Here is a 56198-nt window from a genome sequence, read left to right as displayed (position 1 = left end):
TCATGAGAAAGCCCATATAAATGGGTAGAGTACAAGTTGCTGTAGAAGCATTTTTAATTCGTCTGATCACAGATACTTTATAAAGTATTTTAATACTTTTTTGAATCCGTCAATGCGTAAGTCCTAAATTATTAAGATATTACATTTTTATTAATAAAATAGGCTGGTCAAGTCTGATGGCTAGCCTATATCATTCGCAGCATAATTATACAAAGTTTAAAAAACAGACTTTTAAAATGTTAAATTCGATTGCTCTTATACTTGAAAAATTAGGCTTATCCGCCCAAAAACGTGCCATTCATTTGCAATTTTCCAATCCTGCGTTGAATGAAGAGCTTTTTATTCAACGTATTGATGGGGAGCATGTCTTAAACCAAGGCCTGCAAGCGACTTTGATTTGCCTATCTACTAATGCACTTATTCCACTAAAACAATTTATTGGCGTACAAGTCGCCGTTGATCAAGTGACCGATCAGGGCGAACTCTTCCGCACCACGGGTATTATTACCGAAGCCACCCAAGGCCAGAGTGACGGTTCACTCACGCTGTATAAACTCACTTTAGAAGATGCAACATCGCTGTGGCATAAACGCCGCAACAGCCGTGTGTTTATGAACAAATCTGTTCGCGATGTCAGTGAAACTCTCTTTAAAGAATGGCAAAGCAAAAGTCCGCTCTTTGCTGCCAGTCTAACGCTAGATCTTAGCGGTTTAAGTCAGAACTATGATGTACGACCTTTCATCATGCAGTCGAATGAAAGCGATTATGACTTTTTAACGCGTCTTTGGCGCAGTGAAGGCATCAATTGGCTCATCGATGAAGCGCAGCTGAAAGCACCACATTCCTCAGCGCCAATTGAAAAACAAAAACTCCGGCTGATTGATGACAATAGCCAATATCAAGCACTCAGCCGTCGTAGTATCCGCTTTCATCGCTCTAGTGCCACAGAAAAACAAGACAGCATCACCAGCTTGATCGGTGAACGTAGCATTCAACCGACTGCGGTCCATGTGCAGCGCTGGCAAGCCGATGGACTGAGCCAAGAAGAAGGCGCAGGCTCAGTTCAAAGCAAACATCAGCATAGCCAAAGCCAAGACAATGCCAGTTTAAGTTTGGAACAAGCATGGCATATCAGCCCTGCATGGATGCAAGACTTAAAAGGCGAAGACCAAGCTACCGCTTCATCAAACAGTCAGATTGAAAAACTGAATCAAAACCTAACGCGCTATCACGAGCTACAATCGAAAAAATTCAATGCACAATCGACTGTGCGTGATACACAAGTCGGTTATTGGTTTGAATTGAATGAACACCCAGAAATTGATCAACACAGTGGTGCAGACAAACAATTTTTAATCACAGAAAAGAAATTCTATAACCAAAATAACTTACCCAAAGACCTTACTGAACAAGTCAATCAACTGATTGAACAAAGTCAGTGGAACATTAAACCGATCCATGAACAGGCCGAGCGTCAGGCCAATCAGCTCACATTACAACGCCGCAATATTGCGACGGTTCCTGCATATAACCCACTCGAACACCGTCCAAGCACCCATCCGCAACGGGCTAAAGTCGTTGGGCCAAGTGGTGAAGAAATACATGTCGATGAATGGGGGCGTATCAAAGTCCGCTTCTTATTTACCCGTGGTGATGATCACAGCCATGATGGTGGTGCAGGCAGCAATGACAATGACACGGACTCTGCATGGGTAGATGTACTGACTCCATGGGCCGGTGAAGGCTATGGCGCACGCTTCTTGCCACGCATTAATGAAATCGTGGTCATCGATTTCTTTGACGGTAATATCGACCGACCATTTGTGGTGGGACGTATACATGAAGCACAGCGCAGTCCGACCCAATTTGATAGTAAAGGCAAACTGCCAGACACCAAAAAACTGGCTGGAATAAAAAGTAAGGAAGTCCAAGGTGAAGGCTTTGGACAACTGCGCTTTGATGACACCACAGGACAAATATCAACACAATTACAAAGTACCCATGGTGCCACTCAGCTTAACCTCGGTAACCTTAGTCATCCCAAAGAAACCGCAGAAAGTGCAGGGCGAGGTGAAGGCTTTGAACTGAGAACCGACCAATGGGGTGCAGTGCGAGCAGGACAAGGGCTCCTTGTCAGCACACACCCACAACAACAAGCAGCGGCAATGCACCTCGACGCACAAGCGGCGAAAGAACAAATCGAAGCCAACTTAAACAGCAGTAAAGCCTTAAGTGAAGTGGCGAAAAATCAACAAACTGACCCACTTGAAGTCTTGGATAATTTAAAAAACTTCCTTCGGCAAATCGAAAAAGGCAGTAAAGAAAAAGCTGATGCCTTTAAACAAGCCTTAATGATTTTATCTGCACCAAACTCAATTGCTGTAAGTAGTCAGGAAGATGTTCATCTTTCAGCAGATGGACAGATCAGCCAAAGTGCAGGGGATAGCATCAACCTCAGCAGTCAAAAATCCTTAATTGCCCATGCACAAAGCAAGATCAGTCTATTTGCAGCACAAGAGGGATTACGTGCTTATGCAGGCAAAGGCAAAGTTGAAATCCAAGCCCAAGGAGATGGGGCAGATTTGATTGCACGAAAGGGTATTCAAATTATTTCCACAGAAGATAAAGTTGAAATCAAAGCGAGCAAAAAAATTGTTTTAGTTGCGGGTGGTAGCCAGATTGAAATTAGTAGTGCGGGTGTATTGCCTACTACGGCTGGTAAGTTTGAGGTGAAGGCAGGGCAGCATCAATTTTTAGCTGGGCAAACGCAGAGCGCTGATTTAGGCGTGATGCCTAATATTTGTGTTGAGTGTTTGATATCATCTCTGAAAAATTTAACCTTTTTTATAAAAGGCTAAACAATGAATACATATATTTTAATTGATCTGCTGCAGTATAAGCAGGCAAAAAAAGCATTAAACGGTTTTGATTTTAAATATCTTTTTGAAAAATTTAATAATCCTAAAATATTAGAATTTTCTCCTGTGCTAGCTGTGTATAACGAGAACATTTTAAACCAGTTCAATGAATATATTGTTATCAGTAGCCGGTTGGAAATGGATGAAGTCTTAAATGCGCTGTTTAAAAAATGCTTCAGTTTTTCCAATTTTGAGAATTCAATGTGCAAACTGTATGAGCCATTTACTGTATTTTCATTATTTGACATTTTAAATGTTGAGCAGAAACACATTGTATTTTCAGGTTTTGAATCGTTTACGGTTCTTTTTAATGGAGAAATCCGTTCGCATTTTTATCAGAGTACAGACTGTTTAAAAACGTTGATCATGCTTGAGGATGCGCAGTTCGAATCGATTTTCGAAAAAAGAATAGAATACTTTAAAATAAATTTTTGCAAAAAAAATAATGCAGATTTTTATCAAATTTCAGCAATCGTTGATTATGCACTGCAATGCGAGATACTGGAAATCCCTTATATTGAGCGATTTGTCATTGCTGCGCAGAAAATAAAATTTGATGTGAATAAATTCAACCGGGAATGTCCGTTTTTGAAAGACCCTGATGAACCCGATTTAATGAAAATATTACAATTAGAAAGTTATATGGTGGCCGCTGATGTCTGATCCATTTGAACAAATAAGAAAAGAAATGGCGAATAAACAGAATGCCATCACCAATTGCAAAAAGAATGAGGTTTTGCTGGAACTAGCGAGTAAACCGATTCCAAACAGCTATATGTATATGTGGGGCTATCCTCACGGCAGCCCGTATACAGCGGTTAAAGTGCCTTTATACCGTCTGCATATGTATACCAAGGATAAAAAAGGATATTACTTTAAAGTTTGCAGATTCGGCCCACGCTGCGTAATCGACAAAAAAGGCAATACCATTTTGTCAGTCGCGGGACTGGCGGATCAGCAGGTTCATAAATTGACCTGGTACAAAGAATATATTCTACATAGTACAGATAAAGCCGAGAACGGCGCTTGGATTGTGACAGGAAATTTCCTCATTCACGATGGGCCGGATACCTGCTCAATGGATGATATGTATGGTACAGCAGGCTGTTTAGAAGTTTTTGGACATAAAGGATTTAGTGTGTTTAACCAAAAAATGCTGGAATTGTCGGGTGAAAGTGAGCTTAAGAAGGTCAAAGCGAAAATTACCTATCACAAAGCGGTCAGACCAAAAATCAAAGATTACAACATTTATGACACGCGGACGGGCGAACTTTATAACAGAGGAATTTTATGAACATATATCTGAATTTAAAAATTTTTATATTATGCTTTTTTGCCAGCACGCTTTCCTACGCAAACTGCAGTTTCAGCGCTCAAGAAAAACATGAATTGAATGTTTATAATTACGCATTTGTGCAAATGCACAGCGCAGCAAGAGGCGTTGCTAGAGCTAAATTTGCCGAACAGGATTTAAAGAAAAATTTTCTGAAAAAAATTGCGCCCTCTGTGCACTTAATCTGTGGATTAGAATCTCGTATTTATATACTGGAGGAAAAAAACAAAGAGGTTGGGCTTATTGCGCTTAAATTTAAGAATAGCAGAGATAGAGATGTTTTTCGCAATGAGCTGAATGCTAGTCAGGGGCGGATCAATAATATTATTATGAAGCGCTATGAAATGGATGTAATCGGAAATGCGATTTTTTTATATTATGGAACCTATAGTTTTATCAATTCAAAGTTTAGAACTTTAGATGCGCAAGTAGCGAATCATTAGAATTTATTCCACCAGTTAAACTAGTTTTACTGGTGGTTTTTTTTGAATGGTTGAATTTAGTTTTTGGGGCGGAATTTTAATGGCTGAATAATGCGTGAATACTGGAAGATATTCCGTATGGTGGCGCGAACTGATATAAAAAAAATACTTAAATATAGATGTAGTATTTGATTGAGCTACAGTATTTTAGGTCAAAATAAATTATAATGTGATTGGGCTGTGTTGCACAAAGATTTCATAACTATATGATTTTAAAAGTTTTGATTGTTTTTTGATCCAAAATTAAATTTATTTAAATCAGATGCTTACATATTTATGCAACAAAGCCATGTGATTGCTAAAAAATGATTATCTCATCATCCTGATAATGCATATTTTCAAAGTGATGCTGTTCAGTATGATCAATATAGGGTTACTCAAATTAGAGAGAGTAGGCCATTAAAATGAAGAAGAATATATTAGTTTTTATGATGCTCATTAGCTCGCATGTATATGCTGATGACGAAAAAATAGCATATTTATACGAGAAAAATAAACAAGCGCTTTTTTTAGGTGGGTGTAATAGGGGAGTTTTTCCATTTAATAGTACTGATTTTTCTAACATAAAAGATCTAACCTTAAAATATAAGTTGGAAAAAATTCATCGAAATTATGAAGAGCCTACATCGTTTAATTTTCTGATCGAAAATAAGGAAATTACAATGTACGGTGGAGGAGATGAAGTTGTAAGTAAGCTTTGTAATATGGAAAGTTCTAGAGAAATTAAAATTAATTATTATAAAATTGAAGGGTCTAAAAAATTATATTACTATATAGATGAAATTTAAATTTGTATTTAGGCTTAGTGAGGTTATTTCTTTTAATTATTTATAAAATATCTAAATCTAGTGGATATAAAATAATACATTGATAATTATTTTAAATGAAATACTTATGAAATTCATTTTTTATAGGAATTAGTTTTTTGTAATAATATTTATTTAAAGAGTGTGATTGTCTATTAAAAAATAAACCCGCATTAAGCGGGTTTATTTCAATCTCAAAAGAGATTACATATTAGGATAATTAGGACCACCGCCACCCTCAGGTGTTACCCAAGTAATGTTTTGAGACGGATCTTTGATGTCACACGTTTTACAGTGTACACAGTTGGCCGCGTTAATTTGGAAACGTTTAGAACCGTCATTCTCTTCCATAATTTCATAAACACCAGCAGGACAGTAGCGCTGAGCAGGCTCATCCCATTTTGGTAAGTTCACATGTACAGGAATAGAAGCATCTGTCAATTTCAAGTGAGCAGGTTGGTTCTCTTCATGTACCGTATTTGATACGAATACTGAAGACAAACGGTCAAATGTAATTTTACCATCTGGTTTTGGATAATTCGGTTTGAAGTTCGCAGCATCGACAGTTTTTAAAGCGCTGAAGTCGGGCTGTAAGTCATGCAGCGTGAACGGCACTTTAAAGATGTTTTGATCAACAAAGTTGAACGCACCACCCATCCATTGACCAAACTTATGCATAGCAGGGCCGAAGTTACGAGAGTTATATAACTCTTCTTTCAACCAGCTGTTGTTGAACTTGTCTGTGTACGCAGTTAACTCTTTAGCGAAGAAATCTTCACCTTCAGTCACACGTGCAATGGCAAGGTCACCACCTTTTTCCACACCCGCAGCAATCGCTTCAAATACAGCTTCACCGCACAGCATGCCTGATTTCATTGCTGTATGAGAGCCTTTGATTTTCGCAAAGTTTAGGAAACCTGCGTCATCACCAATTAAGCTACCACCTGGGAAAGTGAATTTAGGTAGTGAGTTGAAGCCACCTTTTACAACCGCACGTGCGCCATAAGAAATACGTTTACCACCCTCAAGATATTGCTTGATCAGTGGATGTGTTTTCCAGCGCTGCATTTCCATAAATGGATACATGTGTGGATTGGTGTATGACAAGTCAACGATCATACCTAATGTCACTTGGTTGTTTTCAGCGTGGTATAACCACCAACCGCCTGAAGAACCTGTTTCACTTAAAGGCCAACCTGCACCGTGCATCACCAAACCTGGTTTGTGCTTAGCAGGATCGATTTCCCAAAGTTCTTTAATACCAATACCGTAATGTTGCGGATCAGCATCCTTATCTAAGTTGAACTGAGCAATCAGACGTTTACCTAAGTGACCACGACAGCCTTCAGCAAATAATGTGTATTTGGCATGAAGTTCATAGCCAGGAGTAAAGTTATGCGTTGGTTCGCCATCTTTACCAATGCCCATGTCACCAGTCTGAATGCCTTTCACAGTACCATCTTCATGGTAAAGGATTTCAGATGCTGCAAAGCCTGGGAAAATAGACACTTCTAATTCTTCAGCTTTAGCACCTAACCAGCGAACCACGTTACCTAACGAAATAACATAGTTGCCATCGTTATGCATGGTTTTAGGCACCATCCAATGCGGTGCTTCTTGTGATTTTTCATCAGACAATAAGAAATAGGTTTTATCTTCAGTCACAGGCACATTTAACGGTGCGCCTTGTTCTTTCCAATCTGGGAACAATTCATTCATTGCGCGAGGTTCGAGCACAGCACCTGATAGAATATGCGCACCCACTTCGGAGCCCTTTTCCACGACACAAACGGACAGATCGTTTAGGTTATTTTCAATTGCAAGTTGACGAATTTTAATCGCAGCAGATAGGCCGGCAGGACCTGCACCGACGATAACTACGTCAAACTCCATCGATTCACGTTCGATGTGTTCCATGTAGGACTCCTCATATTTCGGAAGGTGGCATCCATTCAATTCATTTAAATGGTGCTGCCATGAGTGTTCTTAATGCCCAGACACAATTTTTCTATCGTGTCTTTGATATTGTGGGCTAGTATAGTTTTAAACCGAGTTCTAGCCAATTGGCTGAATCATATTATTTTTCCGTCACTAAGGTATTTATTAGGCGGATGAAGCAGCAATTGAACGAAAACCCGACGAAAAAATTCATTAATAGGGATGATAGAAATTTAATGAACATTGCACAATACTTAAAAGATGGACAGTCCGGTCACAAAAGGTCAATCCCCCCATTAGATCAATGGCATCCAAAGCATTGTGGTGCAATGGATTTGAAGGTTTTAGCCAATGGAGAATGGTGGCACGATGGTCAATTGATCAAGCGACAAGCGCTCATAGATCTGTTCTCAACCGTGCTTTGGAAAGAAGATGGGAAATTCTATTTAAAAACCCCTGTGGAACAAATTGAAATACAGGTGGAAGATGAGCCTTTATTTGTCAATCAGGTGGATCACGTTGAGATTGACGCTAAAAACTATATTCAATTCACCACAACCACCCAAGACCTGATTATTGTTGATCAGGAACATCCGATTTTTATGCGTGAATATCAGGGTGAACTACGTCCTTATGTGCATGTTCGTTTTGGTATAAATGCCTTAATTCAACGTGCAGCTTTTTTTCATTTAGTCGAGATGGGTGAGCTGCTTGAAAATGAGCAAGGGGAGTCCATTTTAGTGTTACAAAGTGGTGATTTGCACTTGCAATTAGGCACCTGAGGTTTAAGCTTTCCACCTTGTCATTCTGAATCTAAATTAAAGTGACCCTATGACCGCCATTCATCCCATTTACCCCTTAAATGTACCCATGCCAAAAGCGACTGCTGATGCGCCTATTGGGGTATTTGACTCAGGTATTGGTGGTTTGTCTGTTGCGTTGGAAATTGCACGTTATTTACCGAATGAACGGATTGTTTATTTTGCAGATACGGCACATGTCCCTTATGGACCGCGTCAAGATCAGGACATCCGTGAACTGACTGCACATGCGATTGAGTGGTTATACCGTCAGGGGTGTAAAGTCGCGGTGGTGGCATGCAATACGGCATCGGCATTTAGTTTGGATTATTTGCGTGAACACTACGGTGAAAATTTTCCGATTATTGGCTTGGTTCCAGCCTTAAAACCCGCGGTATTACAGACCAAAAGTAAAACTGTGGCTGTCCTCGCAACGCCTGCGACTTTTCGGGGTAAATTAATCAAAGATGTCATGCAGCGATTTGCTGAACCTGCAGGGGTGCAAGTTTTGTCAGTGACTTCTTTGGAATTGGTGCCCTTTGTTGAAGCGGGGGCGCAAATGACTGAGCCTTGCCTGCAGACATTAACTGAGATATTACAGCCAGTTGTAGATGCAGGTGCAGATTATTTAGTGCTTGGATGTACGCATTACCCCTTCCTAAAATCGGCAATTCAGTATATTTTTGGTCAGAAGCTGACATTAATTGACTCAGGATTTGCGGTTGCACGACAAACAGCCCAAATTTTGATTAAAAATGAGTTATTATTTGAGCATAACCGCCAAGATTCACTGCGTATCGAATGTTATGTCAGTGGAAATAATGCGGAAAACTTAACACCTGTGGTAGCACGCTTAATTCAAGATGATCAAATCACTTGGAAAATCTGCAATATTCAGGCGGCAAGTTTAGAATTTTAATCATTGTGATTGAACGATTTTAGATAAAACAATTTAAATCTATTTGGGGTAGTCATGCTGTATGTTTCAGCAACCACTTTTTTGAGTGCTGGATATAGCGTGCAACGGGAAGAGGATCTCTAATGCTCGATAAGCGTTATCAAGTATTCATTTCCACATCTGGCAGTGAAATGCAGCCAGAACGGATCATATTGGCACAGACTCTTGTAGGGATGGGTTTTTTCTCTTGGGGGTTGGAACAGCGCACACCATTAAGTACGGCTTTTGCGCGTCGTCAAATTGATGACTGTGATTATGTGGTGATCTTACTGGGTAGTCAGTATGGCGAGCAGTCTGTTTCAGGTGTGGGTTATATGCACCTTGAATATATTTATGCAGTGACGAAACAAAAGCCGGTCATTGTGTTTATGCATGAAGATCCAAATTCACGTGATCTTTCTTTGCATGATGAAAAGTCTGAGCTACGTGAAAAATTCAAAGACTTTCGTAAGCTATTGCAAAATGAAGTGGATCAAGTCTTTAGCTATCGAACCTTGCGTGATTTAGAAATGGCAGTTCGATTGAACATGCCACAAATGCTAGAACGCTATCCTGTTACAGGTTGGGTGCGCCCACAGAATACTCAAGCTTTACATGATGAAATTGATCGTTTAAAAGCCCAGTTAGTTCAACTCGAAACAGAGTCTGGAAAACGCGAAGTTGATCCATTCCTATCTTTACCAAAAGTGTCGATGCATGAACTATTTTCATTTGAATACCGCATGCACGCTTATCAAGATGGTAATTTCAAAGAATTAAAAGTACAGAAGAAAATGACGTGGGCGCAGCTCTTGTCGATTTTAGGCGCAACCTTTGTTAATCCAACCCCTGAAGAATTCTTCTCTAAACGAATGAATGAGTTTTTGAATGAAACAGGTTTGGATGATGCTCGTATTGAGATGCCGCGTGCACATGCGGTTGCGCGGGCACAAGTGAATATTCGTGCTTTACACAGCATTAAAAGCCAGATGCGGCAGAATGACTGGATTGTGCCCAATGGCCGAGATGACCGTCAGCGGATGTTGTGGCAAGTGACCAGTAAAGGTCAAAAATTACTGGAAAGTAATTTGTTGGATAATGATCGGGTTTTCCAATTTAAAACTGTATATTAATCTGTTTTATAAAATAGATAAAAAGCTGCTACATTAGCGTCATTCAAATTGATGGAAAAAGCGTAATGTTGCCTGTCGAGAAAGCTAAAGTCACCATTATTCTGGCGAATCTAGGTACGCCTGATGCGCCAACTGTGCCCGCAGTGCGTCGTTTTCTGCAACAGTTTTTGTCAGATCAGCGGGTGATTGAAATTCCAAAACCGATTTGGCAATTGATTTTGCGTTTGTTCATTTTGCCATTTCGACCAAAGCGTGTGGCGCATGCCTATGACATGGTTTGGGGTAATGATTCGCCCATGCGTGAAATTTTATTTGAGCAAGTTGCCGCAGTAAAACAGCATCTCACAGCAAAATATCCAGAATTTGAACTGAATGTGATTCCGGCCATGACTTATGGTAATCCAGGGATTTCTACCGCTTTAGCGCAATTGGCTGAGCAGCCTCAAGACCACATTCTATTATTTCCGTTGTTTCCACAGTATTCAGCAACATCTACGGCACCTTTATACGATGCCATTGCTAAATGGATTCCACAGCAGCGTAATTTGCCGGGTCTGAGCATTATTCGTGATTACTATCAGCACCCGCTATTTATTCAAGCTTTAGCGCAAAGTGTGCGTGATTATCAAGCGGAGCATGGGGTCGCGGATAAGTTATTGATGTCTTTTCATGGCATTCCACAGCCTTATGCAGACAAGGGTGATCCCTATGCTGACCGTTGCCGTGTAACAGGACATTTAGTCGCGCAAGCGCTTGGTTTAACTGAAGATCAATATGAAATCAGTTTCCAATCGCGCTTTGGTAAGCAAGAATGGGTGAAACCTTATACTGATGCCACTTTGGACGCATGGGGCAAACAAGGCGTGAAATCGGTACAGGTTATGAGCCCTGCATTTTCAGCGGATTGTTTGGAAACGCTAGAAGAGTTGGCGCTGCAAAATGCTGAAATTTTCCAAGCTGCAGGCGGTGGTGAATATGGTTATATTCCTGCATTAAACGCGCGGGATGATCATGTCGCATTGCTCAATTTGTTACTTCAAGCTAATCTTGATGCCTTAAAGCAAACATTAGCCCATTAACGCCTTGAGGTTGTCGCCCTATGTTGCAAGTTAAAATCGTTCCCGTCACGGCATTTCAACAAAACTGTTCCATTGTTTGGGATTCCGAAACCAAAGAAGCCATTTTAATTGATGCGGGTGGGGAAGCTGAAAAGCTGAAAGCGGAAGTTGAGGCTTTGGGCTTAACGGTAAAAGCCTTGTGGTTAACGCATGGCCATTTAGACCATGCAGGTGCGGTTGGGGCATTAACCCAAGCTTGGAATGTTCCAGTGATTGGCCCGCATAAAGAAGATGCGTTTTGGTTGGACATGATTCAGGAGGTTTCTGCGAAATACGGTTTCCCGATCCCTGAAAATGTCCATGTGACCCAATGGTTGGAAGGCGGCGAAACCTTGAAGCTGGGTGCAGAAGAGTTTGAAGTTCGTTTTGCACCGGGGCATACACCAGGTCATGTCATGTTCTATAACGCAAAATATGCCGTGCTTTGGACGGGGGATGTGTTATTTAAAGGCTCGATAGGCCGGACAGATTTTCCACGCGGTAACCATCAACAATTACTCGACTCCATTCAGCGTGAATGTTTTAGCTTGCCGGATGACACGCAGTTTATTTCAGGGCATGGTCCAATGAGTACCATTGGTTATGAAAAACAACATAATCCTTTCGTTGCTGGTAAAGCGGGTTAAGCAACTAGATTGAGAAACTTAAATTAACAAAACAGGAATCCAAACGGATTCCTGTTTTATTTACCTAAATAATAGGGTTATGCACTTGAGTCCTTAGAATTGGTCTTCTTCACGGCCACCATCGGCCTGAGGTGCATCTTGTGTCGGCAGACGATATTCATCATTGGCCCATGCACCGAGATCAATCAATTTACAACGATCTGAGCAAAACGGGCGATATTCATTATTTTCCCAAGTCGTCAATGCGCCGCAGCGTGGACAATTCATGGTGGTGGGCATGCTTAACTCCAGCAAAAACGGATGATTCAATTAGGCAAATACAGTCGCAGTTGTTAGACTTATGCCGTTCTGTTTAGTTTGATCTGTTTATGCCTATTCGTCAATTTCAAGCGCAGCGTATGCGAGCTCCCCGTGATTTTCAGCCGATTGATTCCACGCCGATTTGTGTGGAAATTGGGGCTGGTAAAGGTAAACATGCATTATTGTTTTCAGCCAATCACCCTGAATTTCAATTGATTGCTGTTGAGCGGACACGTGAAAAATTTGTGGCAATGCAAAAGCAGCATCAACTTGAAGGGCAAAGCAATTTAGCTCCAATTCATGCTGATGCATTGCCTTGGGTAGTACATGCCTTACATCCTGCGCAAGTACAGCAATTCTTTATTTTGTATCCAAACCCTGAACCGCATAATCCTGCACAGCGCTGGTTAAATATGCCGTTTTTTGAATTTTTATTGTCGCGTTTGCAGCCGGGTGGTCAGATTACCTTGGCCAGTAATATTCCTGAATATATTGAGGAAGCGCAGCAGCAGTTAATCGATGTTTGGAAGCTGCCTTTTATCAAAGAACGCATTGCAGAGACTTCAGCACGCACGCATTTTGAAATTAAATATCTTGAACGTGGTGAACTCTGTCAGCAGTTAATCATTACCAAGCCTGTAGATTACACCACACGTTTTGATGATTTTCAGCCACTACAAGGCAAGCAACCCACCGAAGCATCTGCGGAATAATTGGGCATGACTCAGCGTATTGCAATTATTGGTGCAGGTCCGGCAGGCTTGATGGCGGCTGAAGTCTTAAGTCAGCATGACTATGAGATACATGTTTATGAGCAAAAGCCTTCAGCGGCGCGTAAATTTCTCATGGCAGGTAAAACGGGGTTAAATATTTCCCATGCCGAACCTATAGAACAATTTGTGCAGCGCTATGATCAAGTGGAATGGCTGAGTCCATGGGTTAAGCAGTGGGATGCCGCATGGATTCAACAATGGATGATGGGGCTAGGTATTGAAACCTATATTGGTTCATCTGGTCGGGTCTTTCCTATTGAAATGAAAGCTGCGCCTTTGCTGCGTTCATGGTTAAAACGTCTCAGTCTCAACGGGGTGCAGTTTCATTATCGACATCAAGTTTTGGACTTACAGTCCAATCAGCTGACGATTCAAAACCTTGTTGATGGATCAAATCAAGCGCTTGGCTTTGATGCGATTATTATGGCGTGTGGGGCTGTGTCTTGGTCACGTTTAGGCAGTGATGGCGCATGGCAAAAATGGCTACAGCCTGAGAGCATTGAAGCTTTTCAGGCCAGTAATGCAGGCGTGGAACGCGTTTGGTCGAAGTTCATGCAGCCTGTGTTTGGACAGCCTTTAAAGCGAGTCAATGCATGGGTCGAGCAAGCCGAGCCGACCCAAGGCGATATCATCATTTCACACTATGGACTGGAAAGTGGATTGATCTACAAACAAGGTCGAGCACTGCGTCAACAGGTGAAATCTGCTCAGCCCATGCAGCTGACTTTGGACTTATTGCCAGATCAAAGTGTTGAGCAATTGGCAAAGAAACTACAGCCTTCGAAGAAGCAGTCTTTAACCAATGTTTGGCGTAAAGCCGGTTTAGATGCGGCGAAAGCTGCGCTGGTCCGTGAACTGGTGGATAAATCTTTGTGGCATGAGCCGGCCTTACTAGCAGCGAAAATTAAACATTTAGATATTCACCTTGATGGATTTCGCCCGATAGATGAGGCGATTAGCTGCGCGGGCGGTGTGAAGCGTTCAGTCCTAAATGATGGCTTACAATTGAAGAGCAATCCTTTTGTATTTGTCTGCGGGGAAATGTTGGATTGGGATGCACCTACTGGGGGCTATTTGCTGACAGCATGCCTTGCAACCGGTCGAGCAGCGGGTGAAGGGGTTCAAAACTATCTGGTTTCTTTGCAGAGCTAAGCGCTTCAAATTGTCACAATCTTGCTGAGGAGTTGTGATATTTTGAGATGAAATTCTTCTAAGAAAGACCACTATGCGCTTACAAGAACAATATACCGGAAGCTGCTTGTGTGGAGCGGTTTGTTATGAGATCAATGGTCCGGTCGGTGAGATCATGCAATGCCATTGTTCTCGGTGCCGCAAAGCCAATGGTACAGCATTTGCGACCAATGCCCCGATTGCTAAAGCAGATTTTAAAATTGTAGCCGGTGAGCAGTTTCTGAAACAGTATGCGTCTACCGCTACCACACAGCGCTGTTTTTGTAGTGAGTGTGGTTCGCCGATCATCAGTATAAAGGCTGAAACGCCTGATTATTACCGCTTACGTATAGGCACCTTAGATACACCTCTGACGCAGAAACCAACCTGTCATATCTTTGTCGCATCCAAAGCAGAATGGGATGATATCGCAGGTGATTTACCACAATATGCTGAACGACCATAGCGAAAATCAAGATTGAGCAATCACATCAAGGGCAGGTTTGCACCCTTGATGTTAAGTAATAAGCTCGTATCGCTCTCTCATTCATCCAAGTTGAATTTGGGTGAATAGATTGCAACAGGGTTGGAAGATTAAGGCTGTCGAGTTTTTTGTAGTTCAGGATATTGTTCCTGCCAATGTCCCAATTGTTCTTGAGCATGAATAAACTGACCGAGACCTTTGACACTATCACTAGGATTTTTTAACTCGCCATCGGCTGCTTGATTTTTCTCACGATAAATTTGTGATTGATTGTCCCAGTACTGATACATCAAGCCTTGAATATAACGGCCTTGCTCAGTTTTCATTTCGAGTTCTTTGAGCATATTCAGCGCCGACTGGATGTTGTCACGCTTACGCTGTGTAGCAAATTCATCGGTGAGTTTTCCTTCCTCACGCAGTTTCATCAGCTCATCTTCCATCTCATCGCTAATTTGACTAAAGCTCTCGTCATATTGTGTCAGTAGCGTTAAGTCGTGTAGATCATCTGGGGTCTTGGCAAAGTTTTTAATAGGATCACTATTCAGCTCTTTCATGATTTGATCATCGGAACTGATTTCACTATTTTGTTCCACCGTTTTTGATGATTTTTCACATGCAGTGAGTCCTAGCACCGTACCCATGAGGAAGATGACACTGAGTTTCTTTAAAGAGATTGGCAAGAGCATAATCGTGTCCTAATATGTTTTTCTAAAGATATAGACATGCGTGATATACGGAAAATCAATGAAATCCTGTGCAGTCTTTTGGGTTGATTCAGCCACGATATTTTCAAATTGTTGTTTCAGTTTTTGTTGTTCATCCGGGCTTAATGCTGCAATAAAACTGGTGGACAATAATCGTTTGGAAACCACGTGTTCCACTGTACCATGATGCAATTGTTGAAAGGTGGTTTCGGCAATTAATTTAAATTTTTGCTGCTGCTCAAACACTTTTTGCCATTGCCCACTATGATAACGTGGTGTGTCACCTTCGAGCTCACTCAAGACATCAGCGAGTTGTTTGACCCAATTGACTTGGATATCACGTTGGTTCCAAATCAATACAAGATCCCCATTGGGAACTAAGATACGACTGATTTCATTGAGGGTTTCAGGGGTGGCAAACCAATGAAAAGACTGGGCACAAAATACCGCTGCCACAGAATGATCATGCAGTGGAATCTGATCACTTTGGGCGGCTAAAGTTGCAATATGCGGATGTTTTTTCTGCAATTGTTGCAGCATTTCATGCACAGGTTCGATCGCGGTGATATTTTCACTGAGTGGGCGAATATACTCGAGAAATTTGCCTGTACCTGAGCCTAAGTCCACCAGATGGGCTTGAGGGGCTAAAGCTAAATGTTGTTGTAGCCACGCACTGATTTCAATCGGGTAGTCAGGGCGGGCTTGTTGATAGAGTTCAGCTGCAGAGCTAAAGCCTTGTTGTGCGGCAGGATGTATTGAATGTGTCATATTCTGCACTTTTTAATCTGTATGGCCTCTATAAAATAGCATATTCGGAACAAGATAAACTTTGAATGCAACAAGGAAGGAAAAGCGTGACGCAACAAGGACTGGAGCAAAGTACAATGGAAAAGCACATCATTTTTGAAGATGATCAAATTCGTGTCATTTTTCAGCCTGGCAGTTCTCGTGAGCTTATTTTCTCCTTCGGTGATTTGATTACCCGCGCCAAGGGCTTGAGCATCAATGCCGAGAAGTCTTTGCAAAAATATGGTTTTAATGTGATCGGTGTGATGCCGAAACAAAAATCGTGGTTTCCAGCATCGTCAATGCAACCGATGTATCAAGCCATCAAGCCGATCCTAGAGCAATTTGAGATGCGTATTGCCTATGGTGGTTCCATGGGCGGCTATGCTGCCATTAAGTATGCCAATTTATTTGGTTTTCAGCGCGTGGTCAGTATGGTGCCGCAGTACTCCATAGACCCAGAAGACATTGTCGATACACGCTATGGCATGTTCTTTCAGCCCAATCTGCATGCCAATATGCGGGTACTTGCTGAAGACGTATCGACTACACGTGAATATATCGTAGTGTATGATCCTTATTGCCCAGAAGATCGCGCTCACTTTGAAAAACTACAGGCTTTAATTCCGCATGTGCATGTGTTGCATCTGCCGTTTACAGGGCATGATGCCATTGCAGTGTTGGCGAGTTCTGAACTGTTAAATGATTTCTTGAGACATCCTTTTGATGCGCCGTATTTTTATCAAAAAATGCGTCGGGTTAAGAAAAACAGCAAATTTTATTATAGAAAAGTCATCGAAAATTTACTGACACGCCATCGTGATGCCTTGGGTGAAATTTTAAAAAGCAATTCGTTTCAGCTTGACCCTCAATTTTTTGATGCCAAACAAAAACAGACCTTATTACGAGTATTGTTTAATAACAAACAAGTCAGTGAGCAAGATCTGCAAAAGTTGGGAATCACGACCTTTTTACCTCAGGAAAATCGTAGCCTGTTACTCGATCAGTTTGATCATGGTTTAGTGTTTAACGTGATTAGCCAAAAAATTGAAAGCTATGCAGCCGGTGTGATTGCGCTGAACCATAAGTTTTTGATTCCTTTACAGCCGAAGGGCACAGGCCTGGTATACGTACAAGTCCAAGATGAGCGTTACATGGTGGTGATGAATGACCGTCAGGTAATGAAATTGGTCTTAGCTCAAGATGAGCTTGCGACTGGTATGCATCCGATTTTAATGCAGAAATATGTGGGCTATTACACGCTGAACTATAAAGAACTGCGTTTGAGTAGTGATGAATTTGGTCAAATCTTCTTTGTGGAAAATGCCGATGCATCTTGTCAGTTCGTGGTGCAACCCGAACAAATTTAAGCTCGACATTGGGTTGAAAATCCAAAGCTTGCTAATTTGTAGGAAGAGATTATGATGAGAGAAAGGCAGTATAAAAACATTCATACTGCCCAAAACATCATAAGGAATATGAGGGGTATCAGTATGCATTCAACACAGATGCTTGCTGTATTATTCATCTTAGTGCTGACCATGGGTTCAGCCTATGCACAGGGGGTTAGTTCAAGCATACTGATTTTTAGCAGCAGTATGTTATTACTTACGATACTGACCATTTATGTCATACTCAAAATTCGAAATTCACTGCAACATCATCTCGATAAACCCGCGAAATAGCGGGTTTTTTTATATGCTATTCGATTGCACTTTGCTGCATCACAGGTTTTAATCATTCACAATCGAATCTTTATAATCGGCCAGAAGGGAAGCAGCCATGAAAGCGGTATTTCTAGATTATCAGTCTCTAGATAAACAAGACTTAGATTTTAGCGGACTAGAAGCACAGTTTGATGAATTGATGCTCTATCCCGCAACAGCGGCTGCAGAGGTTGCCCAGCGCATACAAGGGGCTGATGTGATTATCAGCAATAAAGTACACATCAATGCTGAGTACATGCAGCTCAATCCGCAATTAAAACTGATCTTAATTTCTGCCACTGGCACCAATAACGTTGACCTTGTACAAGCACAGCAACAAGGCATCGTGGTGTGTAATTGCCAAGCTTATGGCACCGCTGCGGTCGCACAGCATACCTTGATGTTAATGTTGAACTTGGCGACATCATTTCGACAGTATGATCGGGCGGTCCAACAGGGAGATTGGCAAAAAGCGGATCAGTTCTGCTTACTAGATTTTCCAATTATTGAGCTGGCTGGTAAGACTTTGGGAATTGTCGGCTATGGTGAATTGGGGCAAGCCGTGGCCCATTTGGCTAAAGCTTTTGGCATGAAAATTATGATTGGTGCGCTACCGAATCGACCTATGGTGGCTGAGCGAGTGGTATTTTCTGAGATGTTAGCGCAGGTCGATTTTCTGAGTTTGCATTGCCCTTTAACTGATGAAACTCGTGATTTACTCAATCATGAAAGCTTGGCTCAAATGAAAGCATCGGCCTTTGTGATCAATTGCGCACGAGGTGGTGTGGTTAATGAATCGGCATTAGCCGAGGCATTAAAATCAGGAAAGATTGCAGGCGCAGCAACCGATGTCTTGACGGTTGAGCCACCCAAGCAGGGTAATGTGCTGCTCGACCCAAGTATTCCAAATTTAATTATTACCCCACATAGTGCATGGGGAAGCGTCGATGCGCGACAACGCATTGTGCAGCAATTGGTGGAAAATGTAGAAGCCTTTAAAGCGGGGATGGTCATTCGACAGGTGAATTAAAATCGAGTTTAAGGAACATTATTTTTGAACAATGCTCCATATAAATAGGGATGTCTATGCAGGTCGATCTTGCCAATAAAAAAAGTTTAAGATTATTTTGCATGCTGATTCTCTTTACCGCATGCATTACTTGGGCATGGTACAGTTATGTACTAAATATCAGTGAAAATCATTTATTCCAGAATCCTGATTTTGAAGTTCATAAATTCATGCCGACCTTACAAGTAGCGCTAGTTTCGGTATTTTTTATTGCGCATTTCGTCTTGGCGCTTATTGATTTTTTAAATCGCTATTGGTATTGGGGTCTATGGCTTGTTGTGGTGCCTATTATTGTGGGGCAGGTCTATTTTTCTGTCTTTGGAGAGGTTGCTCATATTGAGCATTTATCAGTCTGGGTTGACTATCCATTTTGCCTGTTGATGCTTATTCAAATCTGTACAGCATCGTTTGTACGTAGGCGATATCTCAAGCCTACTGCTTAATGCATTAATGTTTAATTTAATAGTTAAATTTCAGCATTTTTTCAAAAATTTAGCATTGAAATGATTTTTGATTTGCTCAAATTCAAGTTCAGTCTTGATACTGTTTGGCATCATGATTCGTAAATAACTTTTTTCGAGTTTAAAAGGCTCTTTGGTATTGGGTACAGGATTAAAGCCACCATTTGGGTAGATCAAATTTGTCTCATAGGCACGTAAAATCTGATCATTGTGAAAATAGAAACTTGTTAGGGATTGATTGGATTCACCAAAAACATAAAGATTAATTTTGCATTGACCATCGAGTTGATACAGTGTTGCTTCATTGCCTTCAGTCGATTTGTATTCTTCGTCATCTAGCATTTCTAAGGTTTGTAATAATTTACCTTCGGCATCATGGTTATATTGGTATGAATCGTACAATTGGGGGAAAATAGTCTGCAACTGTGGATAACTTTTCAACAATTGTGGAAAACGTTGTAAGCCAATCACAGAGCCAACACAGAGCAGAATACCAAGTAAGATACCAAATAAAATTCGCATTTTTTTCTCATTAATTCATTGTTTTTATAGGCATAGGCCAAAGACCAAAAGCATTCAATTTTGGTTTTAAAAAAGCCCAACCAAAGTTGAGCTTATAAATGTGCTGTTAAATTATAAATCAGTCACTGGATAGGTCGTAGAGGTCGAACTCGATGGATAACTACTTTGTGGATATTGATTGTTATTTTGCCCCGCATTGTTGTTTGGAGCCGTATTGATCGTATTGCCTGAAGACGGTTCACTCAACGACTGTTGGCTAATGGGCGCAGGTTGGCTAGTTTTACCTGTAATATTTTCACGGGTTTGTTTCAATTTTTCATTGATGTTTTGAGTGGCTTGCTGTGCGCCCTGATCAACCTGTTGCACTGTATTTTGAGTAGCAGTTTTCGTATTGTCCCAAGCTTGGTCAACCGAAGGCTTAATTTTAGAAATTCCACGTTCAGTCATTTCACCAATATTTTTAGCAGCACCGACCACGCCTTCTTGGGCTTTATAGGCCCACACATGCAATAAATTTGGATTATCGCCATAAGGGCTCACAGGTTTTTTCGCTTGTTGCTCAGTACTTTGCGCTGCTGTGTTTTCTTGTGCCCAAAGCATGGGTGTCGTGAATATTAAGCTTAGGCATAACGTTGCTTTTAATGAAATTTTCACAGCTTCACCTCTGAATTTTATAGATTTTCTATCTGATGAACGGTTTTAACGCATTATAGGAAAAATTGCAGCGAAAAAAACCTGCCGTAGCAAAATCAATACAGCAAATGACAGCTTTGTACACGTTTGTATTTTGCCTAGGGTAAAAAAAAGGCCCACTGAAGGGTGAGCCTACTCTCTGGAGGAGAGGGTATGAAAGCCAGTTTACTTATTTGTGAGCGCCTAAGCTGGCTTCATGTGAGCTATGGACTTCAGCTTGTGCGACAGGCGTTTGCAACTGTACATTGCTACTGCCACTCACATTGGCTTCTTGACCTTTTTGGAAATTCGCTTTGGTTTGTTGCCATTTTTCACTGGCAAATTGGCGACCTTCCTGAGCTTTTTCACCTAAATAACTCTTGGTTTGATCAACTTTGTTGTCGACATTGCTTTTACGTTCATCGAGTTTTGCTTTGTCTTTTGCAGCTTTTTCATCGAGCTGTGCTTTGCGCTCATCAAGCTTAGCTTTATTTTGCTCAGCCTTGGCATCGATCTTGGCTTTCGCTGCATCTGACTTTTCATCTTTAGACTGTTTTAGGTCAGCCCATTTATTTTTTGCATCTTGCTTTTTGTCAGCACTGAATTCTTTGGTGTCTTGCCACTTTTCTTGGGTGAATGTTTTGGTCTTATCGACGCCTTTTTCAATTTTGTCACCGGCTGTATGCGCAGACTGATTAATGTCTTGTTTTAGATTTTGCAGTACAGACGGTTGCTGTGTTTCAACTTTCGCATTGGCTTCTACTGCGGTGTTCGCAAATAGTGGGGTGCTTGCGAATAATGCTGCGGTGATCAGTGTTGTTTTAAATAAAGGTTTCATCTTTGCAATTGTCCTCTTTTATTGAACGCTGCTGTTGCACTCAGCATTTGCGCTTTTGGAGCAGAGGACATCTTAAGAGTAAAAAAAAAGCAAAAAGTGGTTTTGTGCGATAAGTCACACAATGCGATAACAGCTCAGATACGCGGAAGTTTGAAATGTGGAAACTTAGTTAAGTTAACGTAGTATTGTAATTTTATGAAAATACAGTGGCTTATATGTGATTTGCGCGTTGCTGTGGTGTGGTTCTAGTTACGATTTTCATCATAAAAAATAATGGGTTTGAACGGATTATAGTTCAAGATTCAAGGAAAAATGAAACCATACCTCCATTTTGGAGATATGGTTTTTATTATTTATTCACATTGTGTAAGCGCATCTTTTGCAAAATGACCGCGTAATGCAAGGAAGTTTTTCTGTACATCCGCCGCATTTAAATCAAAATTGTGCGCTGAACTTGTACCATCTTTAGCAAAGGTTGCTGTACCACCTGAAATTAGGGTTAAGCCTTTAAATGACCATTGTTCAACCGATTTTGCTTCTTCTAAATTGCCTGTAAATTCAATCACGCATTTATCTACAAATTTAGTCAGTTTTGCTTTGTTATCCGTGGTATCTGGGTAGACATCAATGTTTTGAACTTCTTGTAATACACCAGTTTCAAGTTGTGGAATCGTTGGTGCAGATGTACATGCAGAAAGTGTTAGACCCGCAAGACCAGTCAAAAGGAATGCTTTCAATTTCATAAGTTTCATTCTTGTTGAGTGTTGTTGTCTTTGAGTATAGGGAATTGGTGAATTATTGGCTATAGGCTTAAGGTTCTAGTCTAAGATATTCATGCTATTCGATTTTACGGATCGGTAGATCTATCTGATTTTGTTTTTTATATTGGATGTATAGTAATGCCAGAATGATGATTGTATAGGTAGAAAAATAAAATCAAAAGTTGCGCTCAGCTCCTGAAAATATTAAAAATTCAGCTATGATTGGCGGGAGCATAGCAATCATGATGTATTCGATGACGGAGAGAGGTTCTTTGTTTTTATATTGAGCTTGTTTTGTGCTTACTGCTCTAAAGGTTTTTGTATTTTCAAATCTTAAGTGAGTAATTTTTATTTAAAGGGTTTTGATTGATTTATTTAAACGTGAGAATAATGTCGTGTTTGTAAGCTGAGCAATTGGGGTTTTAGATGATTTAAATCCTCATTTAATCCATATTTTTTAGCTAAAGGATCAACTAATGTTCTGACATCATGAACTCTATAAGTATGCTGAACATTCATTGATTGTGAAAAGGATTTGAGTTGTTGTCTTCTAGATACGCTGGAACAAGAATAGCGTCTAAATTTTTCTAGTAAGAAAACAAGACGGCGTTTCTCTAGTCTATTTAGATGTAATGTAACGGACGGTAGAAATTCTGAATACAGTAATGCTTCAGCCACAGGTCGAACCTCCTCAAATGTGGCAGAGGTTAGGGGCTGCTTTAATAGTTTTTTCAAAGCATTTTCAAATTCTACTTGATCCATACAATTAATCTCTGAGTTCTGACAAGATCGAAATCATGTATCTGATGTTGGATTCTAACTGTTGCGGAGTTGCATAGTAATCCATAGCATTATTCGCTGATTTTTCAAATTCTTCAAGAGTGAATTTATTTCTAAGAAATAGCTCTTTAATATCTTCTATATCGCGATCAGATAGACGAGCTAACTTGGAAACGGCTAGGTCTAGACCAGAAACTAAGTAAACCTCAACCACATGTTCTGTTACGAGAGGAATTATACGTTCATCGTAGTCAGGATCAATAGAAGCTAAGCTAGTATTGAATCCGCGGTCAAATTCTAAATTGGTTTCAAGATTATGGTTATCTAAATATTCGATATCATTTCCTTCTAGGAATAAATAAATTTCATCTTTCTTTAACTCTTTGATAGCTTCTATGTGTGCATCAATATCATTACTACCTCGAGCATTAGTGTGAATATGAAAAGCACATCCACCAAAAATAAATGCTTTGACTGCACCATGAGGTAAATCAGAATGGTTTTCTAGGATCCAATTTTCGAGCTCTGAGAAGAGCTCGAAAATTGCTAGAGCAATTGGAGAATCGCTATAGATTGTCATATTAGTGCTGTAACACTGAAATATCCGCAACTGCTGTAAATAAGCCACGCAACTGTGCAAGCATACGTAAACGGTTTGCTTTCAGGTCTGCATCATCTGCCATCACCATCACACCTTCAAAGAATGCATCAACAGGCGCACGAAGTGCAGCAAGTGCAGAAAGCGCAGCAGTATAGTCTTTGGCAGCAAATAACGGCTCAACCACAGGTGTGATTTTCGCAAGTTCAGCGAATAATGCTTTTTCAGCATCTTCAACCAAGTTTGCTTCAACCACAGCACCTTCAGGCGCAGCTTCTTTGGCAAGAATGTTGGCAACACGTTTGTTGGCAGCAGCAAGTGCAGCAGCTTCAGGTAAATCACGGAAGTGATTGACTGCATTTACACGTTTGTCAAAATCAAGCGGAGATTTTGGTGACAACGCTTGAACGGCTTGAATCACGTCTACGGACACGCCTTGGTCTTCGTATTTCGCACGGTAACGACCTTCAAGGAATGCAACAGCATCATTTAAAGTCTTAGCGTGGTCTTTCAAGACATCGCCATACGCAGCAAGTGCAAGTTTGATCAAATCTTCAATGGATACATCAAGCTCGTTTTCAGTCACAAGACGCAAAATACCAATTGCAGAACGACGTAGTGCAAACGGGTCTTTCGAACCTGTAGGCGCTTGACCAATACCGAAAATACCCGTCAATGTATCTAAACGGTCAGCAAGGGCAACCGTAGTACCTGTTTTAGTTTTTGGTAAAACGTCACCAGCAAATTTAGGTAAGTATTGCTCACCGAGTGCTTCAGCAACTTCATCATTTTCGCCTTCAATGCGTGCGTAGTAAGTACCCGCAATACCTTGAAGTTCAGGGAATTCACCCACAAGCTCAGAGGTTAAGTCGCATTTTGCAAGAAGGGCAGCTTTTTCCGCGTCAGCAGGGTTTGCACCTGTGATTTTCGCAAGCTCAACAGCCAATTTCGCAATACGTTGAGATTTATCCCAAAGTGTACCCAATTCTGCTTGGAACACCATGTTTGCCAATTTAGTTTGGCGAGATGCAAGCGGTTGCTTTTGATCTTGTAAGAAGAAGAATTCAGCGTCGGACAAACGTGGACGAACCACTTTTTCGTTACCTTCAATAATTTGAGTCGGGTCTTTAGACTCAATATTTGAAATGGTAATGAAGTATGGTTGAAGTTTATTGTCCGCATTTACCAAGCAGAAGTATTTTTGGTTGTCCTGCATGGTGGTAATCAATGCTTCTTGAGGAACCGCAAGGAAGCGTTCTTCAAAGCTAGCACGAAGTGCAACAGGCCATTCAACAAGAGCAGTTACTTCGTCACGAAGATCTGCAGGCACAATTGCAATCGCATTCACTTCATCAGCCAATGCTTTCACTTGTTGATCGATAATCGCTTGACGCTCTTCAAAAGACGCAACAACGTGAGCAGCTTTTAACTTCGCAAGATATTCATCAGCATGAGCCAAAGTAATCGCTTCAGGTGCATGGAAACGGTGACCGAATGTTACGTTACCTGCTTTGTGATCTTGAATTGTGGCATCAATGACATCGTTGTCTTTAAGCAACACCACCCATTTTACAGGACGTACGAATTCAGTACGGCTTGCTGCAGAACGCATACGTTTTGCGATTGGAAGGTTGTCTAAAGCCGCTTGTAATATTTGCGGTAAAAGTACGTCTAGGCTTTGACCTTTGACATCTTTTAAGTAGCAAACTTTTTCAACTTTACCTGCTTGGAATGTTGACACTTGATCAACCGTGATGCCTTGACCACGCATAAAGCCTTCAAGGGCACGTGTTGGTTTACCTTCAGCATCATAAGCGGCTTGAACAGCAGGGCCGTCAAAACGTTTTTGTGTATCGGCTTGAGCACCATCAACGTTTACGATTTTAAGTGCAAGGCGACGTGGTGCTGCATACGCTTCGATAGAATCGAATGCAAGACCGGCATCTTTTAATCCTTTTACGGTTTCAGCTTGAAGTGCATCACGTAATTTTTTTAAGCTTTTTGGCGGAAGTTCTTCACAACCTAATTCGAACAATACGGTATGTTTAGACATTATTTTTTCTCCGCTTGAGCTGCTTCGGCTTCAACTTGTGCTTTGAGTTGCGCAAGTACTTCGTCACGTAAGTGTGGTTCAGCCATTGGGAAACCAAGTTCCGCACGTGCTGCCACATAGCTTTGTGCAATTGAGCGCGCCAAAGTTCGTACACGTAAAATGTAACGTTGACGTTCAGTCACCGAAATGGCACCACGCGCATCAAGCAAGTTAAAGCTGTGTGATGCTTTAATCACTTGTTCATAAGCAGGAAGTGGAAGTTTTGCTTCCATTAAGCGGTTGGCTTCAGCTTCATAGAAGTCGAATAGCTCAAACATTTTTTCAACGTTGGCATATTCGAAGTTATAAGTTGATTGTTCAACTTCGTTTTGATGGAACACGTCACCGTACGTTACTGTACCGAATTGACCTTTGGTCCAAACCAAGTCATACACTGAATCTACACCTTGCAAGTACATCGCAAGACGTTCAAGACCATAGGTGATTTCGCCAGTCACAGGGTAGCATTCAACACCACCGACTTGTTGGAAGTAGGTGAACTGAGTCACTTCCATACCATTTAACCAAACTTCCCAACCTAAGCCCCAAGCGCCAAGCGTTGGAGATTCCCAGTTGTCTTCTACGAAACGAATGTCGTGAACTAAAGGATCAATACCAATGGCTTTTAAAGAATCTAAATAAAGCTGTTGGATGTTGTCTGGGTTTGGCTTAAGCACCACTTGGAATTGGTAGTAGTGTTGCAAACGGTTTGGGTTTTCACCATAACGGCCATCTTTAGGACGACGTGACGGTTGAACGTAAGCTGCGTTCCAAGTTTCAGGACCAAGCGCACGAAGGAAAGTCGCAGTATGGAATGTCCCTGCGCCCATTTCCATGTCGTAAGGTTGCAAAACGACGCAGCCTTGCTCCGCCCAGTAGTTTTGTAAGGCAAGAATTAAGCCTTGGAAGGTATCAATATGCGATATGGCGCGACTCATGGTCATCCACTTAAAATTAGAGAAAAATTGTGCTCAATTATAAGGATTTTAGGGGGGAGTGGCAAAGGGTTAATCAATCTTGAACCAAGCTTTGATGTTTTAATGATGTGCAGAATTTTATATTTTCCTATTGTACAGAATAAAAACGAAGTTACTTGTGGCATAAAGTGGATGAATAAATTTAATGATGAGCGATAACAATGTTTAAGAAGTCTTTTATTGTGATAAGTATGGTGCTATCTGCCTGTAGTACGACGCCTGTAGCTTTGTATTCAGATTCATCACTTCAAGCTTCAAAAATTGCGACTATTACAAATTCTTGCAACGCTGAATGTAAGAAGGTGATTAAACAGCAGCTCATGGTCAGTTCAAAGTATCAAATGAGCGAAGGTCTTTTGCTAGAGGTCAATGGTCAGCAGGGGACGCGAAAAGTCACACGAGGAATGGCTTTTGACTCACCTATTCATGGACGGTTTACCACCGCGGTAGAACAAGGGAAAACTAAGCTCGTCATTGATCATAATTCACAGCTAGTTATCGCTCGTCCAGCTCGATTCACAGTTGATTTATTGGGTGGGCATAATTATGTGATTGGACGTATTCGAGTTGAACGAATCCCTTCGGCTTATTATGAATGGTTTCCTATTGTGTATGATGAAACAGCTCAGAAAATTATTTATGGCAGTGAAGATTTAATTGATCAAGATAAATAAGCTGACCGCCTAAATGTTCCTTTATTTTAGTGAGTGCAGATGTGAGCGCTGATAGATTTTTTATTTTAATTATCAGTAATATATAATGAGCCTTTTAGGCTCATTTCTTGGGATAAAACTACGCAAGTAAGCGGCGTATTCATCATTCAAAAGAATCAAAAGTAAAATTTATAAGATAAAGATGTAAGTTGAATACATCTTATTGCTTGCATGGCTTTATAATTGCCACATCTCGCAAAACAACAAACAAGGCATCTCGTGTTTCACGCAAAATCAGCTTGGCTTAATACGCTTAAACCCAACTTTAAAGTTTTACCATTAAAAGATCGCATCCTATGTGGGGTAGGTGCTTTGCTTGGCTTGAGTATTTCTTCGCTGATTAGTTGGTTAGCGCTAGGTGACTTAAATGCATGGTATATCGCCCCGATGGGCGCATCGTCTGTGCTGCTCTTTGCTGTACCTGCTAGTCCTTTGGCACAGCCGTGGAATATGGTGGTCGGTAATAGTCTTGCGGCTTTGATTGGCGTGACTTGTGCGATGTATATTCCTAATTTAACCGAAGCTTTTAGTATCGCAGTTGCATTAGCGATTATCTTAATGATGACCACGGACTCATTGCATCCACCGAGTGGGGCAGTGGCGATTACCGCGGTATTGGGCGGCGAGGCTGTCCATGATTTAGGCTACGCCTTTCTTTTTTATCCAGTCCTTTTAAATTCGGTCCTCTTGATGGTGGTTGCTATTATTTATAACCGATTACTAGGTAAGCAGTATCCACAAAAATCACAAGTTAATACACGGACGACAGATCCAACACCGACACAAAAAGTGTCGATTCAACCTGCGGATATTCAGCAAGTCTTAGAACAGCAAAGTCAGTTACTCGATATCAGTGAATACGACCTACAAAAAATCATTTTAGAAGCACAGCAGTTAGCTAGTCGTCGTGGTCTAAGCCAGTTTCATTGTCGTGATCTCATGAGCCAGCAAGTGATTAGCTTGCGTGCAGAAGATGATATTCAGTCAGCATTGGAAAAGTTTAAACAAGTCAATTTGATGAGTTTGCCAGTGGTGAGTGATTTGGATCGCTTGGTGGGAAATTTGGCTTTATATGATGTAGTGGAATGGTTTAAACGTGCCGCAGACCCCAAAGCCAGTTGGGAAAATCACGTTTATCAAATTATGAATCCCAAAGTGGTGACCGTGCAGCCAGATCAACCGATTGAAGATTTGGTGCCGTATTTTGTGGAAAGATCTTTTAATTATATTCCAGTCGTTGAGCAAAAACGGTTGGTGGGAATGATTAGCCGTGCTGATATGATCGCCGCGTTATATCAACAGTTAAATCAGCAAACAAAATCTTAAGCCTTAAACTTTGATTTAAATTCATCAGACTTAAATATGGTTTTGCCAAAATGTAGGCAAAAAAAAGCTACGGAATCTTGGGGGAGAAACCGTAGCGACCAAACTGGGTCAAGGGATTTTAACGTCTGTCATCATTCACAGTACGGATTGGATCTGAATAGCCATTGGTACGGAAAAAGTTATCTTGTGCTTTAGGCATGACTAACCATAAAACCAAGTACACCAAAATACCGGGAAAGGCTGCGCTTAAGCATGATACAAAGATAAAAATAATACGCAGTAAATTTGCGTTCCAACCAAAACGTTCAGCAATACCCCCCATCACACCAGCAATCATGTTAGAGCGGTTTGAGCGATATAAACCAACATTGGCCATTCAGGTCTCCTTCAAAAAAGAATAAATTTGAATATTTCCAAATTCATATTATAGAAATGGTGACAAGCTTTGCGATTTAAAGGGTGCAGAAAAAAAATTAAGTAAAGTTATGTAATTTGAAGAATTGGTTTGATTAGTTTGCCTTTAAAATAGCTTGAGTATTAATTAAATATCAACGATAACAATGAGATATGATTAACATATATCGCAAATATATGTATACAGCGTTGATTATTTGATTACAATATTAAGTCAGCAAGAACTGAAAAAACCAATGAATGATTGGTCTTGGCACATTATATGAAAACATCGGCTTCACCTTTTTTGATGAAATTTGCATATCTTTCAGTGTTTGCAGGAGTGTTCAGCCTCTCTTTTATTGGTTGTAGTCCAACGCCTCAACCCGCAGCGGATAAGGGTGAAAGTTCAGCATCAACTGTCGCATCGGAAGTTCAAGCGAAGCAAGATCATGGAAAAAAATTAACCCAAGTGGCAGGGCAGGCGACATTACCGAATGACGATGAAATAAAGTCAGCTCCTGTTCCTGAGCATGCCAAAATTTTTATTGGACGTTTTCATGCCAAAGTAAAATGCGATGACAGTTTTATTCCATGCCCAGAAGGCGATGCGGAGTTCATTCTTAACTTATTACCAGATGGCACGGTACACCGCAGTATTATTCAAATTGGTAAAGTGTTTGCTGAAAAAACCAATACGCCAGGCATTAATGTGAAATACCGTAAGGATACGTGGAGTGTCAATGAAGCACATACCGAGCTGGTGGTTCATCGAAAAGAAGGCGTGAATTTTTATTATCACGTGATTAATGAAAATAAAATCATTATGGATTTGGACAAAATTCGTCAAGGTGAAGTCGACCGAAATCAGGAATTATTTTCCAAGGGTTATCCTCAGCCTCAACATGCCTATACCTTGGTGAAAGACCCAAATTAAATGCTGCGGATAAAATAAATAAAATTATAAATTGAGTTTGAGCGTCGGCGTGAAATTCGTAGTTCTTGGTGGATCGAATGCTATTGGCTTATAAAAAATTGAATTATTAATACGACATAGTAAAGACTAAATAGAATTGGTGGGTTGTGTGGGGTTCGAACCCACGACCAATAGATTAAGAGTCTACTGCTCTACCAACTGAGCTAACAACCCTGAGAAAATTTTAAAATAACATTTTAAAATTTTAGCAAGATAAACGAAGCGCGTAGTTTTGAGTACTAGGGAATATTTGTTATCTAAAATTTTTCAGGTCAAATACTTCATCTAGCAAGACAAGAATGATACTTCGCAACATCGCTATAGCAAAATTTCGAGAATGGCGAATCAAAACCAATAATGGTGATGGTTTGTCTTGGTCGGAACCTGCAGGTTTCTTTTTCTTCAACTGCCGAAAGAAAGAAGCCCTAAGAAAGAATGGTGGGTCGTCCGCGACTCGAACGCGGGACCAATAGATTAAAAGTCTACTGCTCTACCAACTGAGCTAACGACCCTTAGGGGGTATGCACAAGATTGTAATCTAAAACTGGCATTTTAGAAAGATGGTGGGTCGTCCGCGACTCGAACGCGGGACCAATAGATTAAAAGTCTACTGCTCTACCAACTGAGCTAACGACCCATCTTGTGGTATCGAAGGAAATGGTGGGTCGTCCGCGACTCGAACGCGGGACCAATAGATTAAAAGTCTACTGCTCTACCAACTGAGCTAACGACCCATTTCGCTTGATGGTGCGTATTGTAGCAAGATCTGCTTCAAGCGCAAGTAAAAAATCATAAACTTGCTTGTGTTTGATTATAAATACAACAATGTGGCTCATTTTGACGGGTGATTGTCGTCAAAATGAGCAAGTTTGATTTAGAAACGGTATTGATAGGCCTGAATATTATTATAAATTTCAGGGGTCAAGTCACAATAAGCACTCGCGTTCGGCAGTAAAACCAAGATTCGCTCATCCGTTTGCTGAGGATCAAAGGCTTGTTCTTTCAGCTTATTTTTTTGGTATTTAAACGTACCTGTGGTTTCGACTTTTTTCTGTACACGTAAAAATACTGGCACAGCATAAGCGGGTAAGCATTTTTTAAATTGTAGAACCATTTCACTACAATCTTGTTCGTTGAGTTCGGCACCATCGGTGAGCGTGATGGCAGCCATACCTGCACGGCCATTGGTATCTGGAATTTCTACGCCATAAACCACAGCTTCAGCAATTTTATCGTACTCACTCACCATGTTTTCAACTTCAGTGGTTGAGACGTTTTCACCTTTCCAGCGGAAAGTATCGCCTAGACGGTCGACAAATTGTGCATGACGGAAGCCAATGTCACGAACCAAGTCACCTGTGTTGAAGTATGAGTCACCATGTTTGAATACATCTTTCATAATGACGGATTTGTTTTTTTCCATGTCGGTATAGCCATCGAAAGGTGAGCGACGGGTAATTTTACCGATGAGTAAGCCGACTTCGCCTTTTTTGACTTTAATGCAGCGACCTTTAGCATCATGTACAGCTTCATTTTTTTCTTTATCAAACTGAATAATCGCATAAGGCGTTGGTGAAAAACCAACGGTATTGTCGAAGTTAAACACATTACTAAAGCCGACGTTGCCTTCACTTGACGCATAGAGTTCAAGGACTTCTTCAACCCCAAAGCGTTCTTTAAACTTATCCCAAATGTTTGGTCGCATGCCATTACCAATCATTTTTTTCACACGATGGCCTTTTTCAAGGTCTGAATGTGGGGCATCCATTAAATAGCGGCAAAGTTCGCCCACATAGCCAATGGCTGATGCATCAAATTTTTGTACATCTTTCCAAAATGAAGAGGTCGAGAACTTGCGGCGCAGGGCAAGGGTAGCACTACCTGCAATCACCCCACACCAACAAACCACAGTACCTGTAGCATGATAGAGCGGCAAGGTCACATACATCACATCATCTTTGTTCAAATTGAGGACGTGACCATATGTTCCATAAGCCAAAGTCCAACGGCTGTTGGTGAAAATCACCGCTTTAGGTAAGCCTGTTGTCCCAGAGGTGTAGATATAAAATAGGCCGTCTTTGCCTTTTACGCTTGCAGTGGTTGGCGTGTTGAATTTTGGAAATTCATCAATCGCTACTGCAAGGTTTAAAAAGCCTTTAGGTGCTTTACCGGCATCTACACGGGTGGCCTGATCTGCGAACCAATGTAAACGATCTGCAGCCACACTGAGATCATTACGAATCTCTTCTACGGCTTGACGGCATTCTTCGCCCACAATTACCGCAATTGGGTTTACTAAGTTGATACTGTGTGTCAGGACTTTGCCGACTTGTGAGGTGTTGACCAAGGCACTAGTGACGCCAATTTTGGCTAATGCCACGATAGTTGCCACGAGTTCAGATCGGTTCTCGATCATCACTGCAATCACATCACCTTTTTTTGCACCGAGTGCTAGGTAATAGTGACCAATTTGATTGGCCCATTCATTTAATTCGTTATAGGTATATTTTTGCTCTTCAAAATAAAGTGCATAACCTTTGGGATTACGCTTGACGGCTTTTTCAAATGCAATTCCTAAGCCTGCGGAAGTATTTGGGGTACGTAAATAGGCTTGCTTTAGACCACTCAACAGGTTGGGTACTTTGCTAATGAACGCGGGAATTTTTGCTGCAACATCAGCAATCCCAATAAGGTCGTGTTGTGTAGTTTGGCTCATGTGAATCCTATTTATTTTTCGTAATCCGATACGGTCTATTTCTTTGCAATGAAATTTGCAGCAAATTCTACAATTGTCTTTTAATCGTTTCGATCTAGTGCAATCAACCTAATTTGACAAAAGTATCAAAAAAAAACCAGTCACCGAAATGACTGGATTTTTTTATTCACCTGCAAAATAGCAAATTACTGCTCAGTTGCGGTGTTTGCTTTTTTCGGTGGACGACCGCGAGGACGACGAGGGCGTGCAGATTTTTCACCTTCAGTGGCCGAGTTCTCGTCTACAGGAACCTCAACTTTCTTTTCCGCTTCAACGGCTTGAGCTTTTTCTTCTACTGGTTTAGCAGGAGCTTTAGACACTTCTTCCGTCTTTTCAGGCTGCGCACTCACATCCAGTTCAGCTTGAACGGGTGTCGGTACTTCAGCTTGAACGGCTTCAGGTGCTTCAGTTTGACCTGCAACGTCGGATACATTGGCTTCAACTGTAGCAGCTTTAGCTTCTGCAACTACAGGCGCCTCAATAGCAGTGTCTGCGACAGGCGTAGCTTCCATCTCAGCATGTGCTTTTGCTTGGTCTTGTTTCGCTTGTTCAGCGGCAAGTTTAGCAAGGCGACGACGCTCACGTGGGTCATTAGCAACACGTTTATCTGACACAGGCTTTGGTGGTGTTAAATCCAACATTGGCGCTGGTTCAGCTTCAGGTGCAGCTTTTGTAACTTGAACATCACGAGTGACAGGCTTTTTCTCTACAGCTGCTTCAGCTGCAGGTGCAGACAAAGTCGCGGCATATTCTTCCGTGAATTTTTGCAATGCACGGTTGAATGTTGGAATTAAGCCAAATTGCTCAATCAGTACTGAGCAGTCTTCACCGTATACATGCTTAATCAAGCTGCTTACAGTGTATTGACCCAGTGTCGGCACTTGAGATGGCGAAATTTTTGGAGCCTGTGCTTGTTGAGCGCGAGCTGCACGTTGTTCGCGGCGGCGTTGACGTGGGTCATTGCTTGCACGAGACGGTTTTTGCTGCGCATGCTGTGGTTTATATCCTACTTCTTTTGTTTCAGTCGCAAGTTTTTCCACTTTTTCTGCTTCAACGACAGCGGCTTTTTGGACTACTGGGGTTTCTACAGGTTTTTCAACTGCTGGGGCAGTATTTAGTGCTACGATTTCGCTTTGAGCTTGATCAACATTCACCACAAGTGCTGTTGGCATCACGTCTTGACGTGGTGCATCAACAACTTCAACTTTAGGTTGACGTTGATTGCGGTTTTCAGGTTGTTGCTCAGCTGCAACTTCCTGAGCAATCGCTTGCTCGTTCAATACGCTTTGATCGCGGTGGCGATTTGGGCGATTTGGACGTTGTTGGTTGTTGCGGTCGCGACGCGGAACAGACTGCGGTTGTTCATTGTTTTGAACATCTTGCTGCACTTGTTCGTTGTTGTGTTGACGGCGTGAGTTACGACGGTTTTCACGTTGGTCTTGACGGTTGTCTTGGCGCGGTTCTTGACGTTCAGAACGTTGCTCTTGGCGTTCGTTTTGACGTGCTTCGTTATTACGCTGTTCTTGACGGTCTTGACGTGAAGGTTGTAACACTTCTTCATGAACTTGATGCGGTTGAGCTTCTTGTTCACGTGGTTCTTTATGCTTAGTACGCTTTTTATTGTGACGTTTTTCTTCATGTTCAGCTTTTTCTGAATGGCTGTCACGTTCTTGTTTATGCACAACAGTAGAAGGTGCAAGGTAAGCATTATTATCTGCGACAACAGCAGGCGCTGCCGATGCAGGGGTAATTTGACCAAACTGGCCACGGCTTGCAGCACCGCCATTCACCATTTGTTCAATTGCAGCAGCGGCATTGTTTGCAGTACGCGACTGGTCAACGGTTGCAGCTTGTTTTTGAACAAATAAGTTTTCTAACCATGCACATGGACTAGATGATGCAGCAGGAGCTGCAACTTGTGCAGGTGCTTGTTGAGCAGCAACAGGTTGTTGCTTATTCTTTTTGTGGCCTTTTTCTTGTTGTTGTACAGGTGCTTGTTGCTGAGCAGCAGCGGCCTGTTCTTCACCTAAATGCCACTCAGATGCTTCGTAACCCAATTCTTTTTCACTAGAACGTGTTGCTTCAGTACGTTCATAGCTTGTCGGTGCAAAGCCTTCAGGGTTATACGAAATTTCGTAATGTGGTGTTTCTAGGTGAGGGTGTGGAAGTACAGTCACACGTACATTTGAAGTTTGCTCAAGATATACAAGGCTGTGACGCTTTTCATTCAATAAGAATGCAGCAATTTCAACAGGCACTTCAACTTGAACTTCACCATGACGTTCGCGTAGCGCAATTTCTTCCACTTTACGCATAATTGAAAGTGATAAAGAACGTAGGTCACGTACCATACCTGTACCATGACAGCGTGGGCACACATAACCTGTGGCTTCTTCAAGCGATGGACGTAAGCGTTGACGGCTCATTTCCATCAAACCAAAGCGTGACAATTGACCGAATTGGATACGCGCACGGTCACTTTGTGTTGCTTCACGAAGTTTAGCTTCAACCATACGTTGGTTACGGTCTTTAGTCATGTCGATGAAATCGATCACAACTAAACCACCGATATCACGTAAACGTAATTGGCGAGCAATTTCTTCTGCAGCTTCAAGGTTGGTATTGAGCGCTGTATCTTCTACGTCGCTACCACGTGTTGATTTTGCAGAGTTAATATCAATTGAAACCAATGCTTCAGTTTGGTCAATCACAATTGAACCACCAGAAGGAAGTTTTACTTCACGTTCATAGGCAGTTTGGATTTGACTTTCAATACCAAAATGAGCGAATAACGGTTCATTTAAAGTATAGGTTTTTAATTTGTCGATTTGACGTGGCATCACTGCTTTAACAAAGTTATACGCTTCGTTATACGCTTGCTCAGAGTCAATCAGAATTTCAGCAACATCATCACGTAAATAGTCACGGATCGCACGTGTAACCACACCGGCTTCTTGGTGAACCAACATTGGTGATGGACCAGAACTTGATGTGCTTTGGATTTGTGCCCAAAGGTCCAGCAAGTGTTGAAGGTCAAGTTGGAGTTCTTCTTGAGAACGACCAATACCTGCAGTACGTACAATCACGCTCATGCCACGAGGGACATTTAAAGACGCCAACATTTCTTTCAATTCTTCACGAACTGAACCTGAAATTTGACGGCTAATACCGCCACCTTTCGGGTTGTTTGGCATCAAGACCAAATAACGACCAGCAAGAGAGATAAATGTAGAAAGGGCAGCACCTTTATTACCACGTTCTTCTTTTTCCACTTGAACCAAAAGCTCAGTGCCTTCAGTGATCAATTCGCGGATGTTTGAAGTTTGGCGAGGATCTGCTTTGTAATAAGAATTAGCTATTTCGCGCATCGACAAGAAACCTTGACGACCTGCACCGTATTCAACAAATACAGCTTCTAAAGACGGCTCTACGCGAGTCACATGACCTTTATAGATATTCGATTTTTTTTGTTCACGGGTACGATTCTCTAAGTCAAAATCGTAAAGACGCTGACCAGTGACAAGTGCAACGCGAATTTCTTCGGCATGTGTTGCATTAATCAACATACGTTTCATGGGTGTAACACCTAATAGTGATACACAGAAGAACATCGCCTGACTCGTAGCGAGCATCAGATAGCATGGATCAAGTTGCACAGATCGAAAAACATCATCTGTGCATGTGTACCGACCTTCTTTGGGCGGGCAACGGTTTTTGATTCACGTATTGATGATGGCAATACGGCTTCAATCTTTTAAACGATTAAAGTCACCTGAACGCGTTTCACTGGCGGACAAACGGTGCATTGGATGTGAGTAACTTTCACTGTCACATTGCTCGAAGAGCATCCATTCATATCTGATAGAGCGTCTTGATACGGAATTATCATCGTACCTTTACAAACTGTGCAGATCCAATGCATCAAACGTTGTGGCCTGAACACGATTTCCAGGGAGCGACTGGTCTGATGTGTATCAGTTTACGTTTAAAAACCAACCTTGGTTGGCACATATTTTTTTGGGGCAAACTGTTTTATGTACCTACGGCACAATTAAACGCAACAGTTTGCAGTTTTGCCGATATAATAAGCCTTCGGCGTCGGCATAATTCTTTTGGGACCTTTCCGAGCTAAATGAGTAATTGCTTGAAAGTTCAATGACAGTAAATACTGAAATGAATCAACTTTTACTCAGTTACGGTGGTTTCCGTGCGCTGACTATATCAAACCTTGCATCATCTGCCTATGGGCTAAGCTTATGTTTCTTGCGAAAAGTATAGCTTAAATGATCAATTTTTAATCAATTTTAGTATTTTTTTAGGTCACAGTAACTGTATGAATTCTACGCAAGAATGGCAAAGCGTCACCTGGTTTGAAGTGGACGAGCATCAGGCGGGTCAACGTATTGATAATTTCCTGTTTAGTCGTCTGAAAGGTGTGCCTAAAAGTCGCATTTATCGTCTGATTCGTGAAAGCCAAGTCCGCGTCAATAAAAAACGCGTCAAAGCGGAAACCAAACTCAATATTGGTGACCAAGTTCGAGTTGCTCCAATTCGTTATGAGCAAAAAGATGAGTCTGCGGTTCCTGTATCGGATAAAGTCGCGCAAAGTTTACTGAGCCGTGTGGTGTATGAAGATGAAGGCTTAATGGTGGTAAACAAACCTTCTGGTATTGCTGTTCACGGCGGTAGTGGTGTGGCGTATGGCTTGATCGAAGGTTTACGTGCCGCAACAGGGAAGAAATACCTTGAGCTGATTCACCGAATTGACCGCGACACTTCTGGTTTGGTGATGATTTCGAAAAAACGTAGTGTGTTAAAAAGCCTGCAAGACATGTTACGTGAGCACAAAATCCAAAAAACTTATGCTGCTGTGGTGAAAGGCGTGGTGAGTTTGGATAAGCAGCTCATTGATCAGCCTTTGCATCGTTACGAACTGGCAAATGGCGAGCGTCGTGTTCGTGTATCACCTAAAGAAGGTAAAGAGTCGAAGACGCTGTGGAACGTGAAAGAACGTTTTATGCATGCCACCTTGGTGTATGCGTCTCCACTTTCGGGCCGTACCCATCAGATCCGTGTACATGGTTTAAGTATTGGTCATCCATTGGTGGGCGATGAAAAATACGGTCATGAAACTGAATACCGTGGTCCAAAGCCACGTCGTTTATGTCTGCATGCTATGCGTTTAGAAATTCCGGGTTACCAAACCATTGAAGCGCCATTGCCAGAAGATATGCAAAGCCTTGTGGCGCAGCTACGCGCGCAAAAAGCCGACAAAGTGGTGAAGTCTTCAGAAGATGACGAGTAAGTTTTAAATACGAGACTTCTCTCCCTGAGCAGGACTGCTTCGTAAGTTTTCTTTCTCCCTCTCCTTTAAGGAGAGGGCCGGGGTGAGGTAAATAAATTGATGCACTCCAGAATCTGAATTACCAAACACTGAATCAAATCTAGGAAAACGTATGAACTCAGCTGTAAAACTAGTCATTTTCGATTGGGATGGCACTTTATTTGATTCTGTGGGTCAAATTGTAGCGAGTTTAAAATTTGCAGCAGATCAATATTCACAGCCGCTGACCGATGCTGATGCGAAAAGTATTATTGGTTTAGGGCTGCCGGAAGTCGCACAGCGGTTATTTCCGACGGTTCCTGAATTGCACAGCGAAATTTTGCAAAGTTATGCCGATCACTATGTGGCCCATTCCAAAGGGGATATGTGGTTTGATGGTGTCGCGGATATGTTGCAGGAATTACGCGATGCCGGTCTACAATTGGCTGTTGCAACAGGAAAAAGTCGTAAAGGTCTAGACCGTGTCTTGGCTCAAACGCAAAGTCATGAGTTGTTTCGTGCGACACGTGCAGCCAGTGAAACCAAATCTAAGCCAGATCCGTTGATGTTGGCAGAAATTTTGGCGGAAACAGGACTACGTGCCGATCAAGCCATTATGGTTGGTGATACGTCGTATGACTTGGAAATGGCACTGAATATTCAGATGCCGCGTGTAGGCGTGAGCTATGGGGTGCATACGGTAGAAACGCTGCAGCATTTTCAGCCCTTACATATTGCACATACAGTCGATGATTTGACGGAATTTCTGCTGGAACACGTGAAATTGCGTCTCGCTGTCTAGTTGCGGAAGCAAACGAGTAAAAAGGGTGAAACTGGTTTTCACCTTTTTTATTGTCCAGTAAATGGCAACGCATCCTCTGTATTTTTTGAAATGCATTGAGCTGAATTATCTTAAAAAACTGATAACACTAGATTTTTCTACAATAACAAGCAGTCTTCTAGCAAATTTACCTTAAAAAGTTGAGCGCAACTATTTGGCCTTTTACCACAAGCTGGAATAGATTTTTTGTTTGAATTTTTGGTTTTATCTTATTGTTGTTTATTGATTTATTTTTAAATTTTCAATTTATTAAACTAAATCAGATAAAATTGAACACCTATGCGTAAAAGTTGGCCTGACGCTAAAATAATCTTTTAATCTTATCTTTTAGTCGTATAAGCCAAGTTTTTTAGTAGAGATTCAGATTTAAGGGCGAAAAAAATAGTGAATTTTATTTAATTATTTTGACTTAAGTTTTTGAATATTAATAATAAATAATGATTAATTTATAGCTAATAGCTATAGTCATAAATAAAATAAGTATTGGTATTCACTTTCTAAAATCTCGATGCTAAATGCATCTAAACATAACGTGTAGTATGTCAAGTGAAATGCTTTAGGCGAATCCTGACATGACTTTCATCACTTTGATTTTGATGGTGATCGGGATGAAACACGTTGTGCATCCAATTTTTGCAGTTTAAGGAAACATTGATGTCGAATTCTGCTGTTGTTGAATCAGTTGCGCAAGCATTACGCGATGCGGAAGTAAATCAGGCTGCGATTGCACCGATCCGTCCACAACTTGGTGGTGAAAGTGCTGATGTAGATATTGCTTATGCCGTTCAAGAAGTGAATACCAAACGTGCGGTGGCAGAAGGTCGTCGCCTTGTAGGTCGTAAAATTGGCTTAACTTCAAAAGTTGTACAAGCGCAGTTAGGCGTTGATCAACCTGACTTCGGTATGTTGTTTGCTGACATGGCGTATGGCGATGGTGAAGAAATCCCTGCTGGTTTATTGATTCAGCCAAAAGTTGAAGCAGAAATTGCTTTGGTGATTAACCAAGATTTGACCAAAGAAAAACACACCTATGCAGACATTATTAGTGCAACAGAATATGCACTGCCTGCCATTGAAGTGGTCGATAGCCGTATCGAAAACTGGAAAATCTCGTTGATTGATACTGTGGCAGATAACGCATCTTCAGCAGGTTTTGTACTGGGTTCTAAGCCTGTAAAACTTGCAGATCTTGACCTTGTAAATTGCAAAATGGTCATGACTCGTGGTGAAGAAGTGGTTTCACAAGGTGTGGGTAAAGCGTGTCTTTCTAACCCATTAAATGCAGCAGTGTGGTTGGCTGACGAAATGGTTCGTCGTGGTCGTCCATTGCTTGCAGGTGACATCGTATTGACCGGTGCCTTAGGCCCAATGGTTGTGGCAAATCCTGGTGATGAATTCAAAGTTGAAATTGAAGGCTTTGGTTCTGTGACTGCAGCATTTGCAGCGAAATAAGCTTGGGTTTTACGGAATTTTTAAGAGTACACATTCATGAAAAAGATTAAATGTGCATTGATCGGTCCAGGGAACATTGGTACTGACTTGCTTTACAAACTTCAACGCAGCGAATTTTTAGAACCAGTATGGATGGTTGGTATTGACCCGACGTCTGAAGGTTTGGCTCGCGCTGCTAAAATGGGTTTAAAAACCACTGCTGAAGGCGTAGATGGTTTACTTGCACACGTAATTGAAGACGACATTAAAATCGCATTTGATGCAACTTCTGCCTATGTTCATGCTGAAAACAGCCGCAAATTAAATGAACTTGGCGTGTTAATGATTGACTTAACACCTGCTGCAATCGGTCCATTCTGCGTACCACCAGTAAACCTGGAAGCTTTGTTGGACGCAGGCGAAGTGCCAAACGTGAACATGGTGACTTGTGGCGGTCAGGCGACTATTCCTATGGTGGCTGCAATTTCGCGTGTGCAACCGGTTGAATATGGTGAAATCATCGCGACTGTATCGACTAAATCTGTAGGTCCGGGCACACGTAAAAACATTGACGAATTCACCCGTACCACAGCCGGTGCGATTGAAAAAGTCGGTGGTGCTAAAGCAGGTAAAGCGATCATCATTATTAACCCGGCAGAGCCACCACTGATGATGCGTGATACGGTTCACTGTCTGGTTGAAGGTGAGCCAGATCAGGCTGCAATCACAGAATCTGTGCATGCGATGATCAAGGAAGTTCAAAAATACGTGCCAGGTTACAAACTGGTAAACGGTCCAGTATTTGATGGTAACCGTGTATCCATCTTCCTGGAAGTTGAAGGCCTGGGCGATTACCTGCCTAAATATGCCGGTAACCTCGACATTATGACTGCAGCAGCTGCGCGTACCGCAGAAATGTTTGCAGAACGTGTTTTAAACGCAGTTGAAGCATAAGGAGCATCTTCATGTCTAAGATTATTATTAATGATATGACTTTACGTGATGGCATGCACCCAATGCGCCATCAAACTACACCTGAGCAAATGGTTGCGATTGCAACTGCTCTGGATGATGCAGGTGTCCCTTTAATTGAAGTTACACACGGTGACGGCTTGGGCGGTAACTCTGTGAACTACGGTTTTGCAGCGGCAACCGATGAAGAATATTTGAAGGCAGTGATTCCAAACCTGAAACAGGCAAAAGTATCTGCACTTTTACTGCCGGGTATTGGTACGGTTGATCACTTGCAAATGGCGCATGATGTTGGTGTTTCTACCATTCGTGTGGCAACGCATTCAACTGAAGCTGACGTTTCTGAACAGCACATTACTGCTGCACGTAAACTCGGTATGGACACTGTGGGCTTCTTGATGATGGCACACATGGCTTCTCCAGAAAAACTGTTGGAAGAAGCACAAAAAATGGTGTCTTACGGTGCAAACTGTATCTATGTAACGGATTCTGCAGGTTACATGCTTCCTCAAGACGTGACTGACCGCGTAGGTATTTTACGTGCCAACCTGGGTTCAGACATCGAAATCGGTTTCCATGGTCACCATAACCTAGGTATGGGTGTGGCAAACTCGATTGCAGCCGTTGATGCGGGTGCAAAACGTGTCGATTTAGCCTCTGCGGGTTTGGGTGCTGGTGCCGGTAATACACCACTAGAACTATTTGTTGCAGTGGCGAACCGTATGGGTATGGACACTGGCGTAGACTTGTTTAAAGTGCAAGATATTGCTGAAGAGCTGATTGTACCGATGATGCAGCAACCAATCCGTGCTGACCGTGATGCAGCAACTTTAGGTTATGCAGGTGTGTATTCTTCATTCCTATTGTTCGCAAAACGCGCTGAAGCGAAATACGGCGTATCTGCTCGTGAAATTCTTCTTGAGCTTGGTCGTCGTGGTACGGTTGGTGGTCAAGAAGATATGATTGAAGACTTGGCATTGACCATGTCTAAAGCAAAAGAAGCCAATGCTTAATTTGCTTTAAGTCAAAAAGCGCCCGAAATGGGCGCTTTTTTTATGTCTCAACTGACTATATGGGCTTGGTTTTTAGTTGAGATTGAATTGATGCATAGAAAGCGGATTGAAATAAGAAAAATTCTGCGAACCAATGGTCGATTTCGAGCAGTCATGGTGGTGAAATTTAACTTTAAGTTGTTGATGATTATATAAATTAAATATCATGTCATAGCTAAATTTTATAACTCAAATAAGGATAAATCTCAGCAAAAAACTTTGTTTAAACTTAAAAGCAATTAATACAGCGCATGTAATTGCAAAAAATAAAAAACTTTAAATTTTATGTTAATAAAACATGGGGTTAATTTAATCAGTTGTTCTAAATGATAAAAAAGAGTTATTGTTTTAATCTCTAAGGAAAATAAGCAGAAATAGCTTCCAAAGTTCAAGTCGCACAAAAGCCTGATAAACCTTAATACTGTAGTCGGATTTTTTTCCAAGGTATTGTTGAGCATGATGATGTCATAGCTTAATTTGATCACTGGGAATAAGCCATGCGTCGTCAAAATTTATGGATAGCAATTCTTGCTGCGACAGCAACATTAGGAACATCTGCAACTTATGCGGACTTTGTTGACGACAGCCAAGTACAATTGAAATTTAAAAACTTCTACTTAGACCGTCAAATTAAAGAAAATCCGGCGGGTAACTGGGGTTCATGGTCACAGGGTGTGACTTTGGATGCCAAGTCAGGGTATCAAGATATTGGTGCAGGTATTCAAGTGGGTGCTGACCTTTTGGTTCAACATGCATTTAAACTTAATGCACGCGATAAAAACCCAGACTGGATCTTGCCGCACGATGGTAAAGAATCAAAAGATAACTTTGGTAAAGTGGGCGTGACCCTTAAAGCCAAAGTATCTGAAACTGAGTTGAAAGTGGGTGAGTTATTACCAGTTTCTCCAGTGTTGGTTTTCGATCCATCTCGTCAGCTAATGACAACTTATAGCGGTGCATGGTTAGAGTCGAAAGAGATTAAAGATACTAAGTTAACTTTGGCATACATTGACGGGATCAATAACCGTTATGACAACCAATTCCGTGATTTATCAATGTTCGCTCCAGGTAAAAGATTACCAGATGGCACCATGGGTCATTATGATCTTGGGCCAACTTCTGATGGTATGTATATTGCGGGTATTGACCATCAATTCACACCTGAAATTGGTGGTAGCTACTGGTATGCCGATGTTCAAGACATCTACACACAGCAATATGTCGGCGCGAACTATAAAACCAAGTTAGGTGACAAAGCCAAACTGGATAGCCATATCCGTTACTTCGATAACTCGGATTCGGGTGACAAACTATATGGCGAAATTGATAACCAAGCGTTATCGGTTGGTGCGAAAGTGAATTACGGTTCGCATACCTTTGGTTTGGGTTATCAACAAATGTTTGGTGATAATGCATTCCCAACACTGGGTGGATGGGTGCCGCAGCCGTACTTAGTCAACTGGGGTATAGCAACATTTACTGCAAAAAATGAAAAATCATGGGGCTTTACGTATGGTTATGACTTTGCAGAGCTTGGTGCGAAAGGCCTAAATGCTACAGCGGTTTACTTTACAGGTTCTGATGCAGAAATTGGTACTGCAAATGGCATCCTGAAAGATCAAAAATCTGATGAGCTTAACTTAATCGTGAACTACACCGTGCCTGAAGGTAAGTTGAAGGGCTTAGGCTTCCAGGCAATGTATATCGATGCCGATTTCGATTACAAATCTGACTTGCAAGAGTACCGTGTCGCGACAACTTATACCTATAAGTTCTAATTTCTCAGGATAAAAAAGAGGGAAGTGGATTCATTGCTTCCCTTTTTATTCGCTGGTTTATTTAAAAAAGAAATACCTCAAAGATTTTATGGATATATTTTTGAGTTATGTATTTAAAAACAATAACTTAAATTATAGTCTATTTGTTGTTTATGATCGTAAATATGTATCAGTTAGCAGTGGCTGAACAGGTAATATGAGACTGTAAAAACCACAAAATCCAAAAGAGTCCCCCTTGTGTTTAAATCCGTTATGGATTGAAACATAAGCTCTACGCAATACGAGGAGCATGTATGAGCACTGTTCAGATTCCTGACTATACAACTGATTCATTCTTTGGTTTAGAAGATAAATGGATTGAAACTGCTGAAGGCGAATTAACGCATTACCACGAAGTGGGTGAAGGCACACCAATTCTATTTTTACACGGTTCAGGTACAGGTGTATCTGCTGCTGCTAACTGGTGGTTAAACCTTCCACAAATTGGTGAACAAGCACGTTGTATCGCTATCGATACGATTGGCTATGGTCAAACTGTTGTTGCACCGAATACTGCTTATGGTATCCGTGCTTGGGTTGATCACGCTGTACGTACGTTAGATGCCCTAGGTATTGAAAAAACTTGGTTAGTGGGTAACTCACTCGGTGGCTGGTTAGCATTCCAAATGGCTTTGGACTATCCAGAACGTGTATTGGGTATCGTGTCTATGGGTACAGGCGGTGCTAAACAAACTGCAGCACTTAAAGCACATGCAAACCCTGTATTAACCGAAGAAGGCATCAAGAAAACCTTGTCTATGTTTGTTGTAAACAAAGACTTGATCACAGACGAATTGGTAAAAGTACGTTTCGCTTCTGCTGCAAATGACTATGCATCAAATCGTTTGATGGATGTTGTTGGCGCACGCGACCGTGACCGTTTCGAATTCCCACTCGACTTTGAAAAAATGAAAGACATTACTGTGCCAGTATTGTTGATTCACGGTGTACAAGACGTGGTGATTCCAGTATCTCGTACGTGGGATATTTTGAACACAGTTCCAAATGCGGATGCGCATATCTTTAGCCAATGTGGTCACTGGTCACAAGTTGAAAAAGCAGAAGAATTCAACACCGTGATTAAAGATTATTTAAAAGCGCGTGGTGTGTAATTTCTTGTCACTGACATGAAATTCAAAAAAAGGATGGTTTTGCCATCCTTTTTTTTATATAAATCTTTTGAAAGAAATACTTTAAATGAGTATTATTCTCATTAATGGGTCGACAGTGTACGGTCTAAATCAGTAAAAAGGCATAAAATAAGCTCATCTGAATGGTTGGGGAAGGGGAATTATTTATTAGACTTAAGTTGTAAATCGGCAATTTTTAGCAATTTTTATCAATGTCTAAACTAAAATTTATAAGTTATTTTCCATCAAGTCGATATGCATGATAGATAAAATGCGTCGATTAAAACATTTAAACGATTAAAAAAGCGACTTTTTAGCCATAAAAAAAGCACCATTATTCATTTTAAAAATAATGGTGCTATATCTATAAATTATGACTTGGCGAAAATTAACGCTGTTCGCGATTAATATCGAGATAAAAAACTTTGGTTAGCAGTTCAAGGAATTTATCTACAGCCACAGAACTCGCCGTTTTTCGGTAACTTACATACAAGTCTAGATACGGTAATTCGACATCTAAAGGACGAATCACGGTATTGTTCATGGTCAATGGCGCGATGTATCCCGGTAGGATCGTGCAGCCTAAGCCCATGCCGATGGAGTTAATGTTAAACAGGATATTGTCGGCTTTTTGCACGATATTAAATTGAATATCATGGGTCGAAGCAAAGTCCAAAATGGCTTCATGCAACGTGCCAGATTGTTCACGTGCAGGAATGATAAAATCAATCCCATTCAATGCTTTAACTGGAATGCGCTCGTACTTCGCTAAAGGGTGATCTTTGGGTAAAATAAAGATCAGCGGTTCACGCAGTACAAACTGACTTTCAATTTCGTCGCTGTGGAAGTTATTGCGGGTAAAAGTGATGTCCAGTTCACCTTTTTGCAGCAATTTCATCTGATCACGGTTATTTAAACTGAGTAATTCAATCTTGAGTTCTGGGTTCTGAACACGTAAATTTGGCAGCACATAAGGGAAGATTTTCATCTCTGCGACAGGGACAAAACCAATGCGCAGCATCTGCTGTTTGGCTTGTGAAACCTGACGTGCCATCGCTACGGCCTTGTCTGCTTGAGCTAGTGTCAAACGTGCTTGTTCTAGAAATACGGCACCTTCTTCTGTGAGCTCAACTTTACGCTTAGTACGGTGCAACAGTTTTACGCCGACATCTTCTTCAAGATCTTTAATTTGTTGGCTTAAAGAAGGTTGAGCAGTATAAAGTTTTAACGCAGCTTTACTGAAATTGAGTTCTTCAGCGACAGTAATAAAGTAGCGTAAGTGTCGTAATTCCATATAATCAACCCGTGGAGTAATCCAAAAAATGTCTTACTTAGAAGTCCGTTCAGTATAATCTATAAACAACTATTGCGTGAGGATTATTTTACCATTCACGAAATAAATGGTGTTCTCGGCAATTTAAAAAAAATGCCATAAAAAAAATCTACCGTAATAATCCATAAAATCTCTTAATTAAAACAAAATAAATATTTCCCGAAAATCGGTCTAAAATCCATCATCGTTGAAAAGTTGAGTCTATTACTTTGTGCCTTATGGTCACAGGAGAGCTTTTCATGAGTGGAAAAATTGATGTGCGCGAAATCGATGCTTTGGTCGATGCACAAAATGGACGTATCACGCCATCTATCTATACAGATCCAGACATCTACGAACTTGAATTAGAACGTGTGTTCGGTCGTACATGGTTATTCCTATGCCATGAGAGCCAAATTCCTAAAGCCGGCGATTTCTTCAATACCTATATGGGTGAAGATCCAATCATCGTGGCACGTCAAAAAGATGGCTCAATCAAAGCATTCTTAAACCAATGTCGTCACCGCTCTATGCGTGTGAGCTTCGCGGACTGTGGTAATACACGTGCATTTACTTGCCCGTACCACGGCTGGTCTTACGGCATTGACGGTTCTTTAAAAGATATTCCACTTGAAGACCGCGCGTTCCCGCACGGTGCTTGTAAAGAGAAATGGGGTCTGGTTGAAGTTACCCGTGTTAAATCATACAAAGGCTTAGTATTCGCTTGTTGGGATGAAACAACACCTGACCTAGAAGAATACATGGGCGATATCGCTTGGTACTTAGATGGTGTTCTTGACCGTCGTCCAGGTGGTACAGAAATTATCGGTGGTGTACACAAGTGGGAAATCGAGTGTAACTGGAAATTTGCAGCTGAACAGTTTGCATCTGACCAATACCATGCATTGTTCTCTCACGCATCTGCAATTCAAGTACTTGGCGCGAAACCAGATGACGAAGCTTCTAAGAAATTAGGCGCTGCGCAAACTGCACGTCCAGTTTGGGAAACTGCGAAAGACGCGATCCAGTACGGTTCACGCGGTCATGGTTCAGGTTTCTTCTTTACAGAAAAGCCAGATGCTAACGTATGGGTAGATGGTGAAGTTGCAAACTACTTCCGTGAAACTTACGAAGAAGTTAAAGAGCGTTTAGGTGAAGTACGTGCATTACGTCTTGCTGGTCATAACACCATGTTCCCAACATTGTCTTGGTTGAACGGTACAGCAACACTTCGCGTATGGCACCCACGTGGTCCAAACAAAACTGAAGTTTGGGCATTCTGTATTGCAGACGCTGAAGCATCACAAGAAGTGAAAGAAGCATTTGAACGTTCTGCAACACGTGCATTTGGTCCAGCTGGTTTCCTAGAGCAAGATGACTCTGAGAACTGGATTGAGATTCAAAAAGTTTTACGTGGTTATAAAGCGCGTCAAAACAAACTCATTATGGAAATGGGTAAAGGCAACGAGAAAGTACGTGAAGACGGCATTCCAGGCATTACCAACTACATTTTCTCAGAAACAGCTGCACGTGGTATGTACCGTCGTTGGGCTGACCTACTGATTCATGAAAAATGGGAAGACGTTGAAGCTGCGGCTGACGAATATGAGAAGGAGCTTATGAAATGAGTCAAATTAGTTTAGAACTCCATCACCAAATTAGTCAGTTTCTTTATCGTGAAGCAAAATTGCTGGACGATTGGAAGTTCCGTGATTGGTTAGCTGTATTAGCGGAAGATATTTCTTATACGCTACGCACAACACCAAACGCGCAAACACGTGACCGTCGTCGTTCGATTGAGCCGCCAACAACTTGGGTATTTAACGATACTAAAGATTTGTTGGAACGCCGTGTAGCTCGTTTAGAGACAGGTATGGCTTGGGCTGAAGAACCTCCTTCACGTACAACACACATGGTTTCAAATGTGATTGTTGAAGCGACAGAAGTTGAAGGCGAATACGACGTTTACGTAACGTACTTGTTGTACCGTACCCAGAAAGAGAAAGATGTAACAATCTACTGTGGTAAGCGTCACGACAAGATCCGCAAAGTTGACACTGAGCAAGGTTTCGAAATCTTCAACCGTAAGATTACCCTTGATCAGGTGACTTACAACTCACATAACCTGAGCGTGTTCTTCTAATGAATAAGATTTTTGTTTGCCAAGTTGACGAATTAGACGAAGGCGAAGCATTGAAAGTAGATTGCGGCGTGAATGGTATCGATGCGCTTGCAGTATTCAACAACAATGGCGAATTTTTCGCGATGAACGACCGTTGTTCACATGGTAATGCTTCAATGTCTGAAGGTTACCTTGAAGATGATGGCACTGTTGAATGTCCACTTCATTCGGCTCGATTCTGTTTGAAAACTGGTCAAGCATTATGCTTACCAGCAACAGATCCTATCAAAACATTCCCTGTGATTGTTGAAGATGGTGCTTTATACGTAGAGATGGCAGGAGAGTAATCATGGGTTGGCTACAAGGCGAAGTTGCACTTATTACCGGTGGTGGTTCAGGCTTAGGCTGGGCATTGGTTGAACGTTTCTTAGAAGAAGGTGCACAAGTTGCTGTTCTTCAACGTTCTCAATCGAAAGTTGATGCATTGAAAGAACATTTTGGTGACCGCGTGCTTGCGATCGCAGGAGATGTAGCCAGCTATGAGGATAATGTTCGTGCAGTTCAAGCAACTGTAGAACATTATGGCAAACTTGACTGTTTCGTCGGAAACGCAGGTATCTGGGATCATTACGCAGATATCGTCAATACATCGGGTGAACAGCTGGAAAAAGCTTTTGATGAGATTATGGGTATTAACACCAAATCTCTCATCTTAGGTGCCAAAGCTGCACTTGATGCATTGATAGCTTCGGAAGGTTCTATCATATTTACTTTGTCTAACTCAGCACTGTATTCGGCAGGCGGAGGCCCTGTATACACAGCGTCTAAGCATGCTGGCGTTGGGATCATGAAAGAATTAGCCTACGAGCTTGCGCCTAAAGTACGAGTGAACGCTGTTGCTCCGTCGGGTATGAATGTAAACATCAAAGGTGCTGCTTCTTTAGGCCAAGAAAACCTCGGTCTACTCGATGCACGCGATCCTGAGAAGATTGCACGCGGCATGCCGCTCAATTTCTTACCCGAACCTGAAGATATGACTGGTTCATACGTGTTATTGGCTTCTCGTCAAAACAACCGCCCATTAACTGGTGTTTTAATTAATGCTGAATGTGGTCTGGGTATCCGTGGTTTACGACAACCACGTGCTGGCTTCTTTGACGAGATTTAATTCGCCAAATACGTAAAGGACTTACTCGGCAGCCGTCTTGGCTGCCTTCCGTTTAGGAGTCACCCATGGCCGTTAAACTTATTTGTGCATCGCACAGTCCCCTAATGGAATTCGCTTCTCCGCAAGAGAAATACAAAGAGGAAAAAGTTCGCGAAACTTTTGCCAAACTCGCTAAAGAAGTTGAAGACTATAATCCAACATTGATCATTACTTTTGGTCCAGACCATTTCAATGGTTTCTTCTATGACCTCATGCCATCTTTCTGCGTCGGTATTCGTGCCAAAGCAGCAGGTGATTGGGATTATGGTAAAGACAATGATCACATCAACGTACCTGAAGAAACTGCAGTGAATTTAGTACGTCGTGTGTTGGATGAAGGTGTTGATGTTGCGTACTCATACCGTATGCAAGCAGATCATGGCGTGACTCAACCATTACATTTCCTATGTGGTGGCAAGCTTGATCGTTATCCAACGATTCCAATTTTTATCAATGGTGCTGCTGCACCGATGCCAACAACCAAGCGTACAGTCGCTTTGGGTCGTGCAGTCGGTCAGTTCATTAAATCATTGAACTTAGAGAATGAACGTGTACTTGTTTTGGGTACAGGTGGTTTGTCTCATGATCCACCAACGCCGCAAATGGGTTCAGTTCCACCAGAAGTGGAAGAGTTCCTGATTGCAGGTCGTAATCCAACTGAAGAGGCACGTAATACACGTCAAGGCAAAATCATTGCTGTCGGTCAAAAACTCGCAGCGGGTGATACTTCTGTCGCAGTGCCTTTAAACCCAGAATGGGATCGTGCATTGCTTGAGACGTTTGCCAAAGCTGACTTTGCTGCCATTGAAGCAATGACTGAAGCTGAAATTCGTGTTGAAGGTGGTCGTGGCGGTCAAGAAGTTCGTTCTTGGATGGCTGCTTTTGCTGCACTACATGAAGTGGGCGAATACGACATGACAACACATTGCTACGAAGACATTAGTGAGTGGATTGCGGGCTTCGGCATCGTATCTGCAGAATTGAAATAAGGAACAAACCCATGAGCCAAAATGGTATCGAAACCATCGTTATTGTTGGAGCTGGTCAAGCTGGTGCTAGCGCCATTTTAGAACTCCGTGCGAACAAGTATGAAGGCAAAATCATTTTGGTGGGTGATGAAACACATCTTCCTTATGAACGTCCGCCTTTGTCTAAAGACGTAATTCTAAAACCTGAAGAGACCAAAATCGAAATTCTGTCAGAAGAAAAATTGGCAGAACTCGGTGTTGAACATATTCGTGGCAATGGCGTTGTGAAAATCCATAGCGATGCGAAAACAGTTGAACTGAAAAATGGCGAAATTGTTGCATTTGACAAGTTGCTTCTAGCAACCGGCGGTGCAGCACGCCGTTTACCGAATTTCGATGCTTTGGGTAAACACGTTTATACCTTACGTAACCTTGAAGATTCACAAGCATTGGTGCCTGTATTACAAGCGGGTCGCCGTATTGTATTGATCGGCGGTGGTGTGATTGGTCTTGAGCTTGCATCTTCAGCACGTTCTAAAGACTGTATCGTGACCGTGATTGAAATGGGTCCGATGGTCATGGGTCGTTCATCTCCACGTGTTTTAAGTGAATTCTTATTGGCACAGCAACGTCTTGCAGGTGTAGATGTTCGTCTTTCGACTTCTATTGCTGACTGTAAGCTTGATGGCGAAGAAGTAGTGATCACGCTTGAAGGCGGTGAAGAACTTCGTGCCGATGCAGTGATCTATGGTATTGGCATTGTGCCAAATGCTCAACTTGCGGTTGATGCAGGTTTAGACGTTGATTTTGCCATTAAAGTGAATAATAACTGCCAAACTTCGCATCCAGATATTTATGCAGCGGGTGACGTTGCGACTCAGCTTCGTGACTGTGGTAACCACCGTCGTGTCGAAACTTGGGAAAATGCGAACTTGCAAGCAGGTATCTTTGCTCGTCATGTAATGGATGTAGAACATCCAACCCCAAATCCAGCGTGGTTCTGGACAGATCAATTGAATATCAACTATCAATTTGTAGGTGATATGGCTGCAAGCGAATGGATCGTTCGTGGTGAAATTAAACCTGAATTGGCGGCTGAGTCTTCATTTGTATTGTTTGGTGTAACTGACGGTGTCATTGTTGGTGGTATTACGGTGAATGCTGCAAAAGAGATGCGTCATTTGAAAAAATTGATTAGCAAGAATGCGGCGTTTGAAGCGGATAAATATTTAGATTTAAGCCAAGATTTACGTAAACTTGTAAAGTAAGCTGAATGTCTAAGAGGAGCAGACTTACGGTAACGTAGGTCTGTTTTTTTATGTCTTTAGTTTTAGCATCGCACTTATAAAGCTATTTTTGTAGTCCATGTATACAGTTTTAGCTTATATAGATCTATTCAACGGTTTTAATCCTCCCAGCCCTCCTTTTTCAAAGGAGGGAGTAGTCTTTGTGAAGAATGGATTTCGTTTGGATGGTTCCCTCTCTTTTTTAAAGAGGGGCTAGGGGAGATTATTGATCGTTTGAGGAGAAGTCCTTATACCCCAAACGATCGGGTGGCATTCATACCGCCTCCAATTTAGTTGATAAAGGGGAGAACAATAATTGGTCTTAAACTTTATTAGTTAATGGTCTTACGAGTAGTTCCAGATCTGAATAGTGGGTTTCAGGTTAAGTCGTTAGAACAATCAAATTTGAGAATGAAATGAAATCTTCACTGCCGCTGACGGCAAGTATATATGCTCTTTTGGTACTGATTTGGGCGACGACGCCGCTCGCGATTGTGTGGAGTGTGCAGGAAATACATCCGATGTGGGTGTTGATTATCCGTTACTTCGGCGCATCTATTATTGCGCTGTTTCTGTTGAAATTGATGCGTGATCCTTTGCCGTTTGATGAAACCTCATTAAAAAGTTATGTGGCAGGGAGTTTGAATTTGATTGGCGCACAGTTGTTTATTTATCTCGCAGCCAATTATCTCACCTCTGGTTTAATGGCACTGATTTTTGGTTTTTCACCCTTAATTGCCGGTTTGATTGGGCATGTAATTTTAAAAACACATAAATTGGTCGCTTTGCAGTGGTTGGGCATGGCGGTTGCAGTGGGTGGTCTAACTTTTGTCTTTGCAGATTCTGCTGATAGCAAAGTCAATCCAATTGGCGTTGTACTGATGCTAATCAGCATGGTGTCGTATATTAGTTCGATTTTTTGGGTGAAGCAGATTAATGCACCGTTAAAGCCAATGTCTCAGGCAACAGGTTCTCTGATTGTTTCTGCCTTGGGTTCGGTACTCATCATTCCTTTTATCTGGCAGCATTTTCCAACCGAATTGCCAAGTGGCCGTGCCATGATAGGTTTTGTCTTTACCATGATCATGTCATCTATTGTGGCAATGCTGTGTTACTTCTGGCTGATCAAACGTTTGGCGGCATCAACGGTGTCACTCAGTAATGTGATGACACCTGTCATAGCATTGGTTTTGGGAGCGACGTTGAACAGTGAACATATTAGCTCCAATGCCTTTGTTGGAATCGTGGTCGTGATGTTTGGTATTGTGATGTACTTTTGGAAAGAGTGGCGCGAGCAATATTTTAATAAAGTACGTTGAACCGTGTACATCTACAGAATTATAAGGAAGCTGCGGCTTCTTTTTTTTCTATACCTTTGCGCTAAAGAGCGTGTTTCACATGGAACATGATGGCATTGTCGAAACAATCGACAGTTGGTGTAAAAACAACAAAATAACAAACAACAGCTACAGTCAGTTTGAGTACTATGGAATGAGTTATAAAATCAAATAGATCTGTTTGATAAAAATAAATTTAGGACAATTTTAAATGTCTGAATCTAACAAAATCGTGGTATATGCAGCGCTCTTCGGCAATTTAGCGATTGCACTGGTGAAGTTTGTCGCTGCCTATATCACGAATAGTTCGGCCATGTTGAGTGAAGCTATTCACTCTGTGGTTGATACTTTAAATGAAATCTTACTGCTCTACGGTATGAAAAAATCGCAGCAGCCAGCAAATGCACGCCATCCGTTTGGCTATGGGAGAGAGCTGTATTTTTGGGCTTTTATTGTGGCGTTGATGGTCTTTGCTTTGGGTGCGATCGTGTCGATTTATCAAGGGATTAGTCATATTTATCACCCCGAAGAAATGCAAAATCCGATGATTAACTATATCGTATTAGGTATTGCGATTTTGTGTGAAGGGACCTCTTGGTTTGTGGCATTGAAAGCATTTCGTAAAATCAAAGGGAAACAGGGCTATTTTGAAGCATTTCGACGCAGTAAAGATCCGACGACATTTACCGTGTTATTTGAAGATTCAGCAGCGCTGATTGGTCTGTTTATTGCCCTGATCGGTATCTATTTATCACACGCGCTGAATATGCCAATGCTTGATGGTCTGGCATCAATTCTAATTGGGGTTGTACTCGCTATTTCAGCAATTTTACTTGCACGTGAGACTAAAGGATTGCTCATGGGAGAAACTGCTGACCCACAATTGAGGCATAATGTCTTGATGGTTGCAGAGCAAGATCCAGCAGTGCATTCTGCCAATGGGGTGTTAACAGAGCAGATGGGTGCACATCAAGTTTTGGCATCTTTGAGTCTTGAGTTTAAAGATAATTTAACGTCAGATGATATAGAAGCTTGTGTCAACAGAATTGAAGCACAAATTAAACAGCTTCATCCTGAAATTGTGGCACTCTTTGTCAAGCCTCAATCTCGGAAGGTTTGGCTTGAGCGCATGAAAGGTCGTCTTGATCAATAGGTCTGCGAGGTTAAATACTTTGCATGGTTTGTCAGCACAGTGAATGAATTTTAAATACACATGAATCAAAAAACTCAATCAGCACAATTTCAAATCAGTACTGAACGTTGTATGAAACATACGTGGACGAAGCCTGTATTTGATTATCTGGCAACCGACCATTTTAATGGGGAAAAATTCTTTAATACCATTCGAAATCCAGATCCGTTTACGCGTAAAGATATGCTGAAATGGATCATGACGCGTAAAAGCGATACATGGAAAGTAGATCGTGAGCAAGAATACCAACAGTTTTTTGCTTCTTCGCGTAGCATTCCGCAAAATCGACCTTTGGCTAAAATGGACGATTGGTTGGTATGGTTTGTTGGGCATGCTACGGTGCTAATTCAAATTGGGCCATATAATTTTTTGACCGATCCTGTATGGGCGGAGTATGCAGGCCCACGTCAAGGGACTGGACCACGACGTGCTTGTCCTGCAGGCATTGCCTTAGAAGAATTACCCACCATTCATGGGGTTTTACTGAGCCATAATCATTATGATCATATGGATTTAGCAACCTTGAATTGGTTACATGAACAATTTGCTATGCCGATTTATACTGGTTTAGGCAATGCTTATTATTTACCCACACATTTCAATGTCATTGAACTTGATTGGTGGCAATCGGAAATGTTTGAAGATTTGCGTATCGTTTATACGCCTGCACAGCATGGTTCAGGGCGTGGATGGCGCGATCAAAATCATGCCTTATGGGGCGGGTTTTCTATCTTACATAGCACAGGGCATTTCTTCTTTGCAGGTGATACCGGTTATGCCGCACATTTCAAGCAAATTCATACACGCTTAGGCGCACCGCGTGTGGCGTTATTGCCGATTGGGGCTTATGAGCCACGTCGTTTAATGAAATATTTGCATATGAATCCCGAAGAGGCTTTTCAAGCGCATAAAGACTTACAGTCTAAATGTTCATTGGCAATGCATTATCGGACTTTTCAGTTGACTGATGAAGCTAGAGACCAACCTGAACACGACTTACATCATGCAATGCGAAAAACATCAAAGTTAATGAATCCATTTTTAACCATGCATGAAGGCAAAAAATTAATTGTTTAAGGATTAATTAAAAGGTAATTGGAATATTTAATGCCAAGAAAAAACCACCTTAAAAGGCACTGCTGTCCCACAATTTTTCACAAGAGGAAGCTCATTTGAGCTTCCTCTTGTTTTATGGGTATTTTATCGGGTGAAAATAAAGCTTTTAAAGTTCTTCTTTCAAACAAATTCACTTGAATTATTC

At 41.6% G+C, this 56198-nt stretch carries 52 protein-coding genes, 4 tRNA genes and 1 pseudogene; 37 read left to right on the top strand and 20 right to left on the bottom strand.

The window, feature by feature from the left end; genetic code table 11:
- Positions 1-236: 236 nt before the first annotated feature.
- The 5 genes from FTT98_RS10065 (at position 237) to FTT98_RS10045 (ending at position 5521) form a co-directional block, all read left to right on the top strand.
- Positions 237-2858: a type VI secretion system Vgr family protein gene (locus FTT98_RS10065; RefSeq protein WP_180177333.1), complete on the top strand. Its 2622-nt coding sequence runs from the start codon at positions 237-239 to the stop codon at positions 2856-2858.
- A gap of 3 nt (positions 2859-2861) precedes the next feature.
- Entirely contained in the window at positions 2862-3581 is a 720-nt protein-coding gene (locus FTT98_RS10060) for a hypothetical protein (RefSeq protein WP_180041843.1), read from the top strand.
- On the top strand, positions 3574-4212 hold the full coding sequence (locus FTT98_RS10055) for a hypothetical protein (protein ID WP_180041841.1): 639 nt from the start codon (positions 3574-3576) through the stop codon (positions 4210-4212). Before FTT98_RS10060 ends, FTT98_RS10055 begins: the two co-directional genes overlap by 8 nt.
- The gene (locus FTT98_RS10050; RefSeq protein ID WP_180041839.1) at positions 4209-4694 is read left to right on the top strand and encodes a hypothetical protein; all 486 of its coding nucleotides are present in this window, start codon (positions 4209-4211) and stop codon (positions 4692-4694) included. Before FTT98_RS10055 ends, FTT98_RS10050 begins: the two co-directional genes overlap by 4 nt.
- Before the next feature lie 443 nt (positions 4695-5137).
- Entirely contained in the window at positions 5138-5521 is a 384-nt protein-coding gene (locus FTT98_RS10045) for a hypothetical protein (RefSeq protein ID WP_180041837.1), read from the top strand.
- A gap of 222 nt (positions 5522-5743) precedes the next feature.
- On the opposite strand, the gene FTT98_RS10040 is transcribed toward FTT98_RS10045, so the two are convergent.
- Complete coding sequence (locus tag FTT98_RS10040) at positions 5744-7456, bottom strand: electron transfer flavoprotein-ubiquinone oxidoreductase (protein WP_180041836.1); 1713 nt, start codon at positions 7454-7456, stop codon at positions 5744-5746.
- A gap of 194 nt (positions 7457-7650) precedes the next feature.
- Here FTT98_RS10040 and FTT98_RS10035 point away from each other — a divergent pair, with 194 nt between their 5' ends.
- From FTT98_RS10035 to FTT98_RS10015, 5 genes are all read left to right on the top strand, one after another.
- On the top strand, positions 7651-8259 hold the full coding sequence (locus FTT98_RS10035) for a DUF1285 domain-containing protein (protein WP_168377951.1): 609 nt from the start codon (positions 7651-7653) through the stop codon (positions 8257-8259).
- 49 nt (positions 8260-8308) lie between these two features.
- Entirely contained in the window at positions 8309-9196 is an 888-nt protein-coding gene (gene murI, locus FTT98_RS10030; protein WP_168377950.1) for a glutamate racemase, read from the top strand.
- A 122-nt stretch (positions 9197-9318) separates the two neighbouring features.
- The gene (locus tag FTT98_RS10025) at positions 9319-10347 is read left to right on the top strand and encodes a DUF4062 domain-containing protein (protein ID WP_180041834.1); all 1029 of its coding nucleotides are present in this window, start codon (positions 9319-9321) and stop codon (positions 10345-10347) included.
- A gap of 65 nt (positions 10348-10412) precedes the next feature.
- Positions 10413-11426 (top strand): ferrochelatase, encoded by a 1014-nt coding sequence (gene hemH / locus FTT98_RS10020; RefSeq protein ID WP_180041832.1) that lies wholly within the window; start codon positions 10413-10415, stop codon positions 11424-11426.
- A gap of 20 nt (positions 11427-11446) precedes the next feature.
- Positions 11447-12091: an MBL fold metallo-hydrolase gene (locus FTT98_RS10015; RefSeq protein ID WP_180041830.1), complete on the top strand. Its 645-nt coding sequence runs from the start codon at positions 11447-11449 to the stop codon at positions 12089-12091.
- 93 nt (positions 12092-12184) lie between these two features.
- Here FTT98_RS10015 and FTT98_RS10010 read toward each other — a convergent pair whose 3' ends face one another.
- Positions 12185-12370 (bottom strand): DNA gyrase inhibitor YacG, encoded by a 186-nt coding sequence (locus tag FTT98_RS10010; protein WP_078189771.1) that lies wholly within the window; start codon positions 12368-12370, stop codon positions 12185-12187.
- An 83-nt stretch (positions 12371-12453) separates the two neighbouring features.
- Here FTT98_RS10010 and FTT98_RS10005 point away from each other — a divergent pair, with 83 nt between their 5' ends.
- From FTT98_RS10005 to FTT98_RS09995, 3 genes are all read left to right on the top strand, one after another.
- Complete coding sequence (locus tag FTT98_RS10005) at positions 12454-13104, top strand: SAM-dependent methyltransferase (RefSeq protein WP_180041848.1); 651 nt, start codon at positions 12454-12456, stop codon at positions 13102-13104.
- Between the two features lie 6 nt (positions 13105-13110).
- Entirely contained in the window at positions 13111-14316 is a 1206-nt protein-coding gene (locus FTT98_RS10000; RefSeq protein WP_180041828.1) for a TIGR03862 family flavoprotein, read from the top strand.
- A 73-nt stretch (positions 14317-14389) separates the two neighbouring features.
- Positions 14390-14800: a GFA family protein gene (locus FTT98_RS09995; protein ID WP_180041826.1), complete on the top strand. Its 411-nt coding sequence runs from the start codon at positions 14390-14392 to the stop codon at positions 14798-14800.
- Positions 14801-14928: 128 nt separating this feature from the next.
- Here the strand turns inward: FTT98_RS09995 and FTT98_RS09990 are convergent, their stop codons facing one another.
- Together FTT98_RS09990 and FTT98_RS09985 are read right to left on the bottom strand one after the other, a co-directional pair.
- On the bottom strand, positions 14929-15504 hold the full coding sequence (locus FTT98_RS09990; protein WP_168377944.1) for a hypothetical protein: 576 nt from the start codon (positions 15502-15504) through the stop codon (positions 14929-14931).
- A gap of 9 nt (positions 15505-15513) precedes the next feature.
- Positions 15514-16290 carry a class I SAM-dependent methyltransferase gene (locus FTT98_RS09985; protein WP_168377943.1) on the bottom strand — a complete coding sequence of 259 codons (777 nt, stop codon included), beginning with the start codon at positions 16288-16290 and terminating at the stop codon, positions 15514-15516.
- Between the two features lie 116 nt (positions 16291-16406).
- Between FTT98_RS09985 and FTT98_RS09980 the strand changes: the two genes are divergently transcribed.
- The 4 genes from FTT98_RS09980 (at position 16407) to FTT98_RS09965 (ending at position 19526) form a co-directional block, all read left to right on the top strand.
- A complete protein-coding gene (locus FTT98_RS09980) occupies positions 16407-17678 on the top strand; it encodes an alpha/beta fold hydrolase (RefSeq protein WP_180041846.1) in 1272 nt (423 codons plus the stop codon).
- A 123-nt stretch (positions 17679-17801) separates the two neighbouring features.
- The gene (locus FTT98_RS09975) at positions 17802-17993 is read left to right on the top strand and encodes a hypothetical protein (protein WP_078189765.1); all 192 of its coding nucleotides are present in this window, start codon (positions 17802-17804) and stop codon (positions 17991-17993) included.
- A 97-nt stretch (positions 17994-18090) separates the two neighbouring features.
- Entirely contained in the window at positions 18091-19044 is a 954-nt protein-coding gene (locus FTT98_RS09970; RefSeq protein ID WP_180041823.1) for a 2-hydroxyacid dehydrogenase, read from the top strand.
- Between the two features lie 101 nt (positions 19045-19145).
- Positions 19146-19526 (top strand): hypothetical protein, encoded by a 381-nt coding sequence (locus FTT98_RS09965; RefSeq protein ID WP_180177332.1) that lies wholly within the window; start codon positions 19146-19148, stop codon positions 19524-19526.
- A 30-nt stretch (positions 19527-19556) separates the two neighbouring features.
- Here the strand turns inward: FTT98_RS09965 and FTT98_RS09960 are convergent, their stop codons facing one another.
- From FTT98_RS09960 to glyQ, 8 genes are all read right to left on the bottom strand, one after another.
- Positions 19557-20066: a hypothetical protein gene (locus FTT98_RS09960; protein WP_180041819.1), complete on the bottom strand. Its 510-nt coding sequence runs from the start codon at positions 20064-20066 to the stop codon at positions 19557-19559.
- A 111-nt stretch (positions 20067-20177) separates the two neighbouring features.
- Positions 20178-20666, bottom strand: coding sequence for a hypothetical protein (locus FTT98_RS09955; RefSeq protein WP_180177334.1), 489 nt, complete (start codon positions 20664-20666; stop codon positions 20178-20180).
- A 262-nt stretch (positions 20667-20928) separates the two neighbouring features.
- The gene (locus tag FTT98_RS09950) at positions 20929-21576 is read right to left on the bottom strand and encodes a hypothetical protein (protein WP_180002919.1); all 648 of its coding nucleotides are present in this window, start codon (positions 21574-21576) and stop codon (positions 20929-20931) included.
- Between the two features lie 353 nt (positions 21577-21929).
- Positions 21930-22319: a hypothetical protein gene (locus FTT98_RS09945; protein ID WP_078189759.1), complete on the bottom strand. Its 390-nt coding sequence runs from the start codon at positions 22317-22319 to the stop codon at positions 21930-21932.
- 393 nt (positions 22320-22712) lie between these two features.
- Complete coding sequence (locus FTT98_RS09940) at positions 22713-23099, bottom strand: hypothetical protein (protein WP_180041342.1); 387 nt, start codon at positions 23097-23099, stop codon at positions 22713-22715.
- A gap of 4 nt (positions 23100-23103) precedes the next feature.
- Positions 23104-23697 (bottom strand): DUF6036 family nucleotidyltransferase, encoded by a 594-nt coding sequence (locus FTT98_RS09935; RefSeq protein ID WP_180041344.1) that lies wholly within the window; start codon positions 23695-23697, stop codon positions 23104-23106.
- 1 nt (position 23698) lies between these two features.
- On the bottom strand, positions 23699-25768 hold the full coding sequence (gene glyS / locus FTT98_RS09930) for a glycine--tRNA ligase subunit beta (protein WP_180041346.1): 2070 nt from the start codon (positions 25766-25768) through the stop codon (positions 23699-23701).
- Positions 25768-26745 carry a glycine--tRNA ligase subunit alpha gene (glyQ, locus tag FTT98_RS09925; RefSeq protein WP_067731637.1) on the bottom strand — a complete coding sequence of 326 codons (978 nt, stop codon included), beginning with the start codon at positions 26743-26745 and terminating at the stop codon, positions 25768-25770. The genes glyS and glyQ overlap by 1 nt, the downstream gene beginning before the upstream one ends.
- Before the next feature lie 200 nt (positions 26746-26945).
- Here glyQ and FTT98_RS09920 point away from each other — a divergent pair, with 200 nt between their 5' ends.
- On the top strand, positions 26946-27458 hold the full coding sequence (locus FTT98_RS09920) for a hypothetical protein (RefSeq protein ID WP_180041347.1): 513 nt from the start codon (positions 26946-26948) through the stop codon (positions 27456-27458).
- Between the two features lie 258 nt (positions 27459-27716).
- Positions 27717-28823 carry an HPP family protein gene (locus FTT98_RS09915; protein ID WP_168377935.1) on the top strand — a complete coding sequence of 369 codons (1107 nt, stop codon included), beginning with the start codon at positions 27717-27719 and terminating at the stop codon, positions 28821-28823.
- 118 nt (positions 28824-28941) lie between these two features.
- Here FTT98_RS09915 and FTT98_RS09910 read toward each other — a convergent pair whose 3' ends face one another.
- Positions 28942-29199 (bottom strand): PspC domain-containing protein, encoded by a 258-nt coding sequence (locus FTT98_RS09910; RefSeq protein ID WP_078189754.1) that lies wholly within the window; start codon positions 29197-29199, stop codon positions 28942-28944.
- Positions 29200-29499: 300 nt separating this feature from the next.
- On the opposite strand from FTT98_RS09910, the gene FTT98_RS09905 reads away from it, so the two are divergent.
- The gene (locus tag FTT98_RS09905) at positions 29500-30153 is read left to right on the top strand and encodes a hypothetical protein (RefSeq protein WP_228145137.1); all 654 of its coding nucleotides are present in this window, start codon (positions 29500-29502) and stop codon (positions 30151-30153) included.
- A 137-nt stretch (positions 30154-30290) separates the two neighbouring features.
- Here FTT98_RS09905 and FTT98_RS09900 read toward each other — a convergent pair.
- The 6 genes from FTT98_RS09900 to FTT98_RS09875 form a co-directional block, all read right to left on the bottom strand.
- Positions 30291-30366 (bottom strand) — tRNA-Lys (locus FTT98_RS09900).
- 262 nt (positions 30367-30628) lie between these two features.
- A tRNA-Lys gene (locus FTT98_RS09895) sits at positions 30629-30704 on the bottom strand.
- Between the two features lie 49 nt (positions 30705-30753).
- Positions 30754-30829: transfer RNA gene (locus FTT98_RS09890), tRNA-Lys, on the bottom strand.
- 21 nt (positions 30830-30850) lie between these two features.
- Positions 30851-30926 (bottom strand) — tRNA-Lys (locus FTT98_RS09885).
- Between the two features lie 140 nt (positions 30927-31066).
- Entirely contained in the window at positions 31067-32908 is a 1842-nt protein-coding gene (locus FTT98_RS09880) for a long-chain-acyl-CoA synthetase (RefSeq protein WP_180041348.1), read from the bottom strand.
- A gap of 185 nt (positions 32909-33093) precedes the next feature.
- Positions 33094-36522 (bottom strand): Rne/Rng family ribonuclease, encoded by a 3429-nt coding sequence (locus tag FTT98_RS09875; protein WP_180041349.1) that lies wholly within the window; start codon positions 36520-36522, stop codon positions 33094-33096.
- 394 nt (positions 36523-36916) lie between these two features.
- On the opposite strand from FTT98_RS09875, the pseudogene FTT98_RS18350 reads away from it, so the two are divergent.
- From FTT98_RS18350 to FTT98_RS09840, 8 genes and pseudogenes are all read left to right on the top strand, one after another.
- Positions 36917-37225: pseudogene (locus FTT98_RS18350) on the top strand (hypothetical protein).
- Between the two features lie 55 nt (positions 37226-37280).
- Positions 37281-38252 (top strand): RluA family pseudouridine synthase, encoded by a 972-nt coding sequence (locus FTT98_RS09870; RefSeq protein ID WP_078189751.1) that lies wholly within the window; start codon positions 37281-37283, stop codon positions 38250-38252.
- A gap of 151 nt (positions 38253-38403) precedes the next feature.
- The gene (locus tag FTT98_RS09865) at positions 38404-39072 is read left to right on the top strand and encodes an HAD-IA family hydrolase (protein ID WP_180041350.1); all 669 of its coding nucleotides are present in this window, start codon (positions 38404-38406) and stop codon (positions 39070-39072) included.
- 693 nt (positions 39073-39765) lie between these two features.
- Entirely contained in the window at positions 39766-40563 is a 798-nt protein-coding gene (gene mhpD / locus FTT98_RS09860) for a 2-keto-4-pentenoate hydratase (protein WP_078189749.1), read from the top strand.
- Between the two features lie 36 nt (positions 40564-40599).
- Positions 40600-41496: an acetaldehyde dehydrogenase (acetylating) gene (locus FTT98_RS09855; RefSeq protein WP_180041351.1), complete on the top strand. Its 897-nt coding sequence runs from the start codon at positions 40600-40602 to the stop codon at positions 41494-41496.
- Between the two features lie 11 nt (positions 41497-41507).
- The gene (gene dmpG, locus FTT98_RS09850; RefSeq protein WP_180041352.1) at positions 41508-42527 is read left to right on the top strand and encodes a 4-hydroxy-2-oxovalerate aldolase; all 1020 of its coding nucleotides are present in this window, start codon (positions 41508-41510) and stop codon (positions 42525-42527) included.
- 536 nt (positions 42528-43063) lie between these two features.
- Entirely contained in the window at positions 43064-44344 is a 1281-nt protein-coding gene (locus tag FTT98_RS09845) for an OprD family outer membrane porin (RefSeq protein WP_168377929.1), read from the top strand.
- A 293-nt stretch (positions 44345-44637) separates the two neighbouring features.
- On the top strand, positions 44638-45495 hold the full coding sequence (locus FTT98_RS09840) for an alpha/beta fold hydrolase (protein WP_168377928.1): 858 nt from the start codon (positions 44638-44640) through the stop codon (positions 45493-45495).
- Positions 45496-45901: 406 nt separating this feature from the next.
- On the opposite strand, the gene hcaR is transcribed toward FTT98_RS09840, so the two are convergent.
- Positions 45902-46807, bottom strand: a complete 906-nt coding sequence (gene hcaR / locus FTT98_RS09835; protein ID WP_180002937.1) for a DNA-binding transcriptional regulator HcaR — start codon at positions 46805-46807, stop codon at positions 45902-45904.
- A gap of 278 nt (positions 46808-47085) precedes the next feature.
- On the opposite strand from hcaR, the gene hcaE reads away from it, so the two are divergent.
- The 9 genes from hcaE (at position 47086) to FTT98_RS09790 (ending at position 56014) form a co-directional block, all read left to right on the top strand.
- Positions 47086-48453, top strand: coding sequence for a 3-phenylpropionate/cinnamic acid dioxygenase subunit alpha (hcaE, locus tag FTT98_RS09830; protein WP_180041353.1), 1368 nt, complete (start codon positions 47086-47088; stop codon positions 48451-48453).
- Positions 48450-48968 (top strand): 3-phenylpropionate/cinnamic acid dioxygenase subunit beta, encoded by a 519-nt coding sequence (gene hcaF, locus FTT98_RS09825; protein ID WP_067763936.1) that lies wholly within the window; start codon positions 48450-48452, stop codon positions 48966-48968. Before hcaE ends, hcaF begins: the two co-directional genes overlap by 4 nt.
- Positions 48968-49294 carry a 3-phenylpropionate/cinnamic acid dioxygenase ferredoxin subunit gene (hcaC, locus tag FTT98_RS09820; RefSeq protein WP_067763933.1) on the top strand — a complete coding sequence of 109 codons (327 nt, stop codon included), beginning with the start codon at positions 48968-48970 and terminating at the stop codon, positions 49292-49294. Before hcaF ends, hcaC begins: the two co-directional genes overlap by 1 nt.
- Before the next feature lie 2 nt (positions 49295-49296).
- A complete protein-coding gene (gene hcaB / locus FTT98_RS09815) occupies positions 49297-50115 on the top strand; it encodes a 3-phenylpropionate-dihydrodiol/cinnamic acid-dihydrodiol dehydrogenase (protein ID WP_078192772.1) in 819 nt (272 codons plus the stop codon).
- A gap of 65 nt (positions 50116-50180) precedes the next feature.
- Entirely contained in the window at positions 50181-51143 is a 963-nt protein-coding gene (locus FTT98_RS09810) for a 3-carboxyethylcatechol 2,3-dioxygenase (RefSeq protein ID WP_180041354.1), read from the top strand.
- An 11-nt stretch (positions 51144-51154) separates the two neighbouring features.
- Positions 51155-52390 (top strand): 3-phenylpropionate/cinnamic acid dioxygenase ferredoxin--NAD(+) reductase subunit, encoded by a 1236-nt coding sequence (gene hcaD / locus FTT98_RS09805; RefSeq protein ID WP_180007136.1) that lies wholly within the window; start codon positions 51155-51157, stop codon positions 52388-52390.
- Between the two features lie 434 nt (positions 52391-52824).
- Positions 52825-53727, top strand: coding sequence for a DMT family transporter (locus FTT98_RS09800; RefSeq protein ID WP_180021141.1), 903 nt, complete (start codon positions 52825-52827; stop codon positions 53725-53727).
- A gap of 229 nt (positions 53728-53956) precedes the next feature.
- The gene (locus tag FTT98_RS09795) at positions 53957-54898 is read left to right on the top strand and encodes a cation diffusion facilitator family transporter (protein WP_078192768.1); all 942 of its coding nucleotides are present in this window, start codon (positions 53957-53959) and stop codon (positions 54896-54898) included.
- 60 nt (positions 54899-54958) lie between these two features.
- Positions 54959-56014 carry an MBL fold metallo-hydrolase gene (locus tag FTT98_RS09790; RefSeq protein WP_180177331.1) on the top strand — a complete coding sequence of 352 codons (1056 nt, stop codon included), beginning with the start codon at positions 54959-54961 and terminating at the stop codon, positions 56012-56014.
- Positions 56015-56198: the final 184 nt, after the last annotated feature.

The organism is Acinetobacter sp. YH12039 (assembly GCF_013420015.1).
GTDB classification, from domain to species: domain Bacteria; phylum Pseudomonadota; class Gammaproteobacteria; order Pseudomonadales; family Moraxellaceae; genus Acinetobacter; species Acinetobacter amyesii.
This window is presented reverse-complemented; position numbering and strand designations above follow the sequence as displayed.

Coding starts and splice junctions, on each gene's coding strand:
- hcaC (WP_067763933.1), top strand. CDS start 48,968: ATGAATAAGATTTTTGTTTGCCAAGTTGACGAATTAGACGAAGGCGAA.
- hcaF (WP_067763936.1), top strand. CDS start 48,450: ATGAGTCAAATTAGTTTAGAACTCCATCACCAAATTAGTCAGTTTCTT.
- FTT98_RS10045 (WP_180041837.1), top strand. CDS start 5,138: ATGAAGAAGAATATATTAGTTTTTATGATGCTCATTAGCTCGCATGTA.
- glyQ (WP_067731637.1), bottom strand. CDS start 26,745: ATGAGTCGCGCCATATCGCATATTGATACCTTCCAAGGCTTAATTCTT.
- FTT98_RS09980 (WP_180041846.1), top strand. CDS start 16,407: ATGGAAAAGCACATCATTTTTGAAGATGATCAAATTCGTGTCATTTTT.
- FTT98_RS09995 (WP_180041826.1), top strand. CDS start 14,390: ATGCGCTTACAAGAACAATATACCGGAAGCTGCTTGTGTGGAGCGGTT.
- FTT98_RS09855 (WP_180041351.1), top strand. CDS start 40,600: ATGAAAAAGATTAAATGTGCATTGATCGGTCCAGGGAACATTGGTACT.
- FTT98_RS09870 (WP_078189751.1), top strand. CDS start 37,281: ATGAATTCTACGCAAGAATGGCAAAGCGTCACCTGGTTTGAAGTGGAC.
- FTT98_RS09875 (WP_180041349.1), bottom strand. CDS start 36,522: ATGAAACGTATGTTGATTAATGCAACACATGCCGAAGAAATTCGCGTT.
- hcaB (WP_078192772.1), top strand. CDS start 49,297: ATGGGTTGGCTACAAGGCGAAGTTGCACTTATTACCGGTGGTGGTTCA.
- dmpG (WP_180041352.1), top strand. CDS start 41,508: ATGTCTAAGATTATTATTAATGATATGACTTTACGTGATGGCATGCAC.
- FTT98_RS09965 (WP_180177332.1), top strand. CDS start 19,146: ATGCTGATTCTCTTTACCGCATGCATTACTTGGGCATGGTACAGTTAT.
- FTT98_RS09945 (WP_078189759.1), bottom strand. CDS start 22,319: ATGAAATTGAAAGCATTCCTTTTGACTGGTCTTGCGGGTCTAACACTT.
- FTT98_RS10015 (WP_180041830.1), top strand. CDS start 11,447: ATGTTGCAAGTTAAAATCGTTCCCGTCACGGCATTTCAACAAAACTGT.
- hcaR (WP_180002937.1), bottom strand. CDS start 46,807: ATGGAATTACGACACTTACGCTACTTTATTACTGTCGCTGAAGAACTC.
- FTT98_RS09845 (WP_168377929.1), top strand. CDS start 43,064: ATGCGTCGTCAAAATTTATGGATAGCAATTCTTGCTGCGACAGCAACA.
- hemH (WP_180041832.1), top strand. CDS start 10,413: ATGTTGCCTGTCGAGAAAGCTAAAGTCACCATTATTCTGGCGAATCTA.
- glyS (WP_180041346.1), bottom strand. CDS start 25,768: ATGTCTAAACATACCGTATTGTTCGAATTAGGTTGTGAAGAACTTCCG.
- FTT98_RS10025 (WP_180041834.1), top strand. CDS start 9,319: ATGCTCGATAAGCGTTATCAAGTATTCATTTCCACATCTGGCAGTGAA.
- FTT98_RS09950 (WP_180002919.1), bottom strand. CDS start 21,576: ATGAAACCTTTATTTAAAACAACACTGATCACCGCAGCATTATTCGCA.
- FTT98_RS09810 (WP_180041354.1), top strand. CDS start 50,181: ATGGCCGTTAAACTTATTTGTGCATCGCACAGTCCCCTAATGGAATTC.
- FTT98_RS09795 (WP_078192768.1), top strand. CDS start 53,957: ATGTCTGAATCTAACAAAATCGTGGTATATGCAGCGCTCTTCGGCAAT.
- FTT98_RS09865 (WP_180041350.1), top strand. CDS start 38,404: ATGAACTCAGCTGTAAAACTAGTCATTTTCGATTGGGATGGCACTTTA.
- FTT98_RS09920 (WP_180041347.1), top strand. CDS start 26,946: ATGTTTAAGAAGTCTTTTATTGTGATAAGTATGGTGCTATCTGCCTGT.
- FTT98_RS09955 (WP_180177334.1), bottom strand. CDS start 20,666: ATGCTTTGGGCACAAGAAAACACAGCAGCGCAAAGTACTGAGCAACAA.
- hcaD (WP_180007136.1), top strand. CDS start 51,155: ATGAGCCAAAATGGTATCGAAACCATCGTTATTGTTGGAGCTGGTCAA.
- murI (WP_168377950.1), top strand. CDS start 8,309: ATGACCGCCATTCATCCCATTTACCCCTTAAATGTACCCATGCCAAAA.
- FTT98_RS09800 (WP_180021141.1), top strand. CDS start 52,825: ATGAAATCTTCACTGCCGCTGACGGCAAGTATATATGCTCTTTTGGTA.
- FTT98_RS09880 (WP_180041348.1), bottom strand. CDS start 32,908: ATGAGCCAAACTACACAACACGACCTTATTGGGATTGCTGATGTTGCA.
- FTT98_RS09985 (WP_168377943.1), bottom strand. CDS start 16,290: ATGACACATTCAATACATCCTGCCGCACAACAAGGCTTTAGCTCTGCA.
- FTT98_RS10010 (WP_078189771.1), bottom strand. CDS start 12,370: ATGCCCACCACCATGAATTGTCCACGCTGCGGCGCATTGACGACTTGG.
- FTT98_RS09935 (WP_180041344.1), bottom strand. CDS start 23,697: ATGACAATCTATAGCGATTCTCCAATTGCTCTAGCAATTTTCGAGCTC.
- FTT98_RS10050 (WP_180041839.1), top strand. CDS start 4,209: ATGAACATATATCTGAATTTAAAAATTTTTATATTATGCTTTTTTGCC.
- FTT98_RS09840 (WP_168377928.1), top strand. CDS start 44,638: ATGAGCACTGTTCAGATTCCTGACTATACAACTGATTCATTCTTTGGT.
- FTT98_RS09910 (WP_078189754.1), bottom strand. CDS start 29,199: ATGGCCAATGTTGGTTTATATCGCTCAAACCGCTCTAACATGATTGCT.
- FTT98_RS09790 (WP_180177331.1), top strand. CDS start 54,959: ATGAATCAAAAAACTCAATCAGCACAATTTCAAATCAGTACTGAACGT.
- FTT98_RS10000 (WP_180041828.1), top strand. CDS start 13,111: ATGACTCAGCGTATTGCAATTATTGGTGCAGGTCCGGCAGGCTTGATG.
- FTT98_RS10060 (WP_180041843.1), top strand. CDS start 2,862: ATGAATACATATATTTTAATTGATCTGCTGCAGTATAAGCAGGCAAAA.
- FTT98_RS10065 (WP_180177333.1), top strand. CDS start 237: ATGTTAAATTCGATTGCTCTTATACTTGAAAAATTAGGCTTATCCGCC.
- hcaE (WP_180041353.1), top strand. CDS start 47,086: ATGAGTGGAAAAATTGATGTGCGCGAAATCGATGCTTTGGTCGATGCA.
- mhpD (WP_078189749.1), top strand. CDS start 39,766: ATGTCGAATTCTGCTGTTGTTGAATCAGTTGCGCAAGCATTACGCGAT.
- FTT98_RS09940 (WP_180041342.1), bottom strand. CDS start 23,099: ATGGATCAAGTAGAATTTGAAAATGCTTTGAAAAAACTATTAAAGCAG.
- FTT98_RS09905 (WP_228145137.1), top strand. CDS start 29,500: ATGAAAACATCGGCTTCACCTTTTTTGATGAAATTTGCATATCTTTCA.
- FTT98_RS10035 (WP_168377951.1), top strand. CDS start 7,651: ATGAAGCAGCAATTGAACGAAAACCCGACGAAAAAATTCATTAATAGG.
- FTT98_RS09970 (WP_180041823.1), top strand. CDS start 18,091: ATGAAAGCGGTATTTCTAGATTATCAGTCTCTAGATAAACAAGACTTA.
- FTT98_RS09990 (WP_168377944.1), bottom strand. CDS start 15,504: ATGCTCTTGCCAATCTCTTTAAAGAAACTCAGTGTCATCTTCCTCATG.
- FTT98_RS10040 (WP_180041836.1), bottom strand. CDS start 7,456: ATGGAACACATCGAACGTGAATCGATGGAGTTTGACGTAGTTATCGTC.
- FTT98_RS09960 (WP_180041819.1), bottom strand. CDS start 20,066: ATGCGAATTTTATTTGGTATCTTACTTGGTATTCTGCTCTGTGTTGGC.
- FTT98_RS09975 (WP_078189765.1), top strand. CDS start 17,802: ATGCATTCAACACAGATGCTTGCTGTATTATTCATCTTAGTGCTGACC.
- FTT98_RS10055 (WP_180041841.1), top strand. CDS start 3,574: ATGTCTGATCCATTTGAACAAATAAGAAAAGAAATGGCGAATAAACAG.